Origin of the sequence: Pseudomonas sp. BN606 (genome assembly GCF_029873115.1) — a bacterium.
Classification (GTDB): Bacteria; Pseudomonadota; Gammaproteobacteria; order Pseudomonadales; family Pseudomonadaceae; genus Metapseudomonas.
In genome coordinates this window covers 1-57671 of record NZ_SSOF01000072.1, presented here as the reverse complement: position 1 = coordinate 57671, position 57671 = coordinate 1, and the positions used below count along the sequence as shown (strand labels likewise).

The window sequence follows — 57671 nt, the reverse complement described above, 5'->3', positions numbered from 1 at the left end:
TCCAGGGCAGCTCTGGATTGGGATGCTGCAGTACGGCGTTGATGCGTCGTACGCGGTTCTTGGTGCGCTTGCTGTAGTGCCAGGCCACGATGGGTTCCAGGACATTGCCCCAGTACATCGGGCTTACCTCATCGTGGGGATCAGCCTTCGGCAAGCGAGCATCGCGTCCGGTCTTCTCCAACCACAGTTCCAGCTGCGATTTGTAGGGATTCAGGCCGACCGCAGTGGCGGCATCCGAACTGCCGATACCTTGCTTGCGGATCTGCAGCCAGTCCTCGCGTGGCAGCTCCTTGGTGCTGACCAGGCGCAGGGCAGGGCGTTTCTTGCGGGTGCTGCTGTTCAATGACGTTGCTTTCATATTGCTCACCTGCAGACATAAAAACGCCCGGCCAGCACAAGGCCGGCCGGGCGCGAGGGTTGATGTGATAGTGGGTTAAGCGGCGAGCTGCAGCGCAGCGTCCAGGGCTCGCTGCTTGATCTGCGCGCCTTGGCCGAACCAGGCCGAGTCCATGCGGTACTCGTTGCTACGCGCACGGCGCTCGTGGTCGACGTACTCGGTCACGGCATTGAGCAGGCCCCAGGCGGTGCCGCGTGCTGAGTCCAGCTGGCTACCGCGACCACGGCCTTCGTACAGCTCTTGCACCTTGCGCAGGGCGCGCTCGTTGGGCAGATGTTCGGGCAGCGCACCGGTCGGGCTGGTCTCGCACATGACGTTCATGAAGAAGCCCAGTGCTTCATGCCACTGCACCTTACGCTCGGCCAGCGCGCGCATGCGGTACATGAAGTCGTCCCATTGCGAGACGGCGATGCCGAGCTGCTTTTTCACTGCTTGGGGATCGAAGCGTGTGTTGTGCGGCACCTTGATCGCGCGACTAGTGCCGTCCAGGGCGATGGTCAGGGTGTTGTTGCATACCACCCGCACGGTAGTTGGCGTGGCTGTGGTAGCCAGGGTGCCATCGCAGGAGGTGGCCAGCAGCAGGTAGCCGTTGACCTGGTCGTTACCCTTGAGTGCAGCGCCTTGCCCGGTACGCGCCAGCGCCCAGAACTTTCGCCCGTCCTTGAGTACGCCAGCGGTTTCCAGCTCGTAGCCGGAGACCTCGGTCAGATCCCGGTAGAACTCCAGCACTTCGCGAGGTTGCACGGTGTGGTAGCGCTGGGAGACCACCGACAGTGGCGCCTTGGTGTCCGAACGGAACAATACCTTCTGCTCGGGGAACGAGTGGATCGTTCCGAGATGGCCAATCGCGTCTGACTTGAAGTGCACGGGGCTTTCCAGGATCTGCCAGTCCATACCGGCTTCGCGCTGCCAGACTTCAAGGGGTTGTTTCTGAGTGAGCTGATTGCCCAGGCCATGCCAAGGCGTGGCGCCGACATAAGCCATTTGCTCGATGAGGTGAGCCATAAAAATCTCCTTGCCAGAGGGCCTAGCTATCGCCCGGCAGTCGAGTGCCGAGTCGGTGTGAAAAGGGCTGAATGAGGGGCGCGCCCAAAAACCGCAGAAGGGACTACTGATCGCTGATGGAGAATATGTGGCCGCAGGCGTGGCACTCGAAGTTATCGAGCACTCGGGCATCGATTTCTTCACCCATGCGTGCACCGGCGAGGCTGCCGACCGCGCCGCCCGCTAAACCACCAAGGATGGCACCAGCCAGGCCGCCCAAGGCCGCCCCGATGGGGCCAGCGACTGCGCCCAGGGCAGCACCGCTTTGTGCTCCGGCTGCAGCGCTCGCCGCGCCGGTAGCGGCTCCACCTACGGCACCGGCTGCACCACCGATTTTGCGGGCATGGTTGCGTGCTGTGACGCGCGCAGAGTTACAGGAAGGGCAGTTAATCGACATCGTTCAGACTCCTGAGAAGGGAAGGGCTGAAGAGGGCACTACGCACCCGTCTTCCCTTCAATGATTCAGGTCTGAAATTCAGTTATATCTGGTCGGTGAAGCTGGTCTGACCCAAGGCTGTGCTACAGCTGGGCCTATCCTGCGGTACCGGAGTTGCATCAGAAGGGTGAATTGCCGAGGTGAGCGGTAGTTCAGCGCGCTGTGCGGGATCATTGCAGCTTGGAAATGTTCTCAGCTTGGGATGTGTCCATGGCCTTTGGGAGGCAAGGCAAGAGAGGATAGCTGGAGGGTTCTTTTTTTTATACATCAAATGATGTATAAAAACCGGAACTCGACACGAGAGACTCCCTATGGCGCCGAGCAATCCGTTTCATCGCATAGCTGACCTTCCTCCCGAACAGGCCATTGAGCAACTGCTGGGCATAACTGCCGCGGATCTCAAAGCTACAGCGCTACAGTGCTTTCGGTCCGCATCTTTGGCTGGCCCGCTGCAGCCCAAGGGGTCAGATGGCACCCTGGCTTGGATTTTCGGCACGGAAGCCTTTAGACAACAGATGCTTCCCAAGGGGTGGAAACCTGCTGACCCAAGTAATCAGCCGCGTGTGGTCTCTCTCGACGGTAAGCATGCTGTAACGGTTGCTTGCGGTGACCACAATACAGGTAACCCGTATGTCAAAAATCCGCAGACTCGGAACAAGCGTGGTAACCGCACGACTAAAAGCGTGTCCTACAACGCCCGGCAGGCCGATCTGTTCCCTGTAGAGCGACGCAGTCGACAGATTTTCATCGACGATCAACAAGGTGAGCAGACGCTCTGGATCCTTCTGTTCTATGTTGATCTTGAGAATCGCACGGTTCATTACGAACTCTCGCGCCCGATCACCATCGGCGAAAACGGAAAGGTTGACGACTGGAATCCGCGCTTTATCATGCCGGCGCTCGTTCTGGATGCCCCAGAAGACAACCACGGATCTGATACAGCTCCCGATATCGACATTCCAGTTACACCGAGATCATGACCGAGACCAGCGATTTCAATCCGGCCCGATTAGTGCTCGCCCGCCAACGCCGTGGATGGACAAAGAAGTCGCTAGCAGATGCCACATCTTTAAGTGGCAAAACGATATCTTTGTACGAAAGCGGTGATTTGATTCCGTCGCACGAGAGCCTGAGCAGCATTGCCCAGGCTCTTAGCTTTCCGCTGTCCTTTTTCAGCGGTGTCGATGTCGACGCGCCTACTGATGAGAACGCCAGTTTCCGTTCGTTCTCTCGTATGACTGCTGGACAGAGAGATGCAGCGCTCGCTGCGGGCGGCATTGCTTATATGCTCAGCGACTGGATCGACAGCAAATTTCATCTGCCAGAAGCGTCTGTTCCAGATTGTTCTGGCATGGATCCCGAAGCCGCTGCGGAGACTGTGCGTGCGGAGTGGGGGCTGGGGCTACTGTCTATAAAGAACATGGTTCACCTTCTTGAGTCGAAAGGTGTACGTGTTTTTTCCCTGGCCGAAGAAACGAGCCAGGTCAACGCGTTCTCTTGCTGGCGTCGAGGCGTAACGCCTTTCGTATTTCTGAACACGCAGAAATCGGCTGAAGCCAGCCGATTCGACGCCGCCCATGAACTGGGGCACTTGGTTCTGCACAGGCATGGCGAGAACAAGGGTAAAGAGGTTGAGAACGAAGCAAACGCCTTTGCTTCGGCGTTCTTGATGCCTAAGCAGACCATTTTGGCTCAGGGGTGGAAATGTAGGTCCGTGGCGGATGTCATCAAGATGAAGAAGATCTGGAACGTCTCCGCTATGGCTCTTGCCTACCGCTTGGGAAAAGTCGGGATTTTGACCGAGTGGGTTTATCGAAGCTTCTGTGTTGAGCTTGCCAGTATGGGGGCAAGAACTAACGAGCCTGATCCTTCTCCCCGAGAAACATCGCAAGTGCTGCAGAAGGTTTTGGGGCTCGCCAGAGACCAGGGCAAATCGCTCAGTGCCATTGCATCAGAGTTGAGTGTTTCATCTGCAGATCTGACGCCGATCTTGTTTGGTATGGCACCTGTGGCTGTCCCTGGTACTGGAGATGCTAGAGCTTTTGAGGTTCGCGGTGGAGCAGGGCTACGGTTGGTCAAGTGAGAGTTCGATGCTACTGAGGCAACGGGGGTAGAACTCAATCGAAGGGCCAACCGTATTGCGTTTGATTGATAGGCTTACAGATCCCACTCTTGGTCGGTGGACTTCGGTGCTATGCCAGGGGTGAGCGTTGGTGCCTCCTAACATGCGGTGTAAGGACTACTACCAGACACAGTTCGCGGGATATGCGCGCTACCTCGCTTCCGGCGTTGCGCTTGATGAGTGTCTGCATGACTTTCTCGACCAGCGACCAAGCGGAAAGTACACCCAGAGAAATCGTGCATCTGGACTGGCTGCAGCCGATTTCTGGTGGCACCCCGCAAATGTAGAGGGAGCTACTCTGGCCAGTCTTGCGCTTGCGCGTGTGCTGCATTTTGATGACGCGATCAGTTTTGAGCTGCTGGATCACCTGGCTGTTTATCACCCCGTTCAACTGCGCTGGGCTATTCGCTATTCCAAGCTTTTCACACGCCGGGACTCGCCTATTTGGATTCAGCTTCAAAATAACCGCACCTGCGAGGAGTGGCAGACGTTCTTCGGAGTTTGTGAGCGTCTGCTGTTGCAGCTAGAGCCCTTTGATACGGTTATCAAGAGCACTGAGCGGCAATTGCAGTCGCTGTCATTGCTGGAGTTGCTTTCCTATCTCAGCGTACTGGCCTATGCCCGTCTCGGGGAGGCTGGTGACGATCCTGCAGGCATGGATTGGGTTGCTTACGAGAGGATCATTCTGCGCAAGCTGAAGACTTGTAGTGAGTCTGACTTTCGGCTTTCTACGGATGTGCTTGGCCGTTCGTTGAGGCAGCATCTGTCGTCGATACTGTTTCCGCAGCCAGGGGAGGGCGCGGAATGCGTTGTGAATTTGGAAACGGTCGGCGTAATGATCGAGGCAACGCGAGAGCTCATTGATTACGAGCGTTCCATCGACTGGTTTTGCTTCGATAGTGAATGCGATTACCAGCTCAAGCCAGGGCAGTCAGTCATCTTCAACAAAACGGACGAGGGTACCCTGCGCTGGCAGCGTACTGAGCGAAAAAGCCAGCTGTTGTGGTACTACTGGATGCGTCGCGCGGTTGATGTCTTTGCGGCTTCTGAGTTGGCAGGGCAGGTGATTGGTAGCGCCGAAAACCATGAAGCCAACCAGCTCGCATACATCAAAGCGATTTGCAGCCAGCTCTATCTGCAGGTGGTTTTTGGGCTGGGCGAAAGTATCAGACTCAGAAACGGCACGGATGTCTCGCTGCACCACGCCATGCTGGCCAGTGAGCTGACCAACGCTTTTTTCGAACAGGCCTATCTGCAGCCCTATCGCCGATACCTGGCTGACTCTGATGACCCCATAGCGGCACTGGGCCGCTTGGCTTTTGAGGGGCTACTGCAGGGAGAGAATCGCTTTCCGATGACCTGGTCGGAATTGCCGGAGAAAGTGGAGCGGATCCGCGCCTGGACGGTCAGTGATAAGCATCCCTCGGGCGACCCGGAGGCCGCCAAAGCTATCCTGCAGTTCTGGACCAGTGACCTTCAGGCGCTGTCCGAGCAAATCAAGCAAGCTCCAAATCAACCGACGCCCAGGCTGTACGAGCGGCCTTTCTACAAGGTGGGGCGCTTCAGCTTTCAGTTTCCCTGGATTGCAGGAAGACAGAACAGCCTCACTGCCGCGGTGAATAATCTGCGTCGCGTGGAGGCGCGTAGACCTGAGCTTCGCTCCGAAACAGAGCGTGTCGAACACGAACTGGCTGCTTCTCTTCGGCAGCGAGGTTTCCGCGTCGTTGTGGGTTATCAGCCGTCTCGCAAGGATGAGGGAGATGCGGGGGAGATTGATCTGCTGGCGTGCCTCGAGGGCGTGCTGCTTTTGCTTGAGGTCAAATCAGGATTTATCCGTTCCAACGGTCACGAAGTCTGGCTTCACCGCACAAACACGTTACGCAAGGCTGCCAGGCAGTTGAAGCATAAAAGTCCGGCGGTGCTTCAAGCATTAACGGAGGATTCTGTCTTGCGTGACGAGTTGGGACTGGGGATCTCCGGTCCGTTGCCGGACTTGCACGCCTGGGTTGTGGACACCTCGATTGAGCTGGACGGGGAGGTGCTTGATGGTCCTCCAGTCGTATCACGTGAGGTGATCGAAGTCGCACTGCGTGACGAGCAGCACCACCTGAGGGGGTTCGAACAGGAGGCTGAGGCAGGAGAAGAGATAGCCACACTTTATCCGGACGGATTCAGCGCTCAGGCGTTTGTCCGGATCATTGAAAGCAATGAGGTTTGGCTGGGTGTGCTCTAGAGTCCAGTGCTTGTAACATCTGTCCGCTTTGTTTACAGACGAAAAGTAGACAGATCGCCTTCGTTACTGCATCGGGTCATAGTCCAGGCACTACCCCGAAGGAGGCTGTGCCATGACTACGTTGCTTTCTTTCTATGAGGTCTTGCTGCTCGCAGGGCTGGTACCCGCTTTTGTGGGGCTGGCGCGCATGGCTTATGGCGGATCGGTCGAATAGAACCGTTAACAGCACTTCACTGATATAGCCAGGGTTGAAGCTCATCCAGGTTGGCTACAACGATCTGCTGAGCGGTGGCCTTGGCATGCACCTTGGTGGGGTCGATCTGGTAGCGCTGCAGGACGTACTGCACCAGGGCACCGCGCGTTTCGATCACTAACTGACCCTCTCGCATCCCGTAATCGGTCTCGATGATCACCTTCTGCTCCGGCTTAAGTCGTGAGTCCGGCTCGATCACCACAGCCACCTGAGTGCTCCAGCCCTCATCCTGGTCGCGTCCATTGGAAGACGGGTCATCCATGAGCTCAGGCGCGCCGCGGAAGCGACTTAATACGAAGTCCCGGTAATCGCGATTCTTCTCGCAGTACGCGCGTACGTGCCAGCGCATGCCGGTGTAAATCAGCGTGTGCGGAGCGATCAAGCGTGTCTCGGCATCCGGTGTAGTAAAGGACACGTACTCACACTCCAGGCGCAGCCCCTCGCGACAGGCGCGCAGAAGCGGGCGCAGCAGTTCCGGGCGTACCGTGCGATCCGGTACCTGCAGCACCTCGGTGTGCGCGTAGGCCAGTGCCAGGCCTTCGATATGAGGGGCGCGGTCATGGTTGTGGTTGAGCAGGTGCAGATAGGCGCTGGCGCTGTCGTCGATGAACAGTGGCTTGAAGTGCCGACTGGGTACATACCCCTTCAGATGCTTGTCGTATTCCAGGTTCTTTGGCGCGTAATCGCTGATGTAGGAGTTGATGTCCTTCGACGCCTGCTGACGGCTGATGCCGAAGCTCTGAATCAGGTGGTTGGTGGTCAGGCGGCCTTCCCACCAGACCACGGTTTCGATCAGGCGATAGCGCAGCGCTAGATCCCAGCGCACGGACTCGATTGATTGCTTGCGTTTCATGGCTGCTCCATCTGTTCGAAAACTTTACCTGTACACGTAAACACTCTAGATGAGTCATCTAAAGCTACATATCTTGAGGTCGACGTTCAAGCGGCCCCATTGGGCTTCCGGACTTAGGGAGTGTTGAGCATGAACATGATTGGGTTGTCGTGGATGGTAATGAGTGCCGGTTTGCTGCTGGTTGTGCTGGCAGGTGTTGCAGTCTATTGGCAGGTATTGCGCCGTCGAGAGGCGGTTACAGCCTTGCAGATCTGTCAGTCGCAACTGGAGCAGCACATGGCTGCATCTCATCAGAAAGACGATGAGCTCCGTGAGCAGAGTGCTGGTCTGCGGGCGGAAAAGGCCCATGTTGAGCAGCTTCATCGACAGGTCGAATTCGCACAGCAAGAAGCTGGGCGCTTGCGTGCCGAATATCGCGATCAATCCTCCCAATTGGCCGAGGTGCAGAGCTCAGCCAGCGCCGCCCGTGCTCAATATGGCCAACTGCTTCAGCAGCATGATGAGCTCAAGCAGGCGAGTACCCGGCTACAGCAAGTTCACGATGTTCTGCAGGATCGCTTTGCGGCCCTGACCAAGGAACACGCCACATTGAGCAGCACTCTCGATCAGAAGCAGCAGCACTTCGCCGAGCAGCAGCAACTGCTCAAGGAAAGCCGCGACCAGCTCAAACTGGAGTTCGAGCAGCTTGCTGGCCAGATCTTCGAAGCCAAAGGCCAGGCGTTCTCGCTGCACAGTCAACAGTCACTGGACGCACTGCTTAAACCTTTCCGCGAACAGATTGAGGGTTTCCGCACCAAGGTTGAAGACATTCACCACAAGGATGTCCAGCAGCAAGCTGCGTTGACCCAGGAGCTGCATCACCTGAAGGAACTGAATCGACAGATCACCCAGGAGGCTCAGGATCTCACTACCGCGCTAAAAGGGCAGAAGAAGGCGCAGGGGAACTGGGGTGAACTGATTCTGGAGAACGTCCTGGAGCGCTCCGGTCTGGTCAATGGCAAGGACTTCAAGCGGGAGGTCAGCTTCACTGGCGAGATCAATCGCCAGCGCCCCGATGTGATCGTCTACCTGCCGCAAGGCAAGCACCTGATCATCGATGCCAAGGTCTCGCTCAACGCTTACACCCGTTACATCAATGCCGAAGACGATGCCGAGCGGCGCATGGCGCTTGCCGAGCACGTGACGGCCATTGGGCATCGCATCAAAGAGCTCTCTGACCGCAACTACTTTGACTTGCCGGGGCTGAATGCGCCTGAGATGGTCTTTATGTTCGTGCCCATAGAGTCGGCTTTCGTCGAGGCGCTGAAGGCGGACGAAACACTATTCCAGAAGGCCATCGAGCAGAACGTGTTGGTGGCGACGCCAACCACGTTGCTGACCAGCCTGAACATCGTGCGCCAGCTGTGGCGTTTCGAGGATCAGAATAAACACACCGCCGAGTTGGCCGAGCGGGCTGGCAAGGTATACGACAAGCTACGCACCTTTCTCGGCAGCATGGACGCCATCGGTCACAGCCTGGACAAGGCGCAGGATGCCTACAAGAAGGCCTGCGATCAGTTGGTCAATGGCAAGGCTAACCTGGTCAAGCAGGTCAGTGATTTCCGTCAGTTGGGCGTAGCGGTCAAAGGCGAGCTGAATGAGGTCTGGGTCGACCGGGCGGATCTGGAACTCAACCTGCTCTCTCAGATGCCAGCTGAGCAGCAGGCCTGAACCCTGCCGCAGCACGCAAGCGAAATGCCAAGGAGCAAAACAGGATGAAGAAACCAGCAACGGTACAGACGCTCGAGGATCTGGGGCGCGTCCGGCTATCCAAGCACTTTTTCATGCGCGATTTCCTCTACTCGGAAATCAGCCAGATTGAGGGCATCCCCAACATTCCGGATTATCCTGATCGCGCCATTGAGGCCGGGCGAGGGCTTTGCGAACAGTTGCTAGAGCCTCTGCAGGAACGCTTTGGGCGCATAGTCATTCGCTCGGCTTACCGAGCGCCGGCAGTCAATGCCAAGGGCGCCGAGAACAACAACCAGTACAGCTGTGCCGCCAACGAGAAAAATTACGCCTCCCACATCTGGGATTACCCGGACGCCGAGGGGCATTTGGGTGCGACTGCCTGCATCGTGGTGCCGGAATTGCTGTCTTGGTATGAGGAGCGCAAGGACTGGACGCCACTGGCCTGGTGGATCCACGACAACTTGCCGTACGCCAGCCAGTTCTGGTTTCCCAGGCTGGCGGCATTCAACCTGCGTTGGAGCGCAAACCCGAACATGCTACCGAGCATCAGCACCTACGTTACCAACCCCCATACCGGGGACAAGAAAGCGCTGGTGAAGGATGGGGTTGCTACGCTCGATCTGGATGAGCGTAAAGCAGTCGTTCGACCTTGGTTGGCGAGCCTTATCTAGGTAACCGAATCTGTGTGCCAAAACGCACGCAGGTGTTCCCAAGCGAATCGCTCATGCACTACCGAGTCGTCGGGTTTTAAGGCATCTGGTAAGCCAGGTGTCTGCGCCATGACTACTCCCGGTAAGAGATGAGTACTGCGCATTCCACTCGGAGAGGCATACCTCAGAATGTCGGCGATCATCAGTGGGTACCTGACCAAAATTCAGCTTGGCCAAACGATCAACTTAGATGTCTTGCTTGATCGACTTGTTGAGGCCGGATACCCGCGTACCGAACTCTCGCGTATTTTCAGTTCAACCAAACTAGGTAAGACCCGCTACCAGGTCAACATCACTGACCCGGTAGCATTCACCAATCTGGTCGAACGCTTCAGGCCGTCTGGGCATGCTGGCCGAGTTGGCGCTGCTCTTGATGGTGATAGCCACCGCGCCAGTGTCTCAGGCGCGTACTTGCTGATGCGCTCTCAGTCGCATCCACATCCGGTGGTGGCCCTCTACGAGGCCGACTATTGGCATGTACCCAGGGCAATTGCCTCGGTTGGGGTGATTGCAGAAAACCTAGAGAACTTTCTCGAGCTAGAGAGAACGCTCACTCTCGTTGCCGGCTTGTTACATCGAGCACCGACCGATATTGAGCTGATTTACGGATCGGGCAACCAAGTGACCAACCGATTGAACACAGCCTTCCTGGAGACCTTCAGCGAACTGCATTGCTTGTTCGATGTCGATCCGGGTGGACTGCGCATGTACGCCACACTGCGCAAGCAGTTGCCCGCGCTCCCCCTACGGTTCTTGGCCCCGGACGACGTCGAGCAACGCCTTAGGTGCTCTCGCTATAGCCTTTCCGAGCAGGGTAGTCAGGACATTCTCCAATATGCGGGCCTGTCGCCCGAAACTGATCAAATCATCCGCTACGTGCGTCGGCAGAACGCAGTTCTGGAGCAGGAGACCTATCTGCTCACCGTGCCAGGCGAGGGAATGCACGCATGAGTATCGAAGACTTCTACTGGTCGTTCACCTTCAAGCAAATCATCCTTGTGAACAGCGGGAAGTATTGCTACGTGAAGGTGCCACTGAACGAGCACATCTGCCTGCTCGGTGCCAACAACGGTGGCAAGACCTCGATCCTGAATTCGATGAAGTTCTTCTTGCTGCCCGAAGAGAACCTGCACGATTGTGAGCGCAAGTTTGGCCTGAAAAATCCTAACGGCTTCTATGGCCGCGACTCCACCTACCAGTTCTATTTCCCTGAGCGCAGCTCCTTCGTGATTCTGGAGGCGGAAAACCCGCATGGGCCGTTCTGCATTGTCTTGAGCCAGGGCAGCAAGCCCTTCAGCTACGAGCGTACTGGTGTGCCGTGCGCGTATGGTGAGATCGAGCACCTTTTCTGGAACGTTTACTCGCCAATCAACGGCGGCCAGGGCGCGCCTGTCCCTGGGCTGAGCATCAAGTCGGTCGCGGCCGATCTGAAGAAAATGAACGGCGTGCTGATCCGTGACACCGCCACCATCAAGGAGCGTATGTACAAGCACCAGCCTACCCGCGCGGATGCTGGGCGCTATTGTCTGCTCCCGCTCAAGAATGGTGGCGCCAAGCAGCGCGAGATTGATGCTTGGAAGCGCCTGATCCACCTGTCCTTCGACATCGGGGCCAAGGATAGGCGCACTATGCCGGACACCATTGCGACCATCATCGAAGGTCGCAAGGCCCGGACCGAGGCTGAGGTCAACGTCAATTTCGGCGACATCATGGCCCGCTATCAACGACTGCGTGCCACTCAAGACCGTCTCCAGGCGATCCGCAACGGAGAACGCTACTGGAATGCATACGACCAGAGCTTCATTGAGCTTTCGTCGCGGTCTAGCGATCTACTGAATCTCCTCCACGACGCTGAATACAGTATTGAGCAAGTGACGGCGCAACTGCTGAACGTTCGCCAGGAGCGCGCGGGCGAATACTCGGCGCGCAACGATCGTAGTCGGGAGATGGAACGGGAGGCTACCCGTTTGTTGGCTGAATACAACCAATGCCGAGGTATAGCCACTAACACTAAGAAGGCCTTCGAGCTGATCCGGAAGGATGCGATTGACCTCGGTGCGGCGCGCACTGGCTACGCAGGCATGTCGCTCGACGAAATCCTGCAAATTCGTCTCGACGTTCTCGAAGAAACCCGGCGCGACCTCGAAATCTGTAACGACAAGACGAAGCTGCGCAACGAGTTCGAGGAAAAAAACCGCGAGCTCAAGCAGCTTAGACCCTTGATTGACGCTGCTGAGCAGTGGATTAAGAGCCGGACCAGCAGTGTTCTGGATCTTTTGAGCGAACAGACCGCTGACCGGCTTTACTCCCTCAACCAGAAGGCGTTCAGTGTTGAGTGTGAGGTTTTGGAGGCCACTACGCAGGATGTGATTGAACGCTTCGCTGGGCTTTTTAACGTCGAGAGCAACCAGCTCAGCTTCCTTGGCAAGCCGACGAGCATCCTGCTGCAACCCTACAGCGCTGCCGAGTTGCTTGCGCGCAAGCAGGCAGAGCTGGACAACATGACTGGTCAGCTGCACAAAGCCCAGGCGCGTTACAACGAACTTTCGACGCTTGTCTCGGAGTCAGAAGAAAAGCTGGCCGTCCGCAGCCAGGAACTGCGGGAAGTGATTGCCAAGGATCACCGCGAGATCGGCCTGCTCAGAAGTGCTGAACGCATTGAAGCGGATCTTCAGCGCCTCGAAGGTGAATTCGAGGATGCTAAAGAGCAGCTAGCCCTATTAGAGGGGCGGGCTGCGGAAGCGAACACGCGGTATGGCGAAGCCAAGGCGCAGAGGGATGCTGCTTGGAATGCGCTGGAGCGTGCCAAAGAAGAAGCCAGCAATGTTACGCGCTGGGCAAATCGCATCACGGATATGCTGCATGCGCGCCTGGGCTTGTTCAAAGCCGGGTTCCAGCGGAGCGAGCCTCGTGACGTAGTAGTCAACCAGGCGTTGATCGACGAAATGGAGTATCGGTCACAGAGTCTTGTGACTCTGCTGCAAGAGTCCAGCAAGCAGGTCTCCGATCTGTTGGATGCGGTGCCGCTCGATGACAACAGTGCCGAGCAAGCGCATCGTGCCGCCTATGAGCTCAATGATTTGCGCCAGCTCCATGATCGCTATGCCCTGCTGTATGCGAGGCTTACTGCTGAAGAGGATAACCTCTTCCATCAGGTGGCTGCACACAATGCCGACACCGATATTCAGATGCGGCAAATCCGTGCAACGAGAACGCTCATCACCAGCTTTATCGGCGAGATTGAAGACCATTTGAAGTCCATCAAGATTTCGAATATCGCGGAGATTTGCATCGACTGCACGCTGCACCCCCAGTTTGATGAGTTGTTGGCCGTGCTTGAGGCCGTGAACATGAGTGGCGGTGAGCTCCCGCCACAGGTGTTGTATGACCGCCTGGGTAGTTTCTTTACCCAGTTCTTTGAGTCCGACCAGCGCCGCGATTCCACGCTGAACTTGGCCAAGTTGATCAACAGCGTCGAATACCGTGTTCGCTTGCTGGGCCGTGAAGAGTTCAAGATCGAGGCGCAGTCCACCGGCACGTCGGTGATGATCAACATTCGCGTGCTGGCCTTCTTGCTCAAGGAGCTGCTGCAAAGCGACAGCAAGGTGTCGATGCCTCTGCTAATCGATGAGGTTTCTCAGTTGGATGTGGCCAACCTGAAATCCGCTCGAGACATCGCGGAGGCCGATGGGTTCTGCATCTTTGGCGCAACGCCGGAGTGGACGCCTGCTATCGGCAAAGTGCTCGGGAAGTTCATGAACCTCAGCTATTTCGAAGCCGTAGATGAGTCGTACAGCGACGAGCGAACCATCGTCTTCACCGGCGAATGTGAGTCGTTGACGTCGATTGCGACAGGTGGTGATCAGGCACCGGCTAGCCTGGGGGAACCATCTGAGCAGGAAGAAGAGGCTCCGATCGAATGATCGTCAATGCGGAGTTCGCCACGATCAGCATGATCGAGAACAAAAAACTGTTTCTCGACCTAATCGACTACATGGATCAGGTTGGCGAAGGTGAAGAGGTCCGCATCGCCATGTACCAGCGCAAGCTGACTGAGCTACTGGACCGGGTGGGACCGCTCAACAAAGACCGGCCCGCGAAGGATGTTCCGCCCGCGCGGCGCAAGCTGGAGGCTGCCCTATCGATCGATAATCTGGAGCGCGTGGGCCTGGTCATCCAGGTTGATCATGCACGCGGGGTGATGGTCTTTGCGCCTTTCATTATCGAGATGTTCCGTCACTTTGACGGTGCCCGTCTGAGGAAGCTGAATAGCGCTGACTACGAGCTGATCCGGGCGTCCTTCAACCGGCTCTATGGCATTTTCGCCAGCATGCAATCGCTCAGCGAAGATGATCTGGACTTCAAGGAACAGGTAGATGCGCTGCGTAAGGAGATCCGCAGCGCGCTGTCCAAGATGAAGGAGTGCGTGTCGGCCCTCCAATCGCGCCTCACCCGTTTGGGCGAGATCGTCGATCAAATGCGTTATGACGACATTGACGAGGTGTCAGCGGCCAAGGAAGCACTGGGCGAGATCAACAGTATCTACCTGCGAAACATTCTCCCCGCCCTTGAGTTCCTAGCCGAGAACACGGACTTGAAGGAGGGTAAACCGGCTCTTCAGGCGCTGACTATGATCGGTGATCACCTGGTGCGCTATGGGCATCAACGGCTGGCCACCTCGATCTATTACAACGTCGAGGCCATTCGTTCCTATCGCTACGACATTGATGTGATCCGAGGATCACTGATGCGTTATGTACAGCAGAGTGCTGCACAGCGTCAGGCTTACGACAAGATCGAGCAAGCCTGGAACATCCTGCATGGGGCCGTCCAACACCTGCACGACGGGGCGCTTAAGGGAAATCAGCTGCCAAGTAACGATCCCGTTTTCGACAACTGGCCCATCTTCAATGGCGTGAAGTTTCGGCGCTTCGATCCAAAGGTCGAATGGCCCGAACGGAATCACCGCCTGCTGCTGACTGAACACCTGCGAACTGAGCTGCCCAACGTGAAGGTTTCGGTGGCCGTGCCCCAGGTGGTCAAACCACACCGGTCACCTACGCCAGGGCGCAAGCGTGAGGAGGACGAGCGCTTGTTTTCGATCAGTCGCCTTGTGGCTGACTGGGAACTACACCCCTGCGACGACCTACATGAAGAATTGAACTGCTACCTGAGCAGCCATCTAGCGCCCTACGGCCTGAATGACTTGCTTGTGGGACTGAGCTGTCTCAAAGGCACCGATGGCGCTGCGTTAGTCCCACGGTTTGAGGTCGGCACGCTCGCCACTGAGACCGAACGCCTGCGCTACTACAAAGTGCGCCTGGAGATTGCCCATGCTTGAACATTCGCACGCCCCTCTCCATCAGTCGAAGGTGCTCAACCGAAAACTCTCGACGGAGCTTTATGCCCAACTGATGTTCGGGAAGATGATTAACCGAACACAGTGCCTTGAGGGCAAGCTAGTTTCCAACCCGTACTTCGAGGAGCTGGTGAACAACTTCGACCAGTACCGCGCGCTCTACGAGCTCATCGGCTACGAGCTGGTGATGCGAAATGGTTTCGCCTTCATCCGCACCGCTGAGGCGTCGGAGGCTGAGAAGGACGACATTGCTCGCAGCTTCCAGGGCCTTTTGTTGGTGCTGTTCCGTGGTGTCATGGAGCTCGGCTACACCATGGACATTCTGCTCAAGGACGAAGCAGGCCTTTCTGATCTGCGCATCGAAGAAATTGGCAAAGGGCAGGACAAGGTAGAGGTCTTGATCGCATGCGGCATGAAGTCTGGAAATCTCGTCGAGCACGTCAAGAAACTCGAAGCCAGATACGTCGCGTACCGAAATGCGAAGGGCAACCTAGTTCTGACCGAAGCTGGGGCAGGGTTCTTTCAGGATTTGCTTGGAGAGGGAGACTTGGTGGTTTGAGCTTCGCCCCAATAGAGGCGGACTGGAAGCTAAGGTGTCGACGGCCCTAAGAAGAGATTTTTAGGGGCGGTGATGTCATTGCGCGCACATATTCGAGATGTCGCTGCTTGTGGCGAATCGTTTAGTATCCGGCAGAGTGTGATGTGTCGCACATTGGAGTCTGCCTTGAATACGCAGATATAGAGCTGGGAGTTCAGGGAACGTGGCAGTAAAGCAGAGAGTGTTGGTCTGCTGGGTAGGGGGGAACGACTTAAAAGCCATTGAAGGCGGCGAAGCGGGCCCTGTCGTATCTACTCTCCGCTCAGATGCGTTTCATCGTGCTGAGCTTCTTTGCTCATATCCCGCCGAGCGCGTTGAACCCTATCTGGCCTGGCTGCGCAAGCAAGTCGATGTATCAATCGCCGCGCATTACGTTTCCCTGTCTTCCCCCGTTCATTTCGGGGAGATCTACCAGGCCGCAAGTCAACATTTAAAGCGCCTGTGTACTTCCGGCAATCAGCTTTCCATTCTGCTCAGTCCCGGCACACCGGCCATGCAAGCGGTGTGGATTCTGCTGGGCAAAACGCGCTATCCGGCGACCTTCTACCAGTCCTCACTTGAGCAGGGCGTTCAGCAGGTCGAAGTGCCTTTCGAGATCGCGGCCGAGTATGTGCCGGCCGCCGATACCATCAGCACCGACAAGCTGGTCCAGCTCGCCGGGCTGGATGCTCCCGTGGATGCTGCCTTCGACAGCATCGTGACGCAGAGCAAGCGCATGCTGGCACTCAAGGCGCAGGCGCAGATTCTCGCGACGAAGCAGGTTCCGGTGCTGATTTACGGTGAAACCGGCACCGGCAAAGAGCTGTTTGCACGCGCCATTCACAACGCCGGCCCACGTTCTGCGGCGCCCTTTGTTGCGGTGAACTGCGGCGCTATCGTGCCGGAGCTGATTGACTCCACCTTGTTTGGCCACAAGAAGGGCGCATTCACTGGCGCTATTGCGGATCGACCTGGGGTTTTTCAACAGGCCCATGGTGGCACGCTGTTTCTTGATGAGTTCGGCGAGCTAACGCGTGATGTGCAAGTGCGCCTCTTGCGCGTACTGCAGGAAGGCACCTTCACCCCGGTAGGCTCCAGCCAGGAACTCAAGGTCGATGTGCGGCTGATCACCGCCACTCACCGCAACCTGATGCAGGAAGTTGCTCACGGGCGCTTCCGTGAAGACCTGTTCTATCGCATCGCTGTGGGGGTACTGCATCTCCCGCCGCTCAGCGAGCGCGAAGGCGATCTGCTGTTACTGTCGGAAAAGCTGCTGGCCGGCATTGCCTGCCAGGATGCCAGCCTCGGCGATAAGAAAATTTCCGCAGAAGCAAAAAATCTTATCCTTCAACACCCCTGGCGTGGCAACGTTCGCGAACTGCAATCCACTTTGTTGCGTGCGGCGCTCTGGTGTCCAGGTGATCTGATTGCTGCTCACGATATTGAGCAAGCACTGTTCAAACAGCCGCAAAGTCAGGCCAATGTCTTGTCCTTGGATGTATCCCAAGGTATTGATTTACAAGAGGTAATCGCCGAGGTTTCCGGCCATTATCTGCGTCAGGCTATGAAGCTTACTGGCAACAACAAGACCCGTGCGGCCAGCCTGCTAGGCCTCAAAAGCCAGCAAACGCTGAGCAATTGGATGGACAAATACGGCATCGAGTAAAAACTTGGCACGGTCCTCGCTGTAGGACTGGCATGGACAGAATCGCCTATATGAAATCAGTCAATTTCGAGTTCCTCCGCCCCGGCAACGAACTGCTGGCAAACCTCGCTGGTCTGGCTGAGGCCGTACTGCATATCGATCCGGGCAGCGCACTGACGCGCCTTCGCAGCTTCGCCGAAGAGCTGACCAAAGCCATCTACAAGGAAGAGCTGCTGCCGCGCATGCCGCAGTCGACTTTCTACGACCTGGTAAAAAATCCGGTATTCGTCGATTGCGTTAGCAAGCCCTTGGTTCACCAAATCAACTTTCTGCGTATTCAGGGCAACGATACCGCCCATGGCGCCGAAGGTGATCTGCGAAACGCACAGTTGGCGCTGAAGACTGCTCACCAGCTGGCTATGTACATGGCCATCAAGTACTACGGCACTGCGCAGGCTGATATTTCGCCCTTTGCTGAGGTGCAGGACCCGACTGCTGCGCTGGCCGGTTTGCAGAAGACGGTTTCCAGTTACGAGAAGGAGCTCAACCAGCAGCAGGAAGAACTGCAGCGGGTCATGGAGAAGCTTGAGCAGGAGCGCACCCGCAACCTCGACAGGCTCGAACCGCCGGCCAAGCCCGATCAACAGAAGCGCCAGCAGCAGAGCCAGAAGGTCGCTGACAGCCTGCAATGGAACGAGGCCAAGACCCGTACGCTGCTGATCGACGCCATGCTGCTCCAGGCCGGTTGGGATGTCGGTAACCCGACTCAGGTTGGGCTGGAAGTTGAGGTCGACTTTCCGGATAACGCCTCCGGCAAGGGACGCGCGGATTACGTGCTATGGGGTGACAACGGCCAGCCGCTGGCTGTGATCGAAGCCAAAAAGTCCGGCAATGTCAGCTTGCAAGCTGGTCGTGAACAGGCCCGTATGTACGCCGATGGCTTCGAACGCATGGGCAGGCAGCGCCCGGTGATCTTCTACAGCAACGGCTACGAAACCTTCATCTGGGACGATGTGCAGTACAACACCTATCGCCCGGTGTACGGCCTCTACAGCAAAGACAGCCTTGAATACCTGATCTACCAGCGCCAATACCGTATCGCGGAACTGGAGCGGCACAACCCCGACCTGAAGATCGCGGACCGTCCCTACCAGATCGAAGCCATCAAGACGGTCGCTGCACACTTTCAGCAGCAGCGTCGTCGTGCGTTGATCATCCAGGCCACCGGCACGGGCAAGACCCGCGTGGCCATCGCCCTGGCTGAGCTGCTGCTGCGTACCGGCTGGGCAAAGCGCGTGCTGTTCCTGTGTGACCGAAAGGAGCTGCGGGTTCAGGCCGATGATGCCTTCAAGCAGAACCTGCCCAGCGAACCGCGCTGCGTGATTGGTGAAACCAACAAGGTCGATCAGACCGCCCGCGTCTACATCGCCACCTACCCGGGCATGATGAACCGCTTCGCCCAGCTCGACGTCGGGTTCTTCGACCTGATCGTCGCTGACGAAAGCCACCGCAGCATCTACAACAAGTATCGCGATCTGTTCGACTACTTCGATGCGCTACAGGTCGGCCTCACCGCCACCCCGGTGAAGTTCATCAGCCGCAACACCTTCGACATGTTCGACTGCGAAACCACCGATCCGACCTTCGAGTTCGGGCTGGACGCTGCGATTAACAACGATCCCCCTTATCTGGTGCCGTTCCGCGTCAAAGACCTCACCACGGACTTCCTGCGCGATGGCATTCACTACAACGACCTGAGCGACGAGCAGAAACGTCAGCTCGAAGAAGACCTCGGCGAGGAAGAAGCCAGGCGCACCACCATCGCCGGCAAGGACATCGGTCGCAAGATCTTCAGCGAAGACACTGACCGCATCATCCTGGAAAACCTGATCAACAACGGCATCAAGGATGAAACCGGCTCGCTGGTTGGCAAGACCATCATCTTCGCCCAGCGTCAGGACCACGCCGAGCACCTGGAAAAGCTCTTCTGCAAGCTCTACCCGCAATACGGCGCCAAGGTCTGCAAGGTCATCCACAATGCCATTCCGCACGTGGACACCCTGATCAAGGAATTCAAGAAGCCGGATAACGACTTCCGCATCGCCATTTCGGTGGACATGCTCGACACCGGTATCGACGTGCCGGAAGTGGTCAACCTGGTGTTCGCCAAACCGGTCAAATCTTGGGTCAAGTTCTGGCAGATGATCGGCCGTGGCACGCGCTTGCGTCCCAACCTGTTTGGTCAGGGCAAGCACAAGACCGAGTTCCTCATCTTCGATCACTACGGCAACTTCGACTTCTTCGAGCAGGAGTACGAGGAGCCGGAGGACAAGGGCGGAAAATCGCTCCTGCAAACCACCTTCGAAGCACGTCTGGAGCTGGCGCAGGCCGCGATCAAGCACAACCATGCAGCTGCCTTCGATGCAGCGATCGAACTGCTGCGTGCTGACATCAATGACCTGCCGGACAGCAGCGTTGCCGTCAAACGTGAGCTGCGGGCCGTGCACCAGTTGCAGCAAGGCGACCAGCTACAAAAGTTCGACGCCAAGACTCAGCATCTGCTGGTTACCACCATCGCCCCGCTGATGTCGGCCCGTGTCCTGCGGGACAAACATGCCACGGCGCTCGACAAGCTCATCGCCGGCATTGAGCGCTGTCTGGTGGAGAAGGCCAGCTGTTTCGACGACGGCAAGATCACGTTGCTAGAGGAGCTGGACAAACTCGCCATCAATATTCAGGCCGTACGGCAGAAGGACGCGCTGATCGCCGAGGTGCGCAGCGCAGATTTCTGGCTCAACGCCAGCATCGACAAGCTGGAGCACGCTCGTCAGGAGCTGCGCGGGATCATGAAGTATCGCAAGTCGGGTGATGGTCCCCTCTACAACACCCCGGGCACCCGCACCGCCGATAGTGGAGTGCAGGAGGGTGAGCGTGAAGTCAAGATAGCCGGTGCCAACGAGGCGATGATCTACCGCCGCCGTCTCAAGGACATCCTCGACGGCATGCTGGCCGCCAATCCGACTCTGCAGAAGATCCACAAGGGCGAACCGATCGCTGAGCACGAGCTGGACTCGCTTACTTCAACCATCCTCACCACGCACCCGGGTGTCAGCCTGCGGGTGCTCAACGACTTCTATGGCCGTACCGCCGGCGAGTTGCAGTTGACCGTGCGTGAGCTGATCGGTCTGGATGCGCAGGCCATCGAGCAGCATTTCGCCAAATTCCTGCATACCCACCCCAGACTCACGGCCAAGCAGGTGAGCTTCATGAACTTGCTCAAGAGCTACATCGCCCAGCACGGCAGCATCGTCATCGAAAAACTCTACGATGCCCCGTTCTCCAGTATTTCCCACGAAGGCATCGACGGCGTGTTCACCCCCGCCGACGTGGGTGAGCTGGTGGTCGTGCTCAAGCCCTTTCTGCGCGGGGATACCCCGCCCGCCAGTCACTAGGAGTGCCTATGCAAGCCAGTCAATGGACCACGGACATCATTGTCATCACGGCGGTACTCGCGCTTGCCTGCGCGCTGCTGGGATATTTCGCGGCAGCATTGCGCCAGGGGCGGCAAGTTAGCCAACTGGTCGCCCAGCTTGAGCAGGCTCAGCAAGCGCAAGCGTCGGCAGTTGCAGCTAGTGCAGCGCTGAGTGACCAGCTCAAGGCGGCTGATACGCGAGGCCACGAGCTTCAGGTCGCAGAAAGCAAATTGAAGGCGCAGCTGCAGGCAGCCTTCGATAACGTGGCGCGGCTGAACCAGGAGCAGCAAGAGAGTAAGGACGTAAGTGCCAGGTTGCAGCTGAAGCTGGAAGATGCCAGCAGGCAGCATCACGAAGCCGCCAAGCGTCTGGAAACGGCTCAAGCTGATGGGCGAGCGCTACAGGGGCAAGTCACTGATCTGCGTGATCGTCTGGCTCTTGCGCAAACTGCAACCACCTCGCTGCAAGGCGAGCGTGACACCCTCAAGGACGAGTTGGCAGAGCTGGATGCCAGCGCCAAGGTAGCGGCAACGGGCGAGCGTGAGGCACGTGAGCAACTTGCCGAAATTCGCCAGAAGATGGCCATCCAGTCTCAGGATTACAACGAGCTTCTGGGCCGCTATCAACCGCTCAGCAATCAGCATGCGGAGCTCAAAACGTCCCTTCAGAAACGTGAGGAGCTGGTAGCTGAGCTGCGTGACAGACTGAGTACGGCTCAGGCGGCCAGTGCACAATTGCAAGCCGACCGGGACCAGTTGAAGGATGAACTGGCCAATGAAGGCAAGCGCAGCAAGGCCTTGGAAACCTCCGAGCGCGAAGTCCGTGAGCAACTGCTGGACATCAAGGCTCAGCAAGTAGCTGCTGCCGAGCGATACGAAGCACTCCAATCCCGCCTTTCGGAACTGAACAGCGAATACACCAAGCTCAAGACGGAACTGGATGAGCGCGAGGCCAGCCATGCTCGCGAGGTTGCCAACTTCGAGCAGCAGAAAGCCAGCCTTAGCGAGCAATTCAAGCTGCTGTCCAACGAGATCCTGGAAGCGAAAGCTCAGGCGTTGCAGGAGAGCAGCAAGCTCAGCCTGAGCGCGGTGATGACGCCCTTCCAGCAATCCATCGACACCTTCAAGCGCGAAGTGCAGGAGATCCACCACCGCGAAACCACCCAGCAGGGCGAGCTGCGTAAAGAGCTGGAATCCCTCAAGGCACTGAACCAGCAAATCACCACCGAGGCCCATGAGCTTTCCACCGCATTGCGTGGCCAGAAGAAGCTGCAAGGCAACTGGGGTGAGCTGGTGCTGGAGAACGTGCTGGATCGCTCCGGACTGCAGATGGGCAAGGACTACCAGCGCGAGGTCAGCATTACCACCGAAGAAGGCCGGCAGCGTCCCGATGCCGTGGTGTATTTGCCGCAGGGCAAGCATCTGATCATCGACGCTAAGGTATCCCTCAACGCCTACACCCGTTTCGTCAACGCCGAAGATGAGCGCGAGCGGGCCGTGGCGCTCAAGGAACATGTGCAGGCCGTCGCCAGCCGCATCAAGGAGCTGGCCGACCGCGACTATTACAAGCTGCCGGGGCTGAACTCGCCGGACATGGTGTTCATGTTCATCCCCATCGAGTCCGCCTTTGTCGAGGCACTCAAGGCTGATGAAACCCTGTTCCAGCAGGCCATTGAGAACAATGTCCTGGTGGCAACACCGACCACTTTGCTGACCAGCCTCAACATCGTCCGCCAACTCTGGCGTTACGAAGACCAGAACAAGCACACTGCCGCGCTGGCCAGCCGAGCGGAGGCCGTCTTCAAAAAGCTCAACACCTTCCTCGGTAGCTTCGAGAAGATCAAGAAGGGCCTGGAAACGGCTACGGAAGCTTACGTCAAGGCCGAGGGTCAACTGGTCAGCGGCAAGGGCAACCTGGTCAAACAAGTGGGCGAATTCAAGAACCTGGCGCCCGCCATCAAAGCCCAGCTGCCGGCCTATTTCGTCGACAAGGCGGCGCTGGAAATCGACTTTATCCCTGCTGAGCAGAGCATCGCGGCGCTGACCGAAAGCGCCGATGATGAAGACCTGCTGGCAGAAACCGACACTGAATCCGAATACGAGATGAACTGATGCTCACCGGCAAAATCCGCAACGATATCGACAAACTCTGGGAAAAATTCTGGACCGGCGGTATCACCAACCCGCTGACTGTGATCGAACAGATCAGCTACCTGATGTTCGCCCGCATGCTCGACATGCAGGAAGACGTGGCCGAGCGCAAAGCCAACCGCACCGGCAAAGCCTTCGACCGCCTGTTCCCCAATACGCCGGAAGGCCAACTGCTGCGCTGGAAGAACTTCCGCAACATGAGCGGCAGGGAGCTGCACAAGCATCTCAAGCAGAGCGTCTACCCCTTCTTCGCCAAACTCGGCAGCGCCGACGGCGAAGGCGGCGAGCGTGAAGGCCTCGGCCATATCAGCGAGTACATGCAGGACGCCGACCTGGAGATCAAGAACGAGTCCGTGCTCACCTCCGCCGTGGAGATGGTCAACGACCTGCCGCTGACCCAGAGCGACGTGAAGGGCGATATCTACGAATACCTGCTGAGCAAGCTCACCACCGCCGGCATCAACGGACAGTTCCGCACCCCGCGCCACATCATCGACGCCATGATCGAGCTAATCGCCCCACAGCCCACCGAGGTGATCTGCGACCCGGCCTGCGGTACCGCTGGCTTCCTCGCCCGCACCATGGAATACCTCAGCCGCGTGCATTCCAGTCCGGAAGGCACCTTCACCGACGAAGATGGCAACCGGCATTACTCCGGCGACCTGCTCGAGCCCTACCGCCAGCACATCAACAGCCAGATGTTCTGGGGCTTCGACTTCGACACCACCATGCTGCGCGTCTCCAGCATGAACATGATGCTGCACGGCGTGAACGGCGCGAACATCCGCTACCAGGACTCCCTGAGCAAATCCATCAAGGAGCACTACCCGCGTCAGGAGCAGGACTTCTTCGACGTGGTGCTGGCCAACCCGCCGTTCAAAGGCAGTCTCGACGAAACCAGCACCAACCCAGACGTACTTGGCCTGGTGAAAACCAAGAAGACCGAGCTGCTGTTCGTCGCCCATATCCTGCGCTCGCTCAAGCTCGGTGGCCGCGCCGCCGTGATCGTGCCGGACGGCGTGCTTTTCGGCTCATCTAAGGCGCACCAGCAACTGCGCCAGGAGCTGCTCGACAACAACCAGTTGGAAGGCATCGTTAGCCTGCCCAGTGGTGTGTTCAAACCCTACGCCGGCGTCAGCACTGCCATCCTGATTTTCACCAAGGGCGGCACTACCGAGCGCGTGTGGTTCTATGACCTGCAGGCCGACGGTTACTCGCTTGACGACAAGCGCACCGAGCTGAAAGGCGAGGGTAGCAACGACCTGCCCGATGCCATCGCCCAGTGGCACAAATACCGGCAGATGGTCGAGGGCAATCTCAGTGCCAGCACCATCAATACCCTGTTCGGCGACAAGCGCAAAAAGGCCTTTGTCGTGCCGGCCGAGGATATCGCCGCCAACAAGTACGACCTCTCCATCAACCGCTACAAGGAAGTGGAGTACCAGCAGGAGCAGTACGAAGACCCGAAGGTGATTCTGCAACGGCTCAAAGGGCTGGAGCAGGAGATCCTGGCGGATCTGGATGCGTTGGAGGGGATGCTGTGAGTTGGCCGGTAATTAAGTTTAGTGAGGCTATTAGTCGCTCGGGCTTATTTTCTGATGGCGATTGGGTAGAAAGCAAAGATCAAGACCCTGAAGGTGACGTAAGGCTAATCCAACTGGCGGATATCGGAGTTGGCGAGTTTATTGATAAATCGAATCGATTTATGACCTCCAAGAGGGCTGATGAGCTGAAGTGCTCATACCTCAAGGCTGGAGATATTTTGGTCGCGCGAATGCCAGACCCAATTGGCCGTGCGTGTATATTTCCTGAGGATATGGGTAGATGTGTTACGGTCGTTGATATTTGTATCGTACGCCCTGACTCCGAAAGGATTGATAACAGGTGGCTGATGCATCTGATAAATTCAGAGCGCTTCAGAAACCAGATAGATCGGCATGTTACTGGTACAACGAGGCAAAGAATTTCTCGCGGAAACTTGGCTGGATTGGAAATCCCCCTCCCACCCCTACCCGAACAAAAGCGCATCGCCGCCATCCTTGACAAGGCCGACGCCATCCGCCGCAAACGTCAGCAAGCCATCCAGCTCGCCGACGACTTCCTCCGCGCCGTGTTTCTGGACATGTTCGGCGACCCGGTGACCAATCCGAAGGGGTGGGATGTCGTCGAGCTTTCAACGCTTGTTGATCCCCGCGATAAGCTGAATTACGGCGTTGTTCAACCGGGGGAGAATGAAGAGGATGGGGTTCCACTGGTGAGGTCTGGCGACCTTTCTGATGTTACTCCTGACGTCAATCAGCTTAGGCGAGTATCGGCGAGCATTGACTCAAAGCATAGGAAATCAAGGCTTAAAGGGAATGAAATTCTGATTGCGTGCGTAGGCACTATTGGTCGTGTCGGCTGGGTTAGCGAGGCAATGATCGGATGGAATATTGCGCGTGCAGTTACACGCATACCGATTCGTGAAGGTGTAAACCGGGAGTATGTTTATCGCTACCTTCAGAATCCTGTAGTTCAAGGCTATTTCGAGCGTGAGACTCGTGCTGTAGCGCAGCCCACATTAAATGTTGGCCTAATTGCGAAAACCCCCGTGGCGCTACCTCCGCACGAGCTGCAAATAGCATTCCTTGATAGTTACAAAGCCATTCAGTCGTATAAAAGTCGCCTTCTGAATGATCTTGATGTTCAGGAGAAATTAGCTGGTTCGCTAAGCCAAAAAGCTTTCTCTGGCCAACTGTAGATAAGGAAATCCTCGTGTGCCTCAAGTCTGTCAATCTCACCCATTTTCGCGGCTACCGCCCCCCACGGTTATTCCACCGGTGACGCCATAGCCGGCCGGTTGGTTCTGCCACAAGCAGGCTGAGTCACGTGCGAACGACAACCTTTTAGATCATGCATGCAAGGGATCTATGTATGAGCAATAACGAAAGACGGCCACTGATCAGAAGGCATATCGGGCTGGAGGAAGTGCTGCAGTTGGCGACGCCGGATGAACTGCTCGCCATCGCCGAGATTCTGCTGGATAAAGCCAATGATCGCCTGCTGGGCGATGGTTCGGCGCGGCAGCGTCTTGCTCAATGCTTCGAGGCTAGAGAGCTGTACAAGTCTGTCGACGAAATCGCTTTCGAGATCCGCGCGTTGGGCAGTGTCAGCCTGGCCAGTTTGTTGCGCCGAGGCGAGCCAGTCAGTTATGACGAGGTTGTGCGAGATGTCGCCAGTGAGCTGAAGGTTGAGTTCAGCAAGGCAGACAGCACCTCGGCCATCGAGGAGAAGGTGCTGGCGAAGCTGGTTGAGAAGCTGGCTGAGCCGGAAAGCCAGGCTAGCAGTGGTTCGTGGTTTGGCCGGGCGCGGTTCAATAGCTCGTTCACTGCTTTGCTTGGGCCACTGGGCAAGTTGGGTTTAGGGGCTGCCGGGGGCAGCCTGCTGAGTGGTGCGTTGGGTTCGGTAGCGGCCGTCGGCTCAGTTGCTGCGGCGGGCATGTTGGCGGCGCTGCCGCTTACGGCGGTTGGCACTGTCAGCGCAGGTGTTTGGGCATTCAGCAACAAGAAGCGGCCAGAACTGCAAGGGCTGACCACGATTGTCGTCCATATTGCGCGGATCCGTGCTGGCCTTGTCGCTGCGGATCACGAGGATTTTGCTAACCGTTTGAGAGCGTGTTTATGAGCGCAGAAATTCTTGCCAGAACCATCAGTTCTGCCCCGGAGATTGTTGAGGGTATTCGGTCCGGGCTTTATACCGTCTGGGGTGGCGTCGTCAGGTATTCCGCAGGTAACCCACAGGGCGGGCAGATCGTTGGCCATCTGCAATTCCCCGGTGATGCAGGCCAGGCGTCAGAGCAACTTGCCAAGCTTCAGCAGGTGCTGAGTGGTGCGCAGGAATCGCTGGGTGTGTTGCAAAACCTGCAGTATGCAAACCTGGCGCTGTCAGGGCTGAATCTGGCTGTTTCGGTTGCCGGCTTTGCCATTGTTTGCAAGAAGCTCAATGGCATTTCCGAGCAGCTGCATCAGCAGTCGGAAAAGCTCGATGTGTTGATCGAAATGGCCCGTGATGCCAAGGCCCGGGAAGAGCTGCGTGACAGCGCGCGCTTCAGCTCCGTGCTCTGGACGGTCCGCCAGTCTGCCGAGCAGGGTGACCTGCAGGGGCTCAGAAATCAGGTTGGCAATCTGCGCGAGCAGTATGAGGTCACCAAGCTGACGTTGAACCGGGCGGCGGCAGGTGCCACTGACAAAGGCTTCGTTGAGTCCCTCGATGTGCTGAAAAACCTGCAGCAACGCATGATGTATCTCGGCTTCATGCAGGCATACGTTCAGCAGCGCACCGCGGGTGAGAAGTACGCCATCGAGGTGCTGCAAGAGTTGCAGGCGGACTGGCTGCAGATCAGTACCGTGGTTGTCGAGGCCATTGCTGCCAATCAGGAGTGGGTCGAACAATTGACCCAGGACGCAGGCGATAACGTCGTGTCCTTCCTGGAGTTCCGCAAGCAAGCCGCTCCGGCCATCGACTATCAGCTCGGCTTGTTGGAGTACGCGGCCAGCCATCCAGAGGCGGCCGAATTGCTGAATGAAGAGGTCACGGAAATTCGTTTTCTGGCGGCATGACATAGCCATTTTGGCGATGCAGAGGACAGAGGGAAGCGTTGGTGATGGCGTTGGATTTGAGCAAAACCTTGGTGGTGGGGATTTCCGCGACGGCTCTGTTCGACATGAGCGAGTCCGATCAGATGTTCAAGGCCGCTTTGGAGGCTGACCCGGAAAGCGTGATCGACAACTACCGCCGCTATATGCAGGAGCGTGAGGACGAGCCGCTGGCACCGGGTACCGGTTATCACCTGGTCAAGGCGCTACTTGATCTCAACCGGCATATGAAAGGCGGCGAGACCTCCCCGCTGGTTGAGGTGGTGGTGATGTCGCGCAACAGCCCGGACACCGGCATCCGCGTGCTCAAGACCATTCGCCGCGACCAGTTGGCGATCACCCGTTCAGCTTTTACCGGCGGCGAATCGGTGGCCGACTACATGGATGCCTTCGACGTGGACCTGTTCCTGACCACGAATGTGGAGGACGCGCAAAAGGTCATCGACTCCCGGCAATGCGCTGCGGCGATCCTCAAGGCCCCGCCGGCCAACGCCCCGCAAATTCCCGAGGGTCAGGTGCGCATCGCCTTCGACGGTGACGCGGTATTGTTCTCCGACGCCAGCGAGCTGGTTTACAAAACCCAGGGGCTGGACGCTTTCAAGGCTCAGGAGGATGCGCTGCAACATACACCGATGGACGAAGGCCCCTATGCCAGCCTGCTGATAAAACTGGCCCGGCTGCAGGAGCGTCTGCCCACCGGCGGCAAGGAATCACCGATCAGAATCGCCATCGTCACCGCCCGAAATTCCCCGTCGGAGATGCGAGTCATCAATACCCTGCGCGCCTGGGGCGTATACGTCGATGAGGCCTTCTTCCTGGGCGGGGTCGGCAAAGCCAAGGTGCTCAGCGCGTTCACCCCGCACATCTTTTTCGATGACCAGGATGTGCACTTGGAGGCAGCTGCCAATTTGGTACCATCTGGCAAAGTGCCATATCTAACCAAGTCCAGCTTAGCTATTAGCAGTACGGTGGAGTGAAAGGATTCAAAATGGATGACGCTATTCAGCTCTACAAACTGGCGAGAACCCCTTCAGGGCGCCGGCTGTGGACATACATGGCAGCCGTTCTTGAGGTTACTGAGATGGATCGGGGAAAACCGTTTCCATTGAAGCAATTCTTAGGGAATTTCCAGACGCACCTGGATTGTGGGCGGATAGAGCTAGCATCTGAGGGTTACAGACTGACGCGCATCGGACTGGATTACTTTCAAGCCAGATATCAGGCTGGAAACCGCCAGCGCATTGAACGGGCGGCTGTTGAACAGATGATCAGATCTATTCGCTCTGGTGTCGGGGAGGGCGAGTGGGTTGCGCTGAGTTAATTGTCGGTCGGTTGCTGGCTTCAAACATCCCATTTTGAACTGCTCAATCTGACAACGTCGTCCAACAAGGATGTTGCCTATGTCTGCCCAGAAATACTCCGTTAACCAGCACCTGATCGAAACCCTGCTGAGCTGGGTCAAGTCCGGCGAGATTGCCATTCCGGAAATCCAGCGGCCATTCGTATGGGATGCCGCCAAGGTGCGCGACCTGATGGACAGCCTGTACCAGGGCTTTCCGGTGGGTTACATCATTGCCTGGCGTAACCCGACGGTGAAACTCAAGAACGGTTCGCTGGCCGAGGGCAAGAAGGTGCTGATCGACGGCCAGCAACGGGTCACGGCGCTGACGGCAGCCATCGTCGGGCAGCAGGTGGTCAACCAGGATTACCAGCAGGTGCGTATCCGCATCGCTTTCCACCCTATCGAAGAGCGCTTCGAGGTTAGCAACCCGGCAATCGAGAAGGACAAGGCCTGGTTTTCTGATATCGCTCCTATCGTTAGCGGTGAGCTGAAGGCGCACAAGGTTGGCCGTGATTACCTGGAGCTGAACCAGGGGGTGGACGAAGACCTGCTCTACGAGCGCCTGGATAGGCTGTGCGATATCACCAAGAAGCAGATAGGCCTGATAGAGCTGGCGGCGGATCTGGATATCGAGACGGTGACCGAGATCTTTATCCGCATCAACTCCAAGGGTGTGGTGCTCAGCCAGGCGGACTTCGCTATGTCGAAGATTGCCGCCAACGAGGAGTTTGACGGCAACACCCTGCGCAAGGCCATAGACTACTTCTGCCACCTGTCCATCGCCCCCGAGTTCTACGGCCACATCGAGAATAACGACAAAACATTCGTACAGACCGATTACTTCCGTGCCATGCGTTGGCTGAAAAGCGAGAACGACGATCTGTACGACCCCAGCTATTCGGACATGCTGCGCGTGGCTTTCACCACCCGCTTCAACCGGGGGCGTCTGTCCGATCTGGTTGGCCTGCTCTCAGGGCGGAACTTCGAGACCCGCAGCTATGAGAAGGAAATCGAGGAGGCGTCCTTCAAGACGCTGAGCGAAGGCGTCAAGGAGTTCATCAACGAAACGCACTTCAAGCGTTTCCTGATGATCATCCGTTCCGCCGGCTACGTGGACAGTTCCATGATCGGCTCGATCAACGCGCTGAACTTCGCCTACGTGCTGTACCTCAAGCTCAAGCGCGACCTGGGCAACAACCCCAATATCGAAAGTTGGGTGCGCCGCTGGTTCGTGATGTCGTTGCTCACCGGACGCTACTCGGGCTCGCCGGAGTCGCGTTTCGACAAGGACATCAAGGCCGTTCACGAGCGTCCGTTCGCCGAGGTGCTGGGCGAGATCGAGGCCGCTGAACTTTCCGATGCCTTCTGGGACTTCGGCTTGCCGCAGGCGTTGACCACATCCTCCGTCAACGCACCGTCCATCAAGGTGTTCTGGGCAGCGCAGGCCAATCGAGGTGACAAAGGCTTCCTGTCCAAGGACATCACCGTGCGCGACATGCTCACGCACCATGGCGATATTCACCACATCTTCCCGAAGAACTTCTTGAAGCAGCGGGGGCTGCTCCGAAGCAAGTACAACCAGGTGGCCAACTACGTGTACGTGCAGCAGGAAGTGAACATCAAGATCGGCGATACCGCCCCCGCCACCTACCTAGCTGACGTGTTCGCCCAGTGTGACAGCGGCGAAGCGCGCTATGGAGCCATCACGCTCCTTGCCGACCTCAAGGCCAACCTGGCAGCTAACTGCCTGCCGGAAGATCTTGCGGCATACCAGCCTGACCAGTTTGAGGAGTTCCTGGCGGAACGCCGCAGGCTAATGGCACAGAAGATCAAGCAGTATTACTGGGCCTTGTAATCCTGTTAAAGAGTGCATTACTCCAGCTGCGCTTGGTTTGTGGTCCCGGGTAGGTGTGCACTGATCGGGTTTGGGATCGGGGAGTTCAATCAGGGAGGTTGTACATGTCGTACTCCGTAATTAAGTGCTCGTCCTGGCTGGGACGCTTTCTCCAGCGTCGTGGGCTTTCAGCTCCCGATCAGCGCGGACTCTATGCGTACCATTGCAGCCTCGAAGAGTACGGTGAGCTGCAGCATTTGCTCCTTGAGTTGGGCGGCTTTGATGCTGCGCTAAAGGACTCAGCAGCCTGTGCCAGTCTGGTGCTTTTTGGTTCGGAGTGGTATCGCCGTGAGTACCGCAGTGAGTATGCATGGACCTGGGACCCGATCTGGAAAGCTTTGGGATTCAATCTGTCGCCGGGTGAGTTGAGTAAGGCCATCCCAAAAGGGCTGGAGGGGTATTGGAAACGTCCACTTCATTTCTACGAAGCAGGACATCGGGATTTTCTGGGGTCGCTATTTGGCGAGGGGGGCTTGCCCTTTCAGGTATTGCGCGAGGGAGGCAGCCGTTTCCAGTGGCTGTTTGACCGTTTGCTAAGGCAGTACGACCAATGGCACCTGCTGGGGTTCAACACTCTCCAGCAGGTGGAACAGCAACTGGAAAAGGCCAGCCTTCCTCAGGTGTTTGCTTCGCGTACGTCGGTCGAATTGATTGCGCGTATGGTCGATGAGCTTGTGGCTCTGGTCCGGAATTATGGGCTGGCGCAGGCGGACGAGCCCGTCGTCCACCTGGATGCCCTGAACCCCAAGTGGCGTGAACTGTTCCCTCTTCCTCTGGATAACGAGACTGGCAGCGAACTCCTCAATGGACTTTTAAAGACCGCGACCATCGAAGGTAAAAAGCGACGCCGGGATGCTGCTGGATGGTCTTGCCGACACTTTTGGCAGGAGGCGCAGCCGGATGTGCTCAAGGTTCTGGTCTCGATGCCTGAGGAGGTGGCGCTTCGTCTGACGACGCAGCCATCTACCACCCGCTTTGAGTTGGCCATTGTAGAAGATGGACAGGTGATTGCGCCGCTTGGACCTGGCTACGCGCTGGTTGACAACGGCGTTGCCAAAATCCGGCTGCGTCTTCGTGAAGTGATCGGAAAGCGGCAGGATTGCAGTGCCCAATTGAGCCTGGTGGCTATGGCTGGCGGCATGCTGATCGCCACCCAGCCGATAGAGGGCAGTGCCGTGGCCCTTGGCGAAGTACCGGTGGGTTTCGAACCAGTGAATGACCGCTGGCAGCTGTGCGGTCAGGCTTCATTCAATACGGCTGGTGAAGAGCTGCTGTTGATGCTGCCCGACGGTGGCAAGTTGAGCACGGCTGCAGAGGGCTGGGAAGTCGTCTGCAGCGATATGGCGCCGGCTTTTTCGCTGCGTACGGTCAAGGTTCAGGGCAAAGCGCAGGTCCAGATTGAAAGCGATGAGCTCTACCGGATACGGACGGGACATGCGGCTGGTATGGGCTTGGGGCTGGAACTGACTGGCACCCAGATCGGCTGGCCGACCAAGCCCGCGTTGACTTTTGTCGGCCTGCCTCGTGTGCAGTGGCCGGCTACTGCCGGGGAGCTGCAGCAGCAGGGCGGCGACCTGTACATTGCCGGCAAGCAGCCGGGAAGCGGCTTGTTGCAGGAGGTACTCGGTACCCAATATGTGTCGGTGCGCAATCGTAGCGGCGACGCCCTGTTACGTCGCAGGGTGGGCATCCTGCCGACGGATTTCCGTGTTGAGCTGCGCAGTGGTGAGAAGCCGGGCCAGGGAAGCATTCTGGTGCATTCCCGGCAGCGTTGCCTGTTTCAGATTGTTGACGACAATCTGCAGGTACAGCAGGCAAAGCATGAGGATCACACCGAGCTAAGGCTTTTGGCAAAGGGCTTTCCTCCAGTCAGGGTCCGCCTTTCAGTCACCCCCAGCTTGATGGCTGATCCAGTGGAGATTGACCTGCCGTTTCCCAACTCGGGTTTTCTGGCCTTTGATGGCGCTGGCAAGCAGCTGAAACGCGATCTCAGCGTCGACGACCTGCTGGGAGCGCGTCTGTATCTATTTGGCCGGGCTGGCGCACCAACCCGCTTTAGCCTTGAGCTGACCCTCAGGGGTAGTGCGGCCAGGAATGCTTGTTACAGCTGGACCTACACGGCGGCCGAAAAGCCGCTGGAGATCAGTCTGTTGAATATCCGAGAACAGATTGTTGACCTGCTTTCGCTTCAGTCGGGCATCGATCAGGTCGTCGAGTTGCGGGTGTTCGGTAACGGTCAGGACGCCAGTTACCGTATCCGTAGGTATTCGACGGAGATGCAACTTGATCGCGACCGTCAGATTCTATGTGCTGCCAATCTGCACGATGGCGGCGAGGCCATTCCCGAACCGGTGTTGATGCTGTTGCATGATCCTATGCGTAGCTTCATCGCGCTCCGTTCCCGCACCAGCGAAGGTGTGCCCACCGGCGACTTCGAGTTACCGATAGCTGTTGAAAGGGATGGTCCCTGGCTGGTGCTGCCCAAATCGGGCTCATCTGTGTCATTCCGGCCGCTATTTTTCGCTGGTGGCTGGCAGCCTTTGGCGCCGAGCGATGGGATCCAGAGTCTGCAAAAGGCAGTGTTGACATTCGATCACGCTTCACCTGTTAGCTCTTTCACGCCTGTGTTGGATGCCATGGCGGTTAACCCTATGCATAGCGGCTGGCAGTTCTTGCGGGCCTTGTATGAGGGGTACGGCTATCTGCCCCTGGCGACCTTCGAGGTCTGGAAGGCTCTGGTAGGGCACACCCGAGCGTTGGCGATGGCACTTTTCAAGTTTGAGATGGAGGCGAAATTCCTTGGCCGGCTGGAGGCTGAGTTTCCGATTTTCTGGGAGTTTCTTCCCATTGCAGAAATCCATCTTGCGGCCAAGCGCTTCGCTGCATTCCTTAAGGTTAAAGGGGTCGCTGAGGAAGCCATTGATGCTCTGATCGGACGAATGTTTTCGCGATTGGGGGAAACCTATCCAGCCTACGGTCAGAGTGTGCAGCGCTTCCTTTCAGGTAAGCCTGTTGGTCCAGAGATCAAGGTGCCGTTAGCGACTTTCAAGAGTGTCGTGCACGGCTGGTACCTTGAGTTGATTCGTGAGCGCAGTGAGGCCAAGTGGCCGGAGTTCGGCGGCAAGCGGCTGGAGCGTTGGCACAGCAGCCAAGGCGGCTCGGTGATTGCCTTCAGGTCGGAAATGGACTACCGCAATGCGGTGCTCTATCTACCGGTGTTTGCCGCTGCGGTCGCCTGTGGCAAGGCTCGGTTCGCAGATGTGTTTGCGGATGGCGTCGAGGCGATTTTCTTCCTGCGCCAGGTCCGCGATTTCGATTCGAAGTGGTTCAACTCGATCTATCAATATTGCTTGTTGAACAGCGTTATGGATATGCAGAAGGCAGAGTCGGTTAATGGATAAGTATTTCTCTGGGCTAGTCGAGCAGGCGCTTTCCCGTACCACTGAGTCCACCTTGAGTATCTTGAGCATTACCGATCCGAGCTTGCGTGAGCACCTGGGAAGTCTGATGCGCGCAGAGTGCGGGAAGGAGGGGGCATTCCTGGCGCCACCCTTGTTCGAGCAGACCTTCGGTTGGGAAGAGTCGGCGTTCACCATGGAGCAACTGACGAGCAAAGAGCAGTTGCTGAGCAAGGAGATCGTGGCCTCGCTCGATGGTAAGGCGAATGGGCGTTACCGCTTTGGCGCGAGCTGGAAACCCTTCACCCACCAGTTGGCCAGCTGGCGCTCGCTACTAGAGAAGAAGCATTCGGTGGTCGTCACCAGTGGTACCGGCTCGGGAAAGACCGAATGCTTTATGGTGCCGGTACTGGAGGATCTTTATCGCGAGTACCGTGATGCAGGTCGCCAGCCGCTGGTCGGGGTTCGAGCGCTGTTCCTGTATCCACTTAACGCCCTGATCAACTCGCAGCGCGAACGCTTGAATGCCTGGACTCAGAGCTTTGGAAGCGGCATTCGCTATTGCCTGTACAACGGCAATACACCGGAGTTGCAGGCGAAGGTGCGCAGCGAGCAGAGCCAAAAGCCTAACGAAATTCTGTCGCGCGAGCTGATACGTACGCAACCGGCGCCCATTCTGGTCACCAACGGCACCATGCTCGAATACATAATGGTGCGCCAGGTCGATGCGCCCATCGTAAGAATCTCCAGAGAGCAGAAATCGCTGCGCTGGATTGTTCTGGACGAGGCTCACACTTACGTGGGGTCCCAGGCGGCTGAATTGGCATTGCAGCTGCGACGGGTGATGACAGCCTTCGGCGTTACGCCTAAGGATGTCCGCTTTGTGGCAACCTCGGCGACCATTGCCGGCGAGGACGCTGCAGGACAGTTGAAGCAGTTTCTCTCGGATCTGTCGGGGGTGCCGGTTACGCAGATCGATGTTTGGGGGGGTAGCCGGGTCATTCCTCCTCTTGCACCTTGCCAACAAACGCTGGTTCCTCTGGAAACGCTCGAATCCATGCCGCCTGTAATTGCGGACGATCCAGAAGTTCATCCGGATCGATACGAGGCCCTGGTCCATTCTCCGCAAGCCCGAGCACTGAGAAATCTGCTGGTGACCACCCCCAAGCCGTTGAAGCTAACCGAGATGGTCAGCCAGATGCGTCAGGAAGGTGGGTGGTCACTGTCGCAGGACGAAATACTACGTTGGTTGGATGTGTGTTCAGGCACTCGTCCTTCAGCCAGTGAGCCGGCGTTTCTGAAGCTGCGGGCGCACTTCTTCCAGCGCACTACTCACGGGTTATGGGCCTGCTTTGACAAGTGCTGCTCAGCAAAGTCGGGAACGGCGCTGCAACAAAACTGGCCCTTTGGTTATGTCTACGCCAATCAGAGGCAAACCTGCAGCTGTGGCAGCCCGGTATTCGAGTTGGCGTTCTGCAATGACTGCAATGAGCCGCATCTGCTGGCGCGGGATAAGAACGGAAAGCTGATCCAGTGGGAAAGCTCTGGTGGCGATGAATTTTCCCTGCAGACTGAAAAACCTGTTGAGGAAGATGCGGGGGCTGGTGGCTCAGGGGTACTTTCAGCCAAGACACCGCTGGTGCTTTGCTCGTTCGAGAATGCCGGCAGCGCATACATCCCCGTTGAAGTCGATAAATTCGCTGGTTCCTTCGCATCTGTATCAGCTGAACGGGTACGGCTTGGGGTTAGAGATCTTGATGCCAAGTGCAGCCGCAACAGCTGTGGATTGAGTGGACTGCACGGGGCTTCTCCTTTCCGCCGCGCAATGCTGGGCGGACCCTTCTATGTAGCCAATGCCGTGCCGACAGTCCTTGAATACTGTCAAGACTATCAAGAGGAAGATCAGACGCCGGAACACGGTCCGCAGTCTCTGCCTGGTAGAGGCCGTCGGCTAATTACCTTCACGGACAGCCGCCAGGGCACGGCGCGCATGGCTGTACGTATGCAACAGGAGGCGGAGCGCAGCAGGTTGCGTGGACTTGTCGTGGAGATTTTGAGCTGGCACCAGCGGAGCCAGGTCAGCTCTCAGGTAGATTCCAGCAGCATCGATCCGTCGGTCTTGCAACAATTAATCGCCAAAGCGAAAGAGGAAGTAGAGCTATACCGCAGCGTTGGTATCAAGGACGAAGTCAGGGCCGCGGAGGAAAAAGTTACACGGTTTACGGCCTTGCTAGCTTCAGCAACTGGAGCGAAAGTTAGGCCGACGCTAGTTTCTCTAGCCTGGTCGGAGCTCGCCAATGAGCTCAAGCAGAAGGCAGACCTGAAAGGCTCGATGCTGCTTTACAACAAGTATCAGAAGCCCGAGATCTTCCGGGACCATGATGGCCCCTACAAGCTGGCGGAAATGTTGCTGTTCCGCGAGTTTATGCGCCGCCCGAAACGGCAGAACAGTCTGGAAACCCAAGGGCTGGTGAAGGTCGGATACGTTGGCCTGGATACGGTCCAGGAAGTGCCGGCGTACTGGGGGCAGAAAGGTCTGACGCTCGATGATTGGCGTGACTTCCTAAAGGTGGCGCTGGACTTTCATGTGCGGGAGAACAGCTATATCCAGGTCGATGAGGGCTGGTTGAGTTGGATCGGTAACCGTTTTTCTGCCAAGAGTCTGCGTAATCCCGAGTCAAAAGAAGCGGATGAGATCCGGGTCAAGCGCTGGCCTCAGATCCGCAATGGCAACCATTCCCAGCGCCTTATCAAACTATTGTTGCTTGGTGCTGGTTTGAATCCGGCTAACACCGCCGACGTTGATCTGGTCAATGCTTGGCTACGGGCTGCCTGGTTGCAGTTGACCAGACCGGGTTCAGCGCTGAAGGCTGACGAAAACCGGTACTACCTACCCAGAGAGCACATGCTGTTCTCGTTGGTTGACCGGGCCTATGTCTGTCCGGTTACCAACAAGCTGTTGGATACCAACTTCAAAGGCTTTACGCCTTACCTACCCGCTCACCTAGATTTCTCTCAGTTGACTGAAGAGCAGCGCAAGAGCTATCAGGCAGAGCCGGTTGAGCTACCTGACCTGTGGGAGTTTGACCGTTCTCAGGATGACTATGCGCCGGGACTTGCGCGAGTTAGAAACCTGGTGACGAATGATCGTCTTGTAAGCGATCTGCGAGCACGGAACCTGTGGACGGATATCAATGATCGGGCAGTGGAGGGGGGCTTCTATTACCGTACAGCGGAGCACTCGGCCCAGCAGTCTTCTGAACGCCTCGGCTCCTATGAAGAGATGTTCAAGAAGGGGCAGCTCAACGTTCTGAACTGCTCCACTACCATGGAGATGGGCGTAGATATTGGCGGTATTTCCGCTGTGGTCATGAATAATGTACCGCCGCACCCGGCCAACTACCTGCAGCGTGCCGGTCGCGCGGGGCGAAGCAAGGAATCCAGGGCGATTACCTACACGCTTTGTAAGAACAACCCGCATGATCAACAGGTTTTCGCCAATCCGAGTTGGCCGTTCGAGACCAGGATCCCCGCGCCAGTGGTGGCGTTGAACTCCGAGCGACTCGTACAACGGCACATCAACTCGTTACTGTTGGCGGACTTTCTCTGCAATGTGGTCGGGCCCACTCAGACTGAGAAAACCAGTCTGAATACACAGTGGTTCTACGACGATGAGCACGGCCTCTCACAATGTGACCGATTCATTGAACGGCTGGGACAAGTTGTTACCGATCTGGATGACGCGCTCAAAGACTTGGTGAAAGGCACAGCTCTGGTCGGTGTGGACCCGGCTCAACTGCGCCGTCGTTCAATCGATTCGATCAAGCCGCTGCAGAGTCGTTGGCTGAATAGCTATCGCTTCTTACTTTCTGAGGAGAAGCACGCGAAAGCCAACACCCCCTATCTGAAGCGTCTCCAGATTGAAAAGGCTCGCCACTGCAATGAGTACCTGTTGCGGGATCTTGCTGCGCGTACCTTCCTGCCTGGTTACGGCTTCCCTACCGACGTGGTGAACTTCGATAACTTCACGATTGAGGATTATATCCGCGAACAGGACGCGGGGAAAAAGTTGAAGCACGATCGCGAGGACAACGTATCCCGTTACAAGGGACTGCCTTCACGCAACCTGTCGATTGCCATTCGCGAGTACGCTCCTGGTGCAGAAATCGTTCTGGATGGCCGGGTGTTCAGGTCTGCCGGCGTTTCCCTGCACTGGCATAACCTCAATGCTGATAGCAAAGAAGCGCAGAAAATGGACATTGCGTGGCGTTGCGATGTCTGTGGCGCTCTGGACTATGAGGAGGGGCTGGTGAAGACCGATGAGCTGACTTGCAGCAATGTCGACTGCCAGTCACTGATCAAGCCCCAAAACATTCGCAAGGTCCTGCAGCCCTCTGGTTTTGTCACCGATGCTTATGAGTCGGCTTCCAATGACATCCAGCATCAGAAATTCATCCCAGTTGAAACCGCCTGGGTTTTCGTCAACGCCAACAAGACTCCATTGCCAAACCCGGCGGTTGGGGCAATGGCTTATGGTGCGGATGGAAAGGTCTTCCATCACAGCTCGGGCGAGCACGGAACAGGTTATGCCTTGTGCATGAGTTGTGGTCGAGCTGAGTCCATGCAGCCGGATAGCGGGTTCCCGCGAGACCTGTCGCCGTCTGGCGAGCACTATCCGCCGCGCCCGACCAAAGAGGACAAAGATCAGAACAACAAGCGCCTTCCCTGCCAGGGCAGCGGGAGCATTCTTCCTAGTGTGAGCCTTGGAGCGGTGGCTACCACTGATGTGTTTGAGCTCACTTTGCACCATCCAGTACGCGGTGAGTTTATTGCAGACTCGGCGCAGGGCAGTGCAATTGCCATCACGCTCGCTGTAGCTCTACGTGCAGCCCTGGCTGAGATACTAGGCGTATCTGCTTCCGAATTGGGCTATGCAACTCGGCCAAGCAAACTGCCAAGTGGGCAGTCTATTCGCGTCCTTCAGCTTTTCGATGTAATCAGCGGTGGTGCGGGCTTTGCTACTAGCGCACCGCTGCATGTTGAACGACTGCTGCGGGGGATGGTGGAGAAGCTCGACTGCAAGCATTGTGAAACTGGCTGTAGTGAGTGCCTGCTGGACTCCCAAACGCGGCATGACCACGACAAGCTGGATCGCCAGTTAGCGCTCGACTGGCTGGGCTCGGACTTCATTCATCACGTGGGTTTGACCGCCGAAAACAAACTCTCCTTTGCTGATGGCCAATATGCGCCTGGCAGCATTGAGAGCGTTCTGCGCCGGCTGATCAATGAGGGTGTCGAGAGAATCACTCTGGTGGCCTCTGGTGATATGGCGGAGTGGGATCTTCTTGCTCCACAGTTCCGTAAGGCGATTCAGACCTATGTTTTGGCCGATGAGCTGACTGTTGATCTGCTCGTACCAGCAGGCATCACCGATGGGGTTCTCGTGCAGGATCTCCAGCGCCTGTCGGACCTTGGAGTAAATGTCGGGAATGCGATTACTAAGCCAGGCGAGCATCTCGTTGCCCAAGCATTTAAAGGGGGCGAGGTTGTCACGCTGGCCTCGCGCAGCCTCGTGGCAACCGTCCCAGGCCGCAGCTGGCATCAAAGCGATGAGCTAGTCGTACTCTCGAAAAGTCAGCCGGAACTTGGCTGGAAAGCGATGGACCTTTCCCGTGCAGAGAGTGACTCCTACGGCAAGGTAGGGATCGTCGATATATCAATTCACGAAGAACTCAATGGGTCCCTGCTGCAGTTCGGTGAGCGTTTCTGGGAGCTGCTTGGCGCTAGAGATCAGCAAGTTGCTGACGTGATTGCGACTGCGAAGATCAACAGGCTGACCTACTCAGATCGTTACATTCAGAACCCTGCGGTCGTTACGATCCTGGGGGCGGTTCTGAAGAATCTGAAGAGCCGCATTTCTGCAGATGCGGTTGTGCAGGTGAAGACGCTATTCAAATCAGGTCGGCTGCAAGGGCGTAAAGCCTTTGATGACTGGGCCAATCAGGACGATTTCGAGTTCTTTTCACGCAATTGGCTGTCGGCAATGGTTGGGCATCAAGTTGAGCTGGTTGTGGAGTTATCGAATCGCGAAATCCCTCATCACCGTAGGTTGGAGCTTGAGTTTGACGACGGCAGGACGCTGAAGGTCAGGTTCGACCAGGGTGTGGCCTATTGGCAGGTTCGCTTTAGCTCGCATAGCGACATGTGGTTTGACTTTGATCTGGCTGCCCAGGATCAACTTATGCATATGGCTAGGGTGGTTGAGACCGCCCGGATACAGAACTCTGAGCAGAAGTGGGCGACGGACGTGTTGGTCGAGCTAAAGAGCTAACCTCTTGTGCCTACAGACATTGCCTGAATTGATATGACGAGGTGTCCGCTGCTCTTTGCTTGAGTTTCAGGGAGAGGCTTTCCTCTCCCGCCTCAACCGCCAGTTCATCGCCCAGAGGCCAGCCAACCTGCTCAAGTAGATCCGTCTCCACTAAAACGCAGCGTTCCGGGTGGAGATGATGGCTTTAATGCGTTCGCCGAGCAGCCTCCAAGCTTCGGTTTTCTCTTTGGCATAGTCGTGATGCAGGTAGTGTCGACGTACCTTGGATCCACCGAGTAGGTGGTTCTGGCAGCGATCAATGATTTCGAGCGTTACGCCTAGCTCCTGCATCATGGTCGCGCCTGTACGTCGTAGGTCATGAGGTGTCCACTCGCCCTTGGATCCCTTGCTAAGCACTAGCGAGTCGTCGTGATGTCGGCCCGCCAGAGGCTTGCTGCGGTTTTTGAAGCGACACTGTCGGTCTCCAATGAGCTTGCTGACCGTCTTGGTGTCGACGTGGTTTTTGCTATCCTTGTTGGGAAAACAGAACGGTGTATCGTTGGTTTCTTTGTGCAGTCTCTTGAACTGCTCAAGAGCGAAGGCTGAAAGAAATACGTGGTGATCTTGGCGCTTACCCTTATGGCCCTTTGTCGCTTCGGCTGGAATGAACCAGGTGCCTTTATCCAGATCCACATGCCGCCATTCAGATTTGAGTAGCTCGCCGATACGGCAAAGGGTGCTCAAGCAAATCCATACAGCGCACTGAACACGCGGGTTGACCGGGCGAATGCCAGAGTACTTCTGGCCGGAGGGTAGGGCCTCGTAGTCGCTCTCGAGGTGCTCGAAGATATCGCTCAGCTCGCGGATCTCATCCGGCGAAAGCAGTCGGTCGCGCTGTTCTTCGTATTCGTGGTCGAGCAGTTTGTTGACGTCGATTAGGTCGGCAGGGTTTCCGTCAGCCATCAGAGTACGCCACGGCTTTCGCTTTTCTCCCCAGCGCAGCATCTGGCCGATATCCTTGCTGCGAATCACGACGGTACGGTTCAGACCACGCGCTTTAACCGAGCGCAGGACGGTGAGCAGATCTTTCTCTGTCAGGCTGCGCAGCGGCTTCTTGCCAATGAGGGGTAGCACGTCCTTTTTGAAGCTTCGAACCAGTTCGGCATTGCCATCCTGGCGGGAAACGCCGTCGCGTATCCATTCGTCAAACAGGTCAGCCACTGTTTTGTTTTCGGCGGCTTCACGCTCTGCTTCAGCGATAGTGGTGGCAATCGCAGCTTGTGCCGCGATCCGGGCTGCTTTGGCGGCAAGGGTAGGGTGCAAGCCTTTCGTGACGAGTGTCCGGGCTTCGTCTCGCTCAGATCGGATTTGCGCCAAGCTTTTCTTCGGCCAGCTGCCCAGCCGCTTTCGAGTTCTGGAACCATCCAGTTTGAATTCATAGCTGAACTGCACCGTGACTCCGCGTACACCAGCTCGCACCTCGGCAACCAGCCCCCCATCCTCTCGGAAGACCTTTCCATGATCTTCAGCTGTGAAAGCCTCCAGTTGCTTGATCGTCAGCTTGGCCACTCTCTACCCCTAGCAATATTCTTCGCCCCTGAATTTTGTGCCACTTTTGTGCCACCGAAACGCTTGGCTGGTGGCGGACGATAGTGGACGCTATGGGAAGGTAAGATAGCCTGAAAGTACCGTGGTTACTAGGCTTTCTGTTGTTTGTAGATGTCTCTAACGATCTATGGAAGTCCACAAATTAAGCGCATGGGGTGCAAGGGGTAGAGTGTTCGAATCACTCCGTCCCGACCATATTCAGAGAAAGGCCGGTTCAGAAATGAACCGGCCTTTTTCGTTTTATAGTGTTTGGGAGTATGGGCAAGGCATTCGTCGCTCTTCCCTGTTGCAGGAAGCTCGTTTGCTCTTTACCCGTTTCAAGCGAGTGTTCGATGTAATGGCCTGCGTCCGCACGCGCGAAGTACAACTCCGCCACCCTTCCTCTCTTAGGTCAATCAGTTGTGGAGTTGAGCTCGCACGTCGCAGGTCCAGTTTTGCTGGCGACGCAGGTTGACGATCTGCAGCAGGGCGCCCAGGGAGGCCACGCCGCCAGCACAAGCGGCCAGGGTCCAGGTGGGCATCTGCAATAGCAACACGAATCCACCCGCCGCCGCGCCAATGGCACTGCCCAAATAGAGTGCTGACTCGTTCAGCGCGATGGCAAGGTTCCCGTCGCCCTGAGCTTGCCGCGCCAGGATCAATTCGTTGTTCTGCGGCACTTGCAAGGCCCATCCAACGGCGCCCCATAGGACGATGGGCGGCATGACCAGCCAGGTGCCCAGTGCTGCGATCAGCGGCAGCACAAGCAACGAAGCAGCGAGGATTACCATGATAATGAAGGTCAGGACCGGCCCCTTGATACGGTCCACCAGGGGACCAACCAGGAAGCTGCCCAGCACGCCGCCGATGCCCCAGACCCAGAGGTAAGGCGTGACCGAGCTCACTGCACCATAGGCAGGATCGGCCAGCAGTGGGGCAATGAAGGTGTACATGCCTAGGCTGGCGATGGCGGCCAACAGGGACACCAGCAGGATGATCAACACGTGACCATCGCCGAGGATCGCCAGCTTCTGGGCCAACGAACTTGCTGCGGCCGCAGGCAGGGCCGGGAGTTTCAGTAGCAAGCCGATGAATGCCACCAGGCCGAGCAAGGTGACCAGCCACAGGGCGGCTTGCCAGCCCATCTGATCGGCGATCAACAGACTGAGTGGTACGCCTAATACCACGCCGCTGGCCATACCTCCCATGATGATGGCGATGGACTGGCCGCGACGTTCCGGCGAGGACACCGCGGTCGATGCGCCGATGCCCATTGCCAGGTACACGCCGGCGCCGATACCAGCGATGGCGCGCCAGACCATCAGCGTAGTGAAGGTTTCGGCCAGCGCGCTAGCGGCGTTGGCGATGACGAACAGGCCAAGTGCCAGTAGCAGGCCGGTGCGTTGGCGATGCGCCGGGGTCAGGGCAACGAAGATCGGAGAGCCCAAACCGTAGGCTAGGGTGAAGGCCGTCACCAACTGGGCAGCCACTGCCACGGACACCGTGAACGACGCCTCAATCATCGGGATCAGGCCCGCGGTTACGTAGGAGGCCATGCCGAGGGCAAACGCTCCGACCGCGATGAGGTAGATGGGGGATTGGTTGGTTGTGTGCATGCATAGGCTCGCTTGCGCTCCACGGAGGCGCATGTGGTGGGACATCAGAAGGTTGCGACCCCAAGCAGGGGCCGCATCCGGTTAGGGGCTAGAGTTTGAGGCTGACGTCGTACTCGCTTAGCCAGGTGTTGAGGCCGACAGCCAGCTCCATGCCCATGCGCTTATGCATGGAGGAGACGCTGCCGAGTGGTTTGTCCAGCGTTTTTCGGATCCGGCCGTTGTCGAGCAGCGGTATCACAGGGGCATTGCGATCCGCTTGGATGGCGACCAAGGAGTTGCGCAATGCCTGTTCGTAGGCCGGGTCCTGCGTTGACGGGTAGGGGCTCTTGACTCGTTCGCTGATCGACTCCGGCAGAAGGTCACGGGTTGCTGCGCGCAGGATGCTTTTCTCCCTCCCGTCGAAGGCCTTCAGCGCCCAGGGTATGTTGAAGGCGTACTCCACAAGTCGGTGATCGCAGAACGGTACCCGCACCTCAAGGCCAACGGCCATGCTCATGCGGTCCTTGCGGTCCAGCAGGGTTTGCACGAAGCGTGTCAGCTTGACGTGGCTCATTTGCCGCATGCGAGCCGCTGGCGCAGTAGGTCGCCAGCGCATTGTGCATCTGCTCGCGTACGGTCGGATGTTGGGACATCGCGAGGTAGGCAATGCTGCACCAGGCCACGATCGGCTCCTCTTTATGACAGCCCAGTTTCGCCAGAGGGTATTGTCCGCAGACGAGGCTTAGCGCCATGAAGGTTCGGTACTGGTTGGAGGATTTCAATGCATTGAGTTGTTCCCGAAGAAGTGTTTGATACATCCGTTTATCTCCTTAGCAAGTTGGTGACTCGTCTCTGTTGACTTCCTCATCAAGCAAGAGCTCTGGCGTGGGTATTTGGGGCCAGGTAGGGGTATTCTTCTTTGAGTTTATGGGGGTTACAATTTGATAATTTATGCTGTTACTGGAGGTAATTGGATGAGCGCACCCCGCACGCTCGAGCGCACTCGGGCAGAGCTGGCTGAATTTCTGCGTAGCCGCCGTGAACGTATTTCTCCAGAGGAGGTGGGGCTGCCAACCGGTAGCAGGCGACGCACACCAGGTCTGCGCCGTGAGGAAGTGGCCACGCTGGCCGGAGTCGGCTTGTCTTGGTACACCTGGCTCGAGCAAGGGCGGGAAATCAGTGTGTCTGCCACCTTCCTCGACAACCTCTCGCGAGCGCTCAAGCTGGACGCTGCAGAACGGCGCCACTTGTTCCTGCTGGCTCACCAGCGTTTGCCGCCCGAGCCGGGAAGAACTTGGTGCGTAGTGCCGCCGCTGATCCATCGACTGATGGGCGACCTGCCTTCACGTCCGGCATATGTACTTAACCTGCGCTGGGACGTGCTGGCTTGGAATGCCGCGGCGGATAGGGTGTTCGGTTTCTCTGCGCTGCCGGCGGATCGTCGCAACCTGCTGTGGATGCTGTTCACCAGCCCGGCCATGCGCGCGTTGTTCACCCCCTGGGAGGAGCAGGCATTGCAAATGCTCTCCAGCTTCCGTCGTGACTTCGTACGGGCAACCCAAGATCCGGAAATCGTCGCTCTGGTGAAGGAGCTTTTGAAGGTGTCTCCTGACTTCAGGATCTGGTGGCGGCAGCAGGATATCCATGGGCCATGTCAGGGTATTCGCAACCTTAACGTCGAGTCGATTGGCCCGGTGGTGTTCGAGCACACCACACTGACTATCGATGAGGATCGCCATTTACGGCTGGTCTACTACGCGGCCAAGGAAGCGAGGGCGGAGAGCCAAGCCTTCGAGCAATGGCTGTAGCGGGAGCCGGCTCAGGTGCCGGCCGGGAAAGGCAGTCAGCCAAAGCGAAAAGTGGATAAGAGGAAAGGGAGGCGGAAAGGGGGGCAGATTGATTTATTATCGAGCGGTTCCCGAGTTTGCGGGCACTGTTGCAAACCTTGCCCACGGTCGCCCACTCAAGCGCTGATTCCGATGCGAGCATTAGCAACATCATTCGCCGCCGTGGCACTGGGGCTCTGGTCTGGAGTACTCCACTGTTTGGTGCCGCGCGTCTTGCCGGCTTCGCCGGCATACTTGCGCCTGGAGGGTCTTCGTGGGGTGCTGACCAACTCTGAGCGAAGTTTTCTACTCCTGAGCCGTTGCTGAGTACCTTTTTGCCAGGCGGGGCTGAGCACTGTGGCAACCTGATTCATCCTTCTCCTAGCAGCCGCCGGGGCCCAGCACACTCTGTTCGAGCACGTTGTCAGCGCCAGCATTGAGATCAGTTGGCGCTCGGTGATAGAGGGAATAGCGTTGCGCGTCAATCTCGTTACCGAGGTTTGAGATTACACCTCGTCGATCCGCATCTTCGATCGTTGCATTGTTTCGCCGATTGCTAGCGTGCCCGGTTGCGGTGATGAGTTTTGCGGGAATCCCCTCGCTGAACCTATCCTCCGAATGCGTCGCGAAGCACCCAATTGCCTAGTACCGATTGTCCCTACGAAATTTCTTACGGCTCTGTGAGCAGGCTAGCACCCCGCGTGGCATATGCCCCCCCCTTAGAGTCGCTGATAGCGTGTGCCCATCAATTTTGTGGGGCGGGAGCCAAACGCTAGTGAGCCAAGGATTGGCAACAACGAGCCCCGGGTGGTGCTCAGCCTCGGCCACGGTCATTTCGTATTGATCCGATGAAAGATGAAAACATTGCGGGGCTGGCGCTACCCATTGACCTGGTTTGTGTTGTCCGCGGTGGGCGAAATGTTGTGGGTCAACTACGAGCTACCCACTTCCCCCCAGGAGCTGCGAAGAGCAAGCCAATCATCGGCCAGGGTAGCGTCGAACACCGAAGCTGGTGCTTGAGACAGGGAGGCGGACTGCTCCGATGGCTTCGTTGATAACAACAATAAGGAGGCGACTCAATGTAAGGTTCTGCAATGCGCCGTGCTCTGAATGCGCGGCATATCCGCTTCATCGCTCTGGGCTCGGTCATTGGCACGGGACTGTCCTTCGGCTTGGCTGCGGCCATTCATTGGGCGGGGCCTTCGGCATTGGTGGATGCCGGTGGACCCAGTGACGCGGGAGTCGACTCTGTAATTCGTGGCCGGTTCCCATCTGGGCCCTGGCTCATGCCTCGAAGCTTCTTGGACAGCGAGGCCCGCTGGTTCCCTGAGGGCAGCCTGGCTGACCTGCCGAACATAGAGGTGGACCGCTCACGCTGGAACATCCTCGGCTGGGAACTGGAGCCGGGGGATGCGGTGTTCTTCCACATGCTGACTTTGCACGCTTCGGGTGGGGAGTCGGAGGCGAAGGGCGTTCTCTCTCCGCTTCCTCGGTGAGGACATGCGCCACGCCCCACGGGTCTGGAAGACGTCGCCAGAGTTTCCGGGGTTGATCGACCAGTTGCCTGACGGCGCGCCTATGGAGCATTCGCTGTTTCCGATGCTGTGGCCGAGGGGACAGTAAGGCGTTTGACCCGCAGCTATATGAAGAGGACGGAAAGCGCTCGGCCCCTTCCAATTACCTTGTCGTTTCCCGCAGGCGGCGTATCGTGAAAGACACACTCCTGTATGGAGGTGCTCCTATGTTCCAGGTAATGCGAAATGGTGAGAACCGCGTAGACGTCGACTTTGCGGGCAAACTCGATAGCAATGGCATGCGCGCAGCGATTGATGAGCTGTCGCAACAGTCCGAGGGTATCGCTCATGGCCGAATGCTCTATCGGATAGGTAAATTCGATATGCCGACACTGGGCGCCATGGCCGTCGAGGTCTCTCATATTCCACAGCTGTTCAAGGTCGTTCGCCGATTCGATCGCATGGCGGTGGTGGCCGACACAGGGTGGGTGAGGAAGGTGAGCGAAGTTGAGGGGGCGCTGATTCCGGGTCTGAAGATAAAGGCATTCGGTTCGCAGCAGGCCGCCGAAGCCGAAGCTTGGCTACAGCGCTAATCACAAAAGGCTTCGGCTTGAATTGCGCCGCCTTTTGGCGGCGCTTCTGTTTCTCATGGCCCATGAATCTGCCCAGTGCTGAAGCCGCACTCAATCAGCTCGCGAATCCAAACATAGGCCGCAGTATGGCGGTTGCGTAGTCGCTAAAGCCGCTTTCCAGTCGCGCGGATTCGATCAGCCTCTTCGATTCGCAATGCCGTAGCGCGTGCTGATGCCGGCGTGAGATATCAGTTCTCCAATTTGCATAGCTCCGTCCAATGAGCCGAACGATACGGGCTTTCCACTAGTTGAAAGGTCAAATGTGGCGTCTGTATTCGAATATGTGCAGATTCCCTCTGAATTTCCTGCAGTGGTTTTGAGAAAAATCCCATATGCATCAGAGTCCTTTCTGGTTTTTTTGCTGTGGCACTTTTTTGTTCGTTTAATGGATAATTAATTGCGTTCAAATACATTCGCTCCAGTAAATCGCGCGATGTAGAAAGTTATCTGTACTGCTATAGGGAAATGCAAATGGCTTCGAGCAGCTTTCAAAACGAAGTGCCCAAGGCGCGGGTAAACATAAAACTAGATTTGCACACTGGCGGTGCCCAGAAGAAAGTCGAACTCCCCCTGAAGTTGATGCTTATGGGCGATTACAGCAATGGGCAAGAGCGGCGCCAACTCTCCGAGCGAAGCAAGGTCGACATCAATCGGAATAACTTCGATAGCGTACTCTCCGAGTTTTATCCGAAACTTAAGCTGGACGTGGAAAATACGCTTGCAGGTGACGGCTCAGAGGCTTCTGTGGAGCTGTCCTTTCGCAGTATGAAGGACTTTGAACCAGAGCATGTTGCACGACAGATTCCACAACTTCGTGCGCTACTTGCGATGCGTAATTTGCTGCGTGACCTAAAGTCAAACTTACTGGACAACGCTACCTTCCGACATGAACTGGAACGCATTCTGAAAGATGATGCCTTGAGTGACGAATTGCGCACTGAATTGTCCGCACTCGCACCGCAAGACATTAGTTAATTGACTCCGGTTCGTGTAAAAGGAAGATGGTTTATGTCCGTAGAAAATGTATCCGCCGCTTCGCTCGGCTCAGCAGTATTAAATGAAGAAAACCAAGGTGTTTATGCCTCGCTTTTCCGCAAGATCAATCTCAGCCCAGTGAGCGAATTGGGCGGCATTGACGTTTTTCAGAATACCGAAGCTTTATCAGAAGCATCGACCGATGAACGGGTTACCGCTGCGGTCAGCGTTTTCCTGCATCTGCTCAAAAAATCAGCGCAGAAAGTCGATCGTCTGGACAAAACGCTGCTCGATGAACATATCACCTCGCTGGATGAGCAAATCAGTCGTCAGCTCGACGCGGTCATGCACCACGCTGATTTCCAGCGTGTGGAGTCGACCTGGCGGGGTGTTAAGTCGCTTATCGATCAGACGGACTTCCGCCAGAACGTCCGAATCGAACTGCTTGATATCAGCAAGGACCATCTGGTTCAGGATTTCGAGGATTCCCCGGAAATCGCCCAGAGTGGTCTATATATCCACACCTATACCCAGGAATACGACACCCCGGGTGGTGAACCAATCGCTGCAGCAATCTCCAACTACCAGTTCGATCGCAGTCCGCAGGACATTGCACTGCTGCGCAACATCTCCAAAGTTGCCGCGGCCGCGCATATGCCTTTCATCGGTGCTGTGGGGCCGGAATTCTTCGGCAAGGAAACGATGGAAGAAGTCGCCGCGATCAAGGACATCGGCAACTACTTCGATCGCGCCGAGTACATCAAGTGGAAATCGTTCCGCGACAGCGATGATGCCCGCTACATTGGCCTGACCATGCCGCGTGTTCTAGGTCGCCTGCCCTATGGGCCGGATACGATCCCAGTGCGCAGCTTCAACTATGTCGAAAGCGTCAAGGGGCCGGATCACGACAAGTACCTGTGGACCAACGCATCATTCGCGTTTGCTGCCAACATGGTGAAGAGCTTCATCAACAACGGTTGGTGCGTCCAGATCCGAGGCCCGCAATCGGGTGGTGCGGTGACTGATTTACCTATCCACCTCTATGACCTGGGCACTGGCAACCAGGTGAAGATTCCCTCCGAAGTCATGATCCCAGAGACCCGCGAATGCGAATTCGCAAATCTGGGTTTCATCCCGCTCTCCTATTACAAGAATCGCGATTACGCGTGCTTCTTCTCCGCCAACTCTACTCAGAAGCCGGCCTTGTACGATACGGCCGATGCCACCGCCAACAGTCGGATCAATGCACGGTTGCCCTACATCTTCCTGCTGTCGCGCATCGCTCACTATCTGAAGCTGATCCAGCGGGAAAACATTGGCACCACCAAGGATCGGCGCGTTTTAGAGCTGGAGTTGAACAAGTGGATCAGTGGGCTGGTTACGGAGATGACCGACCCCGGCGATGACCTCCAGGCGTCGCATCCCCTGCGCGAAGCAAAGGTGATTGTCGAGGATATTGATGACAACCCTGGCTTCTTCCGCGTCAAGCTGTACGCCGTGCCGCATTTCCAGGTAGAGGGCATGGACGTCAACTTGTCACTAGTTTCGCAAATGCCCAAGGCCAAGGCCTGAGCGACACCATAGGGAAATAACGTCATGAAAATTGACCGCCCCCTATGGGCTGCGGGGGCATTACTTTCCCCGCAGCAGTTCCAGCAGCAGGCGCGCTGGGAGGCATGGACCAACGAGTGCCTCGCTCAACTTTCACTTGTGCACCCTTGGGGTGTGCTGGACGCAGTGTTCGACATGGACGCACTGCGACTGGGCAAGCTCAAGGCATTGCGGCTGCGGGTACGAATGCCCGATGGCACCCTGATTGATACCGATCAGGTCGATCACCTGCCGCCCGCCCTGGAGTTGTCCCGCGTGCTTCCCGACGACGTTCAGGGTGCCAAGCTGCTGCTGGCGCTGCCGTTAGAGCATGCCAATGGCAACAATTGTGTGCTCGACGGCAGCAAGGCGGACCGGCCTACCCGTTACCGTCAGGACTGGCGTCAGGTGCAGGATCTTTATGGTGCCGAAACTCAGTCGATCGGCGTAATGGAGCACCAGTTGAGCCTGCGCCTGGCCGGCGATGACAACGGCGACTACCTCACCTGCCCACTCGTGCGCCTTGTGCGGGATGGTCAAGGCGCATGGAGCGTCGACTCCGGCTACGTTCCGCCGCTACTGAGCTTTGCGGCGCATCCGGGCCTGCTGACGCAGCTGGACAACCTGTTGACGCAACTGTCGGCCAAGCGGCATCGGCTTATGGGGATGCGTCGTGAAAGCAACCAGCGCATGGCCGACTTTGCGGTCGCTGACGTGTCGCTGTTCTGGCTGCTCAATGCACTTAACACCTACCAGCCGGTGCTGGCGGATCTCCAGGCTCATCCTGCGCGCCATCCCGAACAGGTCTATCTGGAACTGGTGAAACTTGCAGGAGGCCTGCTGACCTTCTCGCTTGAGCACGATATCGAGACGATTCCGGCGTATCGCCATGAGCAGTTGGCTGCCGTGTTTCCGCCGCTGATGAGCACCATCTCCACGCTTCTTGAAGCCAGCTTGCCGTCGCGTGTAATCGCCCTGGCGCTGGAAGACACGGGACCGAATCGTTGGAAGGTCACGCTCAACGATCCACGCCTGCGCGAACTCGACGGTGCCGATTACTACCTGTCCGTGCGTTCATCTCTTTCAGCTGCACAGTTGCAGAGTCGGTTTCCACGCCTGTGCAAGGTTGGCGCCCCGGACGATGTTGATCACCTGGTTAACGCGGCGCTCGATGGCATTCCATTGCAGCCGCTCAGTCAAGTGCCGGCCGCCATTCCATTGCGTCTGGAGAATCAGTACTTCGCGCTCGATGTCCGCCATCCCAAGGGGCAGGCCATGTTGGCCGAAGGGGTTTGTGCCTTCTACGTTCCCAGCACGGTGATGGACGCAAAGCTTGAACTGTTTGCGGTGCTACGCACATGAGCCGAAACGACGATAAACAGACGCAGCCAATGACGGATATCGACGCGCTGCTGCAGGACAGTTACCTACTGGTTGTGGAGCTGCGAGAAGGCGCCTCGGCAAGGAATGGTCGAGACCTCTGGAAGCATTGTTCCAGTCAGATTGAGCACGTACGCCAACGGCTTGAAGACGCCGGAATGAGCGAGAAGAGTATCAACCACATCAGTTACGCCCATTGCGCCTTGCTGGATGAGACGGTGCTCCGCTTTGCCAGTGAAGATGCCCGCGCGGACTGGGCCGGCGAACCGCTGCAGGCGAAGTTCTTCAATCGTCACCAGGCGGGCGAGTTCCTTTACGAGGATATGCGCGAAGTCCTTCGCGAATCGGCGCCGGACATACAAGTTCTCAAAGTGTTCCAGCGCGTTCTGATGTTGGGTTTCAAGGGGCGCTATCTCAACCTGGATCACCCCGAGCGCGAACAGTTCTTGGCAGAGTTGAATGCGCGCGTTGCGCCGCTGGCTATCCCGCATTCGCTGACCACGCATTTAGGTCGGGCTGGAGATTTCCATGCGCATCGCTGGCTTCGCTCGCCATTGCTGCAAACGCTCGCAGTGATGCTGCTGCTCCTTGGCACCTGGTGGGGCCTGAATCGCCTGCTGGGAAGAGTGGTCTCCTCGCTCCTTCCCGGGCAGGTGTAAGGAGTGGCGAATGAGCTTGAAGCTGACACGAAGTCTCTGGATCTGGGCCGCTGTGCTAGCCATGGTGCTGCTTTTCATCATGCCGCTGACAGGCGGGCTGCGTGGGTCCATTGCGCTGGCAATCGTGCTCGCTCTCATCACGGCGTGGTACTGGTCGGGGCGGCAGACGGCCAGACAGCGCGAGGCGTTGGCGCTCGTTGCGGGCATTTCCCTGCCGCCTGCGGATTATCGGCTGCCAGTAGTGCTGGTCTGCGGCGACGCCCTGGAGGGGTTGTTCGCAAGGTCGAGGGTTGGTGAGGCAGCCCTGCGCATGACGCCGCAGGGCTGCTACCTGCAGGTGGAAAGCCCCGAGCAGCTAGCGCATATGGCCAAAAGCATTGTGGTGCATCGGCCCCATTGGAGCGTCCAGCTCAGTGTCCTCTATGTCGTCAATCCGGGCGAACATAGCGATGCGCTAGTACTGGCAGGGCAGATACAAACACTCCGCCACCAATTGGCTCTTGCGCGTCGGTGTGGGCTCACGTTGCCGTTGCTACATGCCACTTACCTTCAGTCCAGTCAGGTATCTGAGGCTTGGTTCAGTTGGGAGTTTGGTGCCCGGCAGCCGAATGTTCGCGAGGCGGGTGCGCTCAAGAGTCTGAGCGAGTGGCAGTGGCAGGCAGTTGACTTGCCGATTCGCTCGGCCCGGCTGAGCAATGGCGTCCAGCTGGAGAGTGTGGCGGCGTGGTTGGCCGAACATGTGGTGAAACACCTAACTACCCACGACGCCCGTGTGCCCGCTAGTCCTCCTGTGGTCTGTGCGGTCAGGCTGGTACCAGAGTTGCCCAGTCCAGTAGACGCCAATCTCTGGCAGCAATGGCTGCGCGACAAGACCGCACTGATCAAAACGATACATGTGGAGCAGGGCATCGCTACGGAACTGCCGTTCCCGGACCCACTTTTGCCCCTCCTGCCTGTGGAGGGGCGCGACGTGCAGATACGCCGTACCGGCCTGATTGCGCTTTGGCTCTTCGCAGCAGCAGCGCTGCCCGCATTGGTCAGTTCGACCTGGCAGAACAATCTGTTGGCACGCCAGGTCAGCGATGACTTGCGCCGTTACCACGCCATCCCGCATCCGGCAAATCGGAGCCAGCCCGAGTTCGAGCTGCGCGAGGCAGCGGTAACTGCGCTCCGCCAGCATGTCGCGCGTCTGGACGACTACTACCGCCACGGAGAGCCGTTACAGCTCGGCCTTGGCCTTTATCACGGCGAACCCCTGCGCGCGGAGCTTCTCGATGCTGTCGCCGCCTACCAGCAACCGCAAGAGATGCCGGCCGTCGCGGCAACCCCCGGCCCTGTTCGGCTGAGCAGCCTTTCGTTGTTCTCCGTAGGCAGCGCAACCCTCAAGCCGGACGCAACCAAGGTGCTGATCAACGCGCTGGTCGGCATAAAGGCCCAGCCAGGCTGGCTGATCGTCATTGCCGGCCATACCGACGCCACCGGCAGCGCCGAACAGAACCTCCTGTTGTCGCAAGCCCGCGCCAACGCCGTACGCGACTGGATGCAGCGAATGGGCGATTTCCCCGATAGCTGCTTCGCGGTGCAAGGTTTCGGTGCCAGCCAGCCGATAGCCAGTAATGACGTCGAGATCGGACGTGCCGCCAATCGGCGCGTCGATATCCGCCTGGTTCCAGAAGTGGGGGCCTGTGCGTTGCCCATGGATGAGCCGGCCGGGCACTACCAGTCGCATTCCGCGGCTTTCAACCTCTGAGAGAAGGAGCTTCACATGGCAATTCCCGTATACCTCTGGCTGCAGGACGATGGCGGTGCAGAAATCAAGGGTTCGGTGGACGTGCAGAAACGCGAGGGCAGCATCGAGGTAGTCGCGCAGGATCACAGCCTTTACATCCCCACCGACAACAACACCGGCAAGCTGACCGGCACCCGGGTCCACACCCCCTTCCTTTTCACCAAGGAAATCGATGCCTCCAGCCCCTACCTGTACAAGGCGGTGACCACCGGCCAGACCCTCAAGAGTGCTGTATTCAAGTGGTATCGCATCGACGATGCGGGCCAGGAAGTCGAGTACTTCATCACCAAGCTGGAGAACGTCAAGGTGGTGAAAGTTGCGCCCAAGATGCACGACGTCAAGGACCCGTCCAAGGAGAAGCACAACCACCTGGAACAGGTCGAGTTGCGCTACGAGAAGATCACTTGGACATACAAGGACGGCAACATCATCCACGCCGACTCCTGGAACGAGCGTCAGAGCGCCTGACGCCAGATAGACCGGCAGACCTCCTCGTTCTGCCGGCTCTGGTGCGCCGGGTTGAGCGTCCGTTCGCGGGCGTTCAGCCAGGCACATCGTTACGCAGCCGGACGCTCAAGCACCGCCGTTACCCGTACAAGGATGCACTCGAATGGCCAAGAATTCCGCCAGTCTGCTTCGCCGACTCAACCCTTATTGCGCCCAGGCACTGAGCGCGGCGGCTTCGCTGTGCCAGAGCCGCGCCCACGCGCAAATCGCCATCGAACACTGGCTGCTCAAGCTGTTGGAGCAGGGCGAGGGCGACCTCGTCCTGATCGCACGCCGGTATGAATGGGATCTGGATGAGCTCTGGCAAGGCCTGCTCGACTACCTCGAAAGCCTTCCCCGCAGCGTGCGCGACAAGCCGCAGCTGTGCGGAAAGCTGCAGCAACTGATCAAGAGCGCCTGGCTCCGCGCCTCGCTGGACGATTGCGACAGCCTGCGTTCCGTGCACCTGCTCAGCGCCCTGCTGGAAACTCCCAATCTGCTCGAGTGCGAAGCCGTATGGCCTTTATTCAGTCTCAGCGACACGCAGTTACAGCACCTGATGCCGTTGCTGGACCTGCACTCCATGGAGCGCCCGGACATGCAGAGGGAGGCCGCCTTGGGTGTCGTCGAGGCAATGGGTGCCGCGCCGGCCATACCCACTACCCGCACTGCCAGGAACGAGGCCCTGCAGGTCGTGCTCGACAAGTTCACTCAGGACGTTACTGACAAGGCGCGAGAAGGGTGCATCGATCCGGTGTTCGGCCGCGACGACGAAATACGCCAGGTCATCGACATCCTCAGTCGGCGGCGCAAGAACAACCCAATCCTGGTGGGAGAGCCGGGCGTCGGCAAAACCGCTTTGGTCGAGGGCCTGGCCCTGCGCATCGCCGAAGGCAACGTCCCCGATAGCCTCAAACCAGTCAGCGTACGCACGCTGGACCTTGGGTTGCTGCAGGCCGGCGCTGGCGTCAAAGGCGAGTTCGAACAGCGCCTGAAGAACGTCATCGACGCGGTACAGCAATCGGAAAATCCCGTCCTGCTGTTCATCGACGAAGCCCATACCCTGATCGGTGCCGGCAACCAGGCTGGCGGAGCCGATGCGGCCAACCTGCTGAAACCTGCGCTTGCTCGCGGCGAACTGCGCACCATCGCAGCCACGACCTGGAGCGAATACAAACAGTATTTCGAGCGGGACGCGGCCCTGGAGCGGCGCTTCCAGATGGTCAAGGTAGACGAACCCGATGACGCCACTGCCTGTCTCATGCTGCGTGGCCTCAAGGCCCGTTACGCCAGTCACCATGGTGTGCACATCGAAGATGCCGCCGTGCAAGCCGCAGTCAGCCTGTCACGGCGCTACCTGACCGGTCGGCAACTTCCCGACAAGGCCGTGGACCTGCTCGACACCGCCAGCGCTCGTGTGCGCATGAGCCTTGATTGCGAGCCCCAGGCGCTGGTGCGAATCAAAGCCCGGCAGTCGGCGCTCGAGCTGGAGCATCGGGCATTGGCGGCGGACAGCCGCTACAGCGGCCACATCGCCCCTGATCGACTGGAAGCAATTGCTGCCCAGCGCGTCGAACTGGAGCAGCAGTACGCGGAGTGGGAGCAGCAATATCGCCAGGAGCTTGACCTCAGCCGGCAACTGCTCGACGCGCGCCAGGCCGAGCCTGCCCAAGTGGGTCTCTGTGCCGACCTGCAACGGCAGCTGGAAGAGGCCCAGAGCAATCAACCGTTGCTGTCGCTCGATGTCACCCCGCGCAGTGTGGCAGAGGTCATCGCTGACTGGACCGGTGTACCCCTGGGCAGCCTGCTCAAGGACGAGCAGGCCAGTCTATTGGAACTGGAACATCACCTCGCAGAGCGGGTGATCGGCCAGGACCAGTCCCTTGGCGCCCTGGCGCAACGCCTGCGAGCTGCCCGAACCGGGCTGACGGATGAGCGAAAACCGCAAGGCGTGTTCCTGCTCGTCGGCCCCAGCGGTGTTGGCAAGACCGAAACCGCGCTGGCTTTGGCTGACTGCCTGTTTGGCGGTGAAAAATCGCTGATCACCCTGAACCTCTCCGAGTACCAGGAAGCTCATACCGTCAGCCAGCTCAAGGGCTCGCCACCCGGCTATGTCGGCTATGGACAAGGGGGCGTGCTCACCGAGGCGGTTCGTCAACGCCCCTATAGCGTGGTCCTGCTCGACGAAGTGGAAAAGGCCCATCGCGACGTACTCAACCTGTTCTATCAAGTCTTCGATCGCGGCTTCATGCGCGATGGCGAGGGCCGCGAAATTGACTTCCGCAACGCCGTCATCCTGATGACCTCCAATCTCGGCAGCGACCTGCTGCATGACTGCCTCGAAGCACAACCCGACTCCACCGATGAAACTTTGCAGGAAGTGTTGCGCCCAATCCTGCGCGAACACTTCCAGCCGGCACTCCTGGCGCGGTTTCAGACGCTGATCTACCGGCCGCTACGGGCTGACTCGCTCAAACGCATCGTCGCCCTCAAGCTTGCCCAAATCGCCCGTCGCCTGCGGCGCCACTATGGTCTGGAGTGCCACGCCGACGAGGCCCTCGGTGAAGCCCTGGTGGCCGCCTGCCTGCTGCCCGATACCGGCGCCCGCAACATCGACAGCTTGCTCGACCAGCAGATTCTCCCGGTGCTCAGCCAGCAGCTCCTGCAACGTCAGGCCGCGCGTCAGAAAACCGTGGACGTAACGCTTGGATACAGCACTGAGGACGGCATCACTCTGCATTTCTCCAACCTGCGGGACGAAGTACCTCCCGTCACTGAGGAGGCCTGAGCATGCTCACTGAAATCCGCCCCTTCTTCGATCACAGCCGCCACCAGCTCAAGGTCCGCAACCTCGACGCCACGCTCGACGTGCTCGCCTTCCAGGGCGAGGAGGCGCTCAGCGAGCCGTTCCGCTACCGCATCGAGTTCACCTCCAGCCAGCGCGATCTGCCGGTTGACCAGCTCCTGGGGCAGGACGCCGCGTTCAGCCTCTACCCGTCGCCCATGCCGCTCCCCATCATCGGCCTCAGCCCGCCGGTGAACCGGCCGCTGCGCACCTTGCATGGCGTCCTCACCGG

The 57671-nt window shown here is 57.7% G+C and carries 36 protein-coding genes and 4 pseudogenes (1 of these 40 running past the window's edge); 33 read left to right on the top strand and 7 right to left on the bottom strand.

Annotated features, from left to right (window positions below; translation table 11 throughout):
• From E8E75_RS14240 to E8E75_RS14230, 3 genes are all read right to left on the bottom strand, one after another.
• Positions 1-358 carry the start of a lambda-exonuclease family protein gene (locus E8E75_RS14240; protein ID WP_280359253.1) on the bottom strand. The gene continues 647 nt to the left of window position 1, outside the view, so the window shows 358 of its 1005 coding nt (coding positions 1-358); the start codon lies at positions 356-358; its stop codon lies beyond the left edge, outside the window.
• A 75-nt stretch (positions 359-433) separates the two neighbouring features.
• A complete protein-coding gene (locus E8E75_RS14235) occupies positions 434-1402 on the bottom strand; it encodes a DUF932 domain-containing protein (protein WP_124984798.1) in 969 nt (322 codons plus the stop codon).
• A 103-nt stretch (positions 1403-1505) separates the two neighbouring features.
• Positions 1506-1838, bottom strand: coding sequence for a hypothetical protein (locus tag E8E75_RS14230; RefSeq protein WP_280359251.1), 333 nt, complete (start codon positions 1836-1838; stop codon positions 1506-1508).
• A 350-nt stretch (positions 1839-2188) separates the two neighbouring features.
• Between E8E75_RS14230 and E8E75_RS14225 the strand changes: the two genes are divergently transcribed.
• The 3 genes from E8E75_RS14225 (at position 2189) to E8E75_RS14215 (ending at position 6232) form a co-directional block, all read left to right on the top strand.
• Positions 2189-2857 carry a hypothetical protein gene (locus E8E75_RS14225; RefSeq protein WP_280359249.1) on the top strand — a complete coding sequence of 223 codons (669 nt, stop codon included), beginning with the start codon at positions 2189-2191 and terminating at the stop codon, positions 2855-2857.
• Positions 2854-3960, top strand: a complete 1107-nt coding sequence (locus E8E75_RS14220; protein ID WP_043106099.1) for an XRE family transcriptional regulator — start codon at positions 2854-2856, stop codon at positions 3958-3960. Before E8E75_RS14225 ends, E8E75_RS14220 begins: the two co-directional genes overlap by 4 nt.
• Positions 3961-4102: 142 nt before the next feature.
• Entirely contained in the window at positions 4103-6232 is a 2130-nt protein-coding gene (locus tag E8E75_RS14215) for an NERD domain-containing protein (RefSeq protein WP_280359248.1), read from the top strand.
• 230 nt (positions 6233-6462) lie between these two features.
• Here the strand turns inward: E8E75_RS14215 and E8E75_RS14210 are convergent, their stop codons facing one another.
• A complete protein-coding gene (locus tag E8E75_RS14210; protein WP_280359246.1) occupies positions 6463-7338 on the bottom strand; it encodes a WYL domain-containing protein in 876 nt (291 codons plus the stop codon).
• A 129-nt stretch (positions 7339-7467) separates the two neighbouring features.
• On the opposite strand from E8E75_RS14210, the gene rmuC (E8E75_RS14205) reads away from it, so the two are divergent.
• From rmuC (E8E75_RS14205) to E8E75_RS14120, 18 genes are all read left to right on the top strand, one after another.
• Positions 7468-9048, top strand: coding sequence for a DNA recombination protein RmuC (gene rmuC / locus E8E75_RS14205; RefSeq protein ID WP_280359245.1), 1581 nt, complete (start codon positions 7468-7470; stop codon positions 9046-9048).
• A 44-nt stretch (positions 9049-9092) separates the two neighbouring features.
• Positions 9093-9740, top strand: a complete 648-nt coding sequence (locus E8E75_RS14200; protein ID WP_280359244.1) for a peptidase M15 — start codon at positions 9093-9095, stop codon at positions 9738-9740.
• Between the two features lie 168 nt (positions 9741-9908).
• Positions 9909-10730 carry a hypothetical protein gene (locus E8E75_RS14195; protein ID WP_280359242.1) on the top strand — a complete coding sequence of 274 codons (822 nt, stop codon included), beginning with the start codon at positions 9909-9911 and terminating at the stop codon, positions 10728-10730.
• Entirely contained in the window at positions 10727-13702 is a 2976-nt protein-coding gene (locus tag E8E75_RS14190; protein ID WP_280359240.1) for a hypothetical protein, read from the top strand. The genes E8E75_RS14195 and E8E75_RS14190 overlap by 4 nt, the downstream gene beginning before the upstream one ends.
• Positions 13699-15120, top strand: a complete 1422-nt coding sequence (locus tag E8E75_RS14185) for a hypothetical protein (protein ID WP_280359238.1) — start codon at positions 13699-13701, stop codon at positions 15118-15120. Before E8E75_RS14190 ends, E8E75_RS14185 begins: the two co-directional genes overlap by 4 nt.
• Positions 15113-15697, top strand: coding sequence for a hypothetical protein (locus E8E75_RS14180; protein ID WP_280359236.1), 585 nt, complete (start codon positions 15113-15115; stop codon positions 15695-15697). Before E8E75_RS14185 ends, E8E75_RS14180 begins: the two co-directional genes overlap by 8 nt.
• Positions 15698-15899: 202 nt before the next feature.
• The gene (locus tag E8E75_RS14175) at positions 15900-17381 is read left to right on the top strand and encodes a sigma-54 dependent transcriptional regulator (RefSeq protein ID WP_280359234.1); all 1482 of its coding nucleotides are present in this window, start codon (positions 15900-15902) and stop codon (positions 17379-17381) included.
• Positions 17382-17431: 50 nt separating this feature from the next.
• A complete protein-coding gene (locus tag E8E75_RS14170; RefSeq protein ID WP_280359231.1) occupies positions 17432-20812 on the top strand; it encodes a DEAD/DEAH box helicase family protein in 3381 nt (1126 codons plus the stop codon).
• A gap of 8 nt (positions 20813-20820) precedes the next feature.
• Positions 20821-22944, top strand: a complete 2124-nt coding sequence (rmuC, locus tag E8E75_RS14165; protein ID WP_280359229.1) for a DNA recombination protein RmuC — start codon at positions 20821-20823, stop codon at positions 22942-22944.
• On the top strand, positions 22944-24527 hold the full coding sequence (locus tag E8E75_RS14160) for a class I SAM-dependent DNA methyltransferase (RefSeq protein ID WP_280359227.1): 1584 nt from the start codon (positions 22944-22946) through the stop codon (positions 24525-24527). The genes rmuC (E8E75_RS14165) and E8E75_RS14160 overlap by 1 nt, the downstream gene beginning before the upstream one ends.
• Positions 24524-25723 carry a restriction endonuclease subunit S gene (locus E8E75_RS14155; RefSeq protein ID WP_280359225.1) on the top strand — a complete coding sequence of 400 codons (1200 nt, stop codon included), beginning with the start codon at positions 24524-24526 and terminating at the stop codon, positions 25721-25723. Before E8E75_RS14160 ends, E8E75_RS14155 begins: the two co-directional genes overlap by 4 nt.
• Before the next feature lie 173 nt (positions 25724-25896).
• Positions 25897-26646 (top strand): hypothetical protein, encoded by a 750-nt coding sequence (locus E8E75_RS14150; protein ID WP_280359223.1) that lies wholly within the window; start codon positions 25897-25899, stop codon positions 26644-26646.
• Positions 26643-27581 carry a hypothetical protein gene (locus E8E75_RS14145; protein WP_280359220.1) on the top strand — a complete coding sequence of 313 codons (939 nt, stop codon included), beginning with the start codon at positions 26643-26645 and terminating at the stop codon, positions 27579-27581. Before E8E75_RS14150 ends, E8E75_RS14145 begins: the two co-directional genes overlap by 4 nt.
• A gap of 44 nt (positions 27582-27625) precedes the next feature.
• The gene (locus E8E75_RS14140) at positions 27626-28594 is read left to right on the top strand and encodes a 5'-nucleotidase (RefSeq protein ID WP_280359339.1); all 969 of its coding nucleotides are present in this window, start codon (positions 27626-27628) and stop codon (positions 28592-28594) included.
• An 11-nt stretch (positions 28595-28605) separates the two neighbouring features.
• Entirely contained in the window at positions 28606-28938 is a 333-nt protein-coding gene (locus E8E75_RS14135) for a hypothetical protein (RefSeq protein WP_280359218.1), read from the top strand.
• 79 nt (positions 28939-29017) lie between these two features.
• Positions 29018-30814, top strand: a complete 1797-nt coding sequence (locus E8E75_RS14130; RefSeq protein ID WP_280359216.1) for a DUF262 domain-containing protein — start codon at positions 29018-29020, stop codon at positions 30812-30814.
• Positions 30815-30918: 104 nt separating this feature from the next.
• Positions 30919-34254, top strand: coding sequence for an STY4851/ECs_5259 family protein (locus E8E75_RS14125; protein ID WP_280359214.1), 3336 nt, complete (start codon positions 30919-30921; stop codon positions 34252-34254).
• Positions 34247-40582: a DEAD/DEAH box helicase gene (locus E8E75_RS14120; RefSeq protein ID WP_280359213.1), complete on the top strand. Its 6336-nt coding sequence runs from the start codon at positions 34247-34249 to the stop codon at positions 40580-40582. The genes E8E75_RS14125 and E8E75_RS14120 overlap by 8 nt, the downstream gene beginning before the upstream one ends.
• A 150-nt stretch (positions 40583-40732) precedes the next feature.
• Here E8E75_RS14120 and E8E75_RS14115 read toward each other — a convergent pair whose 3' ends face one another.
• The 3 genes and pseudogenes from E8E75_RS14115 to E8E75_RS14105 all read right to left on the bottom strand — a co-directional run.
• Positions 40733-42130, bottom strand: a complete 1398-nt coding sequence (locus E8E75_RS14115) for a site-specific integrase (protein ID WP_280359211.1) — start codon at positions 42128-42130, stop codon at positions 40733-40735.
• Between the two features lie 434 nt (positions 42131-42564).
• Positions 42565-43764 (bottom strand): MFS transporter, encoded by a 1200-nt coding sequence (locus E8E75_RS14110; RefSeq protein ID WP_153917131.1) that lies wholly within the window; start codon positions 43762-43764, stop codon positions 42565-42567.
• An 88-nt stretch (positions 43765-43852) separates the two neighbouring features.
• Positions 43853-44329 (bottom strand): annotated as a pseudogene (locus E8E75_RS14105) (asparagine synthase C-terminal domain-containing protein); the annotation flags it as partial.
• A 388-nt stretch (positions 44330-44717) separates the two neighbouring features.
• On the opposite strand from E8E75_RS14105, the gene E8E75_RS14100 reads away from it, so the two are divergent.
• The 12 genes and pseudogenes from E8E75_RS14100 to E8E75_RS14045 all read left to right on the top strand — a co-directional run.
• Complete coding sequence (locus tag E8E75_RS14100) at positions 44718-45551, top strand: helix-turn-helix transcriptional regulator (RefSeq protein ID WP_153917128.1); 834 nt, start codon at positions 44718-44720, stop codon at positions 45549-45551.
• 1112 nt (positions 45552-46663) lie between these two features.
• A pseudogene (locus E8E75_RS14095) lies at positions 46664-46783 on the top strand (hypothetical protein); the annotation flags it as partial.
• Positions 46782-47192: pseudogene (locus E8E75_RS14090) on the top strand (phytanoyl-CoA dioxygenase family protein); the annotation flags it as partial. The pseudogenes E8E75_RS14095 and E8E75_RS14090, both read left to right, overlap by 2 nt.
• A gap of 118 nt (positions 47193-47310) precedes the next feature.
• Positions 47311-47676 carry an STAS/SEC14 domain-containing protein gene (locus E8E75_RS14085; RefSeq protein WP_120650382.1) on the top strand — a complete coding sequence of 122 codons (366 nt, stop codon included), beginning with the start codon at positions 47311-47313 and terminating at the stop codon, positions 47674-47676.
• Between the two features lie 510 nt (positions 47677-48186).
• Entirely contained in the window at positions 48187-48690 is a 504-nt protein-coding gene (gene tssB, locus E8E75_RS14080; RefSeq protein WP_120650384.1) for a type VI secretion system contractile sheath small subunit, read from the top strand.
• Between the two features lie 33 nt (positions 48691-48723).
• Positions 48724-50262: a type VI secretion system contractile sheath large subunit gene (tssC, locus tag E8E75_RS14075; protein WP_153917126.1), complete on the top strand. Its 1539-nt coding sequence runs from the start codon at positions 48724-48726 to the stop codon at positions 50260-50262.
• 24 nt (positions 50263-50286) lie between these two features.
• The gene (tssK, locus tag E8E75_RS14070) at positions 50287-51642 is read left to right on the top strand and encodes a type VI secretion system baseplate subunit TssK (protein WP_153917124.1); all 1356 of its coding nucleotides are present in this window, start codon (positions 50287-50289) and stop codon (positions 51640-51642) included.
• Positions 51639-52319, top strand: coding sequence for a type VI secretion system protein TssL, short form (tssL, locus tag E8E75_RS14065; RefSeq protein WP_153917123.1), 681 nt, complete (start codon positions 51639-51641; stop codon positions 52317-52319). Before tssK ends, tssL begins: the two co-directional genes overlap by 4 nt.
• Before the next feature lie 61 nt (positions 52320-52380).
• Positions 52381-54069, top strand: coding sequence for an OmpA family protein (locus tag E8E75_RS14060; RefSeq protein ID WP_280359206.1), 1689 nt, complete (start codon positions 52381-52383; stop codon positions 54067-54069).
• Positions 54070-54084: 15 nt separating this feature from the next.
• On the top strand, positions 54085-54576 hold the full coding sequence (locus E8E75_RS14055) for an Hcp family type VI secretion system effector (RefSeq protein ID WP_153917119.1): 492 nt from the start codon (positions 54085-54087) through the stop codon (positions 54574-54576).
• 142 nt (positions 54577-54718) lie between these two features.
• Positions 54719-57382, top strand: coding sequence for a type VI secretion system ATPase TssH (gene tssH, locus E8E75_RS14050; RefSeq protein ID WP_153917117.1), 2664 nt, complete (start codon positions 54719-54721; stop codon positions 57380-57382).
• A 2-nt stretch (positions 57383-57384) separates the two neighbouring features.
• A pseudogene (locus tag E8E75_RS14045) lies at positions 57385-57671 on the top strand (type VI secretion system tip protein VgrG); the annotation flags it as partial.

Coding starts and splice junctions, on each gene's coding strand:
- E8E75_RS14235 (WP_124984798.1), bottom strand. CDS start 1,402: ATGGCTCACCTCATCGAGCAAATGGCTTATGTCGGCGCCACGCCTTGG.
- E8E75_RS14230 (WP_280359251.1), bottom strand. CDS start 1,838: ATGTCGATTAACTGCCCTTCCTGTAACTCTGCGCGCGTCACAGCACGC.
- E8E75_RS14225 (WP_280359249.1), top strand. CDS start 2,189: ATGGCGCCGAGCAATCCGTTTCATCGCATAGCTGACCTTCCTCCCGAA.
- E8E75_RS14220 (WP_043106099.1), top strand. CDS start 2,854: ATGACCGAGACCAGCGATTTCAATCCGGCCCGATTAGTGCTCGCCCGC.
- E8E75_RS14215 (WP_280359248.1), top strand. CDS start 4,103: ATGCGGTGTAAGGACTACTACCAGACACAGTTCGCGGGATATGCGCGC.
- E8E75_RS14210 (WP_280359246.1), bottom strand. CDS start 7,338: ATGAAACGCAAGCAATCAATCGAGTCCGTGCGCTGGGATCTAGCGCTG.
- rmuC (WP_280359245.1), top strand. CDS start 7,468: ATGAACATGATTGGGTTGTCGTGGATGGTAATGAGTGCCGGTTTGCTG.
- E8E75_RS14200 (WP_280359244.1), top strand. CDS start 9,093: ATGAAGAAACCAGCAACGGTACAGACGCTCGAGGATCTGGGGCGCGTC.
- E8E75_RS14195 (WP_280359242.1), top strand. CDS start 9,909: ATGTCGGCGATCATCAGTGGGTACCTGACCAAAATTCAGCTTGGCCAA.
- E8E75_RS14190 (WP_280359240.1), top strand. CDS start 10,727: ATGAGTATCGAAGACTTCTACTGGTCGTTCACCTTCAAGCAAATCATC.
- E8E75_RS14185 (WP_280359238.1), top strand. CDS start 13,699: ATGATCGTCAATGCGGAGTTCGCCACGATCAGCATGATCGAGAACAAA.
- E8E75_RS14180 (WP_280359236.1), top strand. CDS start 15,113: ATGCTTGAACATTCGCACGCCCCTCTCCATCAGTCGAAGGTGCTCAAC.
- E8E75_RS14170 (WP_280359231.1), top strand. CDS start 17,432: ATGAAATCAGTCAATTTCGAGTTCCTCCGCCCCGGCAACGAACTGCTG.
- rmuC (WP_280359229.1), top strand. CDS start 20,821: ATGCAAGCCAGTCAATGGACCACGGACATCATTGTCATCACGGCGGTA.
- E8E75_RS14160 (WP_280359227.1), top strand. CDS start 22,944: ATGCTCACCGGCAAAATCCGCAACGATATCGACAAACTCTGGGAAAAA.
- E8E75_RS14150 (WP_280359223.1), top strand. CDS start 25,897: ATGAGCAATAACGAAAGACGGCCACTGATCAGAAGGCATATCGGGCTG.
- E8E75_RS14145 (WP_280359220.1), top strand. CDS start 26,643: ATGAGCGCAGAAATTCTTGCCAGAACCATCAGTTCTGCCCCGGAGATT.
- E8E75_RS14140 (WP_280359339.1), top strand. CDS start 27,626: ATGGCGTTGGATTTGAGCAAAACCTTGGTGGTGGGGATTTCCGCGACG.
- E8E75_RS14135 (WP_280359218.1), top strand. CDS start 28,606: ATGGATGACGCTATTCAGCTCTACAAACTGGCGAGAACCCCTTCAGGG.
- E8E75_RS14130 (WP_280359216.1), top strand. CDS start 29,018: ATGTCTGCCCAGAAATACTCCGTTAACCAGCACCTGATCGAAACCCTG.
- E8E75_RS14125 (WP_280359214.1), top strand. CDS start 30,919: ATGTCGTACTCCGTAATTAAGTGCTCGTCCTGGCTGGGACGCTTTCTC.
- E8E75_RS14120 (WP_280359213.1), top strand. CDS start 34,247: ATGGATAAGTATTTCTCTGGGCTAGTCGAGCAGGCGCTTTCCCGTACC.
- E8E75_RS14110 (WP_153917131.1), bottom strand. CDS start 43,764: ATGCACACAACCAACCAATCCCCCATCTACCTCATCGCGGTCGGAGCG.
- E8E75_RS14100 (WP_153917128.1), top strand. CDS start 44,718: ATGAGCGCACCCCGCACGCTCGAGCGCACTCGGGCAGAGCTGGCTGAA.
- E8E75_RS14085 (WP_120650382.1), top strand. CDS start 47,311: ATGTTCCAGGTAATGCGAAATGGTGAGAACCGCGTAGACGTCGACTTT.
- tssB (WP_120650384.1), top strand. CDS start 48,187: ATGGCTTCGAGCAGCTTTCAAAACGAAGTGCCCAAGGCGCGGGTAAAC.
- tssC (WP_153917126.1), top strand. CDS start 48,724: ATGTCCGTAGAAAATGTATCCGCCGCTTCGCTCGGCTCAGCAGTATTA.
- tssK (WP_153917124.1), top strand. CDS start 50,287: ATGAAAATTGACCGCCCCCTATGGGCTGCGGGGGCATTACTTTCCCCG.
- tssL (WP_153917123.1), top strand. CDS start 51,639: ATGAGCCGAAACGACGATAAACAGACGCAGCCAATGACGGATATCGAC.
- E8E75_RS14060 (WP_280359206.1), top strand. CDS start 52,381: ATGGTGCTGCTTTTCATCATGCCGCTGACAGGCGGGCTGCGTGGGTCC.
- E8E75_RS14055 (WP_153917119.1), top strand. CDS start 54,085: ATGGCAATTCCCGTATACCTCTGGCTGCAGGACGATGGCGGTGCAGAA.
- tssH (WP_153917117.1), top strand. CDS start 54,719: ATGGCCAAGAATTCCGCCAGTCTGCTTCGCCGACTCAACCCTTATTGC.